The following is a 44,948-nucleotide window of genomic DNA, read 5'->3' as shown; positions in this document are numbered from 1 at the left end:
TAGAGCCATCGTAGCGGCAGAGGCTTCTTCCAGTGTCTCGTATTTTTTTACAGGCGCTTCTTTGCCCAAAAATTCAGACCATGAGATGACGCTGCCATAGTGACTATTTGGGTGTGATGGGAGCCTTGGGTCTTCCTTGTAATGCTGTTTGTATGAGCTAAAAGTAGGCTCGATGCCAAGTTTATTGAATAGAGCCATCGTAGCGGCAGAGGCTTCTTCCAGTGTCTCGTATTTTTTTACAGGCGCTTCTTTGCCCAAAAATTCAGGCCATGAGGTGAAGCTGTCATAGTGAATATTTGGGTTTGATGGGAGCCTTGGGTCTTCCTTGTAATGCTTTTTGTATGAGCTAGAAGTAGGCTCGATGCCAAGTTTATTGAATAGAGCCATCGCAGCGGCAGAGGCTTCTTCCAGTGTTTTATATTTTTTACTCATACTGACTCCTTGAGTGCCAGAAGCCTAGCTTTGTTTGGCGATAATTCTTCTTGTTTCATTTCTAGTAACTTGGTTTTTTCTGCTGTTGAGGCGCATGCTTTTCTTTCAGCCTCAATCATTGCTGCTTGAATCTCTTCATGTGTTTTGTGACCGTAGGGATCTTGGGACTTGATGCTCTTGTGATGCATCATGGTCATGATGGATAGCTGATCTAAACCAAGGTCTTCCAGCTCGGCCTTAAACAGATGGCGGAGGCCATGAGGCGTAGTACCTTCACTCTTCCTACTTACTAGCCCAACCTTTTCCACAGCCCGTTTAAGGCCGTCTTGCATTGCTTTGTAGGATAATGGTTTTCCATTCTTGAGATTGGAAAAAGCAAAGGGGTGAGATTGATTTCTAGGAGCTTGATATTTCAAATACAGCTGCCAGTAAATCATGAATATTTCAGCTGCTTGCGCATTATTGAAGTACGCAACCATGTAAAATTGACCATTGATTAAAACAGGGTTTTTCCAACCTGTGTATAGACATTTTGGAGAGCTTTTGTCGTCTCGTGGCAGCATTGCGTACTCAGCTTTTAAGTACTCAATTCTGGTCGCAGTTGGCTTGTTGTATTTTTTACGCCATTCGTCTGGAGCAAGGCCTTTGTCTGGATGATGGACTTTGACTAAAGGTATTTTCTTATCTAGTTGTCTGTTGGTCAAAACAGGATCAACGGAGATATCACACACATATATATTAAGAGGCTCGGAAATTCTGAGCCCACAGAAGCGCATGAGCATAAAAGCCAGCACTTTTGCCAAATCTAGGCGCTTATGCACAGGATCGCCCTTTTTAGAACCACGGATAGTGAAGCCTTCCTCAATTACTTCCCACGTTTTATCTTTAGGGAACGTGTATGTCGCTTCTGTTGTTTGTGGCTCCTTGTGCCTTCCGACCGACCGCACATACTCCGCTTGTTCGTTAGCTTTTGAGTCATCAAAGGTATGTTTCAGAAAGGAGTTGTTCTTTCTGTGGTGATAAGCAGCTAGGTTCAGCATTTTTTCATATGGCGTTGCCTTACGGAGTGGGTTCAACAATGCTGATTCCTCACCCGTTTCATGAAACAGCCAATCCGAGTATGCCGTAATGTGTTTTATTAACTTGTTTGCTTGAGCTGCACTACGTGGGTGCCAACGTAGTCCCGTTGGATCTGAGCCATCGGCTAATATCGTTCCATAGCGAACCGCATCTGAAAATGCTTCAAACATCAATCTAGGGGAGGCAAATTTTCCTTGTGTTGTTTGCCAGTAGTTGAGGAGCAGAACCATGGCTTGAGCATTTTCTCTGTGCCACGTCTTCCCTCTGTGCTTTCTGCTGAGCTGATAGTGCAGGAAGGTTTCCAGTAGCGCACCGTTCAAACTGATCACTCGCAATGTAATTGTTCGTAATCCATCTAGCGAGACTTTTCTATCTCTGCAAATAACGGTGAATCTGTCCATCATAATGCACCCTAAAAATATTAAATATTATATTTATTGGGGGTATCTTATGGATATTGGCGGGTAAAGTAAATACTCTAAAAGGTCTTCTGAGAAGAAAAAGTGAGAAAAATCAACGAAAAATATTATATTTTATTAGGGGTATCTCTTATTGCGATTAAGATGATTTTCCCGAGTGCTGGCAGCATCACTGGACTGGCAGCAGGCGAGGAGCCCTTTATTGTTCCGATGGCCATTCCTATGATCGCAGGCCCTTCAGTGATTGCAGCCTTGCTTTTACTGTCTTCGCAACATCCAGAGAAAATGTTGGAAATGTCAGCATCAGTCGTAATTGCGTGGGGCGCAACATTTTTTATACTGATGTTTTATGGCTTCTTTAATCGCTTGTTGGGTGAACGTGGCTTGAAGGCGGTAGAACGCTTAATGGGCTTGTTACTGGTGATGATCTCCACTCAAATGTTCTTGGATGGTGTAAAAAGTTACATTGGGTGACGAACGAAACGCAGAAAAAAAGCCGCTCACAAGAGCGGCTTTTTCGTATCTGAGCGATTACATCATGTGTTTACGACGAATATCGAGTAGGGCAAAAATACCAAAAATCAGGATTGAATATTTTTCCCAACTGCTCATTTTTATTTTGTCGCCAAATGCACCAATGAAGATGGCCATTTGTAAACCGTGCATGATGAACAAAAAAGCGGTCATGATGTAAAGCGCAATCGCGGCATTGCCGGGAAAGGGCATAAAAATATTTAGGATTAATACTAACCAAACAAAGGCGATAGCCGCTTTGGCCAGCATAATTAGTGCTTTCATTTAAGTATCCTTTTAAATCGAGGCGTTATGCGGAGGTACGTTCGTACAGACGATAGCTCACTTGGCCTGCTGTTTTTTCTCGATGTAATTGCCAGTTTTCTGGTAAGTTGGCAATATTGAGTTCTTTTTCTGTTTCAATATAAATCATCGCATCTTCCGCGAGCCAGCCATTTTGTTCTAGCAGAGCCACGGTCTCATCCAATAAGCCTTTGCGAAACGGTGGGTCAATAAACACCACATGATGAGCAGAACCCGGTTGCTTCAAAAAACTCAGTGCGTCGGTATTTACCACTTGGATGTTGTTCGCGTTAAGAGAGGCAACATTCTTTTGTAACTGTTGGAAAGCTTGTGGGTTTAGCTCAACCATGGTCACTTGCTCTGCTTGGCGCGAAGCTGACTCAAATCCCAAGCCGCCAGAGCCAGCAAACAAGTCGAGACATTTTGCCTGTGGTACATCTTGAGCTAACCAGTTAAACAGCGTTTCTTTGACGCGATCGGTCGTGGGGCGTAAGCCTTCAGCATCGTGTACAGGAAGTTTTCTGCCTCTCCATAAGCCACTAATAATGCGAACAAAGCCCGTTGTTGGCTTTTTTTGTGATGAGTTTTGCTGGCGACGTCTTACCATAGATTTTTTGACCGCTAATAAAGTGATACTATATCTAATCGCCCAAGCAATGAGCTTGGAGCTTGGATACAGCCCAGAATATTCAAGATGACAGAGTGTAACACTAATAAGATTAGAATTACCTAATCGGAAAGTTTTCAGAACTTTGTCATTAGCCTTTTTTAGACAGATAATAATCTTGTCAAAAAAGAGTCATTAATAGATAAAAGAACAATCTAGGATAGCCCCAGATGACGGAAAAAAAGAAGCGCGGATTACTTTCGTGGCTAGGTTTTGGTGACGAAGAACAAAGCCCAAAACCAAAAACTGAAGAAACAGTAAAAGAAGAAGCAGTGGAAGCGCCTTCTGAAGAGCAGCAAACCGAAGCGGTTGCTGAGCAAGCGGAAGCTACGCCAGAACTTGAAGAAGAAGCGAAACAATCAGAGGCTGCCCCAGCAGAAGCAGAAGCAGAAGCAGAAGCAGAAGCAGAAGCAGAAGCAGAGGAGCCAGAAGTCGTATCGGCCGCGCCTCGTGTTCAAGAACAAGAAAAGCCAACAGAAAGCTTTTTTGCTCGTCTTAAACGCAGCCTAAGCCGAACAAAAGCAAATATTGGTGCTGGCTTCTTCGGTCTATTCAGTGGTAAGAAAATCGATGAGGACTTATTTGAAGAGCTAGAAGAGCAACTGCTTATTGCTGATGTGGGCATGAATACCACAACAAAAATCATCAACAACCTGACAGAAAAAGCCACACGTGGCGATCTGAAAGACGGCGAAGCCCTTTATGGTTTGTTGAAAGAAGAAATGGCTGAGATTCTTTCTAAAGTCGAACAGCCACTAGAAATCGATAGCAACAAAACGCCTTACGTCATCTTGATGGTAGGTGTAAATGGCGTGGGTAAAACCACGACCATCGGTAAGCTAGCGAAGCAGTTCCAAACTCAAGGCAAAAAAGTGATGCTTGCAGCGGGCGATACTTTCCGTGCCGCAGCGGTTGAGCAGCTACAAGTGTGGGGTGAACGTAATAATGTTCCTGTGATTGCTCAACATACTGGCGCAGACAGTGCCTCTGTTATCTATGATGCGATTGAAGCGGCAAAAGCACGTGGTGTGGATGTGGTGATTGCTGATACAGCAGGTCGTCTACAGAACAAAGCGAACCTAATGGAAGAGCTGCGTAAGATTGTACGTGTGATGAAGAAAATTGATGACTCTGCACCACATGAGATCATGCTAACGCTTGACGCAGGTACAGGACAAAATGCCATTAGCCAAGCGAAACTTTTCAGTGATGTTGCCCCTCTAACCGGGATTACTTTGACTAAGCTGGATGGTACAGCCAAGGGCGGCGTAATTTTCGCTATTGCTGATCAGTTCGGTATTCCAATTCGTTACATTGGTGTGGGTGAAGGTATCGAAGACTTGCGTCCATTTGAAACTCAAGAGTTTATTGACGCACTGTTTAGTCGTGAAGAATAAAAAGAGTTAGAGGAAATCAACGGTGATCAAATTTCAGCAAGTAAGCAAAGCTTACCGAGGTGGTCGACAAGCACTGCAAAAAGTCGATTTTCACCTGAGGCGCGGTGAAATGGCGTTTTTAGGCGGACATTCCGGGGCTGGTAAAAGTACCTTGCTGAAATTGATCTGCGCGATAGAGCGACCAACCGATGGCAAAATCCATTTTAATGGCCACGACATCACGCGTATTCCAGGCAAAGACATCCCTTTTTTGCGCCGCAATATTGGGATTGTTTTTCAAGATCATCGCCTATTGATGGATCGCAGTGTGTACGACAATGTCGCTCTGCCAATGCGTATCGAATCGATTTCTGAAAACGAAATCAAACGCCGTGTTTCTGCGGCGTTAGATAAAACGGGCTTACTCGATAAAGCTCGTTGTCTACCTAGTCAACTTTCTGGTGGTGAACAACAGCGCGTCGGTATTGCCCGTGCTGTGGTTAATCGACCAACGTTGCTGGTGGCTGATGAGCCTACGGGTAACCTTGACCCAGAATTATCCAACCGTGTGTTGCGTCTATTTGAAGAATTTAACCGTGCGGGCGTGACTATCCTACTTGCCACGCACGATGTGGGGTTAGTAAACACTCGCCCACAGTATCGTCATTTTGAATTGAACCAAGGCTTCCTAAGTGAGGTAGAAGACTATGGCAGGTAACAAGCACTCCCAAAAGAAGGGGAAAGGCCGCAGTGCCAAGCGTGCGAATACCGATGGTTTTTTCTCTGTCCACGCAAAACAAGCTAAATCCTCTTTTAGCGCCTTATGGCAACGACCACTAGGCAACATTCTGACCTTAGCGGTCATCTCCATGGCACTTGCCATGCCAGCTTGTTTGTATCTATTGGGGAAAAACGTTGCGGGGGCAGCGGAAGATGTCGCTTCTCCTTCACAAGTTAGTGCTTACTTAGTTGAAGGCATGCCGGATGCACGAGTGATGGTTCTCAAAGATCAAATTGAAACTTGGCCTTTGGTAAAAGAGGTAGAATATATTTCACCGCAACAAGGTCTATCTGATTTAAGCCAATATGCAGGGTTCGACCAAGCTATCAGTCTTTTAAGTGGCTATGCGCTTCCTGGAGTGTTGGTGATTACGCCAGATTCGGAGCTAAAAAGTGATATTCAGTCATTAGCCAAAGACGTTCGAGAGCAACAAGATGTGACCGACGTGAGACTTGACGAAGACTGGCTGGCGCGTCTTGATGCCATCAAAACTCTCGCGAGTATTATTGTCATTACCCTGACAGTGCTGATGCTCGGTGCGGTATTTTTAATCGTTGGCAATACATTGCGATTTAATGTGTTGGCGAATAAAGAAGAGATTCAAACCATGAAACTGATCGGTGCGACGGACAGTTTCATTCTGCGCCCTTACTTGTACACAGGCATGTGGTTTGGCGTGTTAGGTGCCACTATTGCGTGGTTGGTAACGGCTTTAGTGACCATTGTCATGAATAGTGCGGTGGAAGACCTTGCTGCGTTGTACGATAGCCAGTTCCGCCTGATTGGTCTAAATTGGGATGAATCTTTGTTATTAATCATCATTGGGAGTCTTTTGGGATGTATTGCGGCGCGTTTTTCTGCGCAACGACATTTAAAAGAAATTGAACCAGTTTAAGTGATGGCGGTCTTATTACTTGGATTTCATTAGCACTAGCTAATTTTGAACCCTTGCTTAGACCAAATGTTTATGGATAATTGCTTCCCCTTCTTGAAACTTGTTCATTTTGAGTTCAAGATATCGAAGCTAAATTGCAATGTAATGCTCCAGATCAGAGATTGATGAGGAATTGAATGACAAAAGAAGCGTATCCGATGGCTCTAGTCACGCAAGATAGCCTTGATAGCTATATTCGCTCAGTAAACAGCTACCCAATGCTGACTGCAGACGAAGAGCGTGAGCTGGCAGAACGATTACACTATAAAGGTGAGATTGAGGCTGCAAAAGGTCTAATTCTTTCGCACCTACGATTCGTTGTTCACGTTGCTCGTGGTTACTCTGGCTACGGTTTGCCAATGGCGGATCTTGTGCAAGAGGGTAACATCGGTCTAATGAAAGCCGTTAAGCGTTTTAACCCAGAAGTAGGGGTTCGCTTGGTTTCTTTTGCTGTCCACTGGATCAAAGCAGAGATCCACGAATACGTGCTACGTAACTGGCGTATCGTGAAAATTGCGACCACTAAAGCGCAACGTAAATTGTTCTTCAACCTGCGTAAGTCGAAAAAGCGCTTGGGTTGGTTTAACAACGGTGAAGTGGAAACCGTTGCGCGCGAGTTAGGTGTTGAGCCTTCTGAAGTTCGCGAGATGGAATCACGCTTAGCGGCGGTGGATTCAACCTTTGATATGCCAACTGATGAAGACGACAGTTCAAACGCTTACACAGCGCCGATGCTATACCTAGAAGACAAATCGTCTGATGTGGCCGACAACATTGAAGCCGCCAACTGGGAAATGCACACCAACAATCGCTTGGGTCATGCATTAGCGAGTTTGGATGAGCGTAGTCAGCGCATCGTGCGTTCTCGTTGGTTAGATGATGAGAAAGCAACATTGCAAGACTTAGCTGATGAGTTCGGTGTTTCCGCCGAGCGTATTCGCCAGCTAGAAAAAAATGCAATGAAGAAACTAAAATTGGCCGTGGGTGAATTTTAATTTCCACTGCTAATTGAAAGTAAGATTTTCATAGAAGGCCGAGATCATGTGATCTCGGCTTTTTTATTGTCGATCGAAAATCGATAGCGTTTGCGATCCGGATTTTATGTGCTACCTGTGTATAACTCTGTGAAGTAATTATTTATCAACTGTTCGAAACCCGGACAAAATAAGGGATTCAAGCACTTTTCCATCTGGGGATAGTTATAGATATACACACAGTTAGATCAGGATCATCACTACATATTGTGGATCAAAAGATCCAAATACACTTTATCAACGCAATTCACAGCTTTATCCACAAATGGTTGGAATGTGTACACTTTTGAAAGCCCTGATTATCCATGTGTCTAAGTTTGCCGTTGGATAGGTTACAATAGCGGCAGTATACCCAAGCAGCTTCAAATATGGATTTTATGCTGTACCACGGGTGCTGATTAGTACGTTAGGTTCGAGGTTGCTTGGGTATATTAATAAGACAATGAGAAAGTAAATGGATCAGTTTAAGCATATCGATGTACAAGGTGCGCAAGCGCTGCTCGAGCAGGGTGATGCGAAGCTTGTAGATATCCGTGACCCTCAATCGTTTGCCGTTGCGCATGCGGAGTCCGCGTATCACTTAACTAACGATACGATCGTTGCGTTTATGGATGAAGTGGAGTTCGAACAACCTATTCTAGTGATGTGTTACCACGGTATTAGTAGCCAAGGTGCGGCGCAATATTTGGTTAACCAAGGCTTTGAACAGGTGTACAGTGTAGATGGTGGCTTTGAAGCCTGGCATCGAGCAGAACTACCGATAGTGAGAAGTTAATGAAGAGATTGGTAACGTTAAATAATCCACGTATGGCGCAAGCCTTTATTGATTATATGGCCTCTCGCCAAATTGACATCGAAATGATGCCTGAAGGGGATGGGCAATTTGCGCTGTGGCTGACTGATAGCCAGCATGAAATAGAAGCGGAAGCCGAACTTAAGCTGTTCCTTGCTAACCCGTCTGATTCAAAATACAGCGCCGCCTCGTGGGACGTTGCCGATACTCGTAAGAGCACATTTCATTATTCCAGCCCGAGTATCATAAGCATGGTCAAAGCGAAAGCTGGCCCCATGACTTTGCTGATCATGACAGTCTGTATCATCATCTACTTGTTACAAATGTTTGGCTTTGGCAATGGCGTGTTTAAGTTGTTGCACTTCCCGGCTTTTGAGGGGCAACAATGGCAAGTGTGGCGATGGCTAAGTCATGCGTTACTGCACTTTTCAGTAACTCACATCGTGTTTAACTTACTATGGTGGTGGCAGTTGGGGGGCGACATCGAACGTCGTCTCGGTTCCGGTAAGCTATTGCAACTCTTTGTGGTGTCGGCAGCGCTTTCAGGGGCAGGCCAGTTCTATGTTGAAGGGGCTAACTTCGGTGGCTTGTCTGGCGTGGTCTATGCACTGCTTGGTTATTTGTGGATATTGGGTTACCGCTTGCCACATTTAGGCCTTACACTACCCAAGCCAATTATCGTCTTTATGTTGGTATGGTTAGTTCTTGGTTTTGTACAGCCATTTATGGCGATTGCAAACACCGCTCACTTAGTTGGGCTACTGTCGGGGATGGCGATTGCGCTGTTTGATTCAGGCAAGATGAAATACCAACAGCAAGCCTAAAGCAGATGAAATGAAAAGACCGCTCAAGAGCGGTCTTTTTTATGTTCAAAACGGATTTGGGTTTATTGATAAAGGTATTTTGTAAACAACAAATCGGCAATGATGGTTTTACCTGTTTCAGGCAAAAGCGTTTCGTTGAGGGTCGTCACTAAGGTTTTGCGCAGATCTTCTCGGCCAGACAGGGACTTAATCGTATCTTCTGTTTGCTTACCCAATAATTCAATCACTGCATCGCGAATCAAAGGTTGGTGATGCTCAACAACTGATAAATCTTGTTGACTCATTACCATGATGTCGATGCGCACTTGCACATAACCTAACTTTTTGCCTTTGGTGTAAAAGTTAGTAGTGAGGTCAGGCTCTAGGGTAAAGTATGCCAACTTAGGTCCAGCTTCTTCCGTTTCAGCCCAACTTGGTGCGGCGAATAGTATGGTTAACGCAAAAATAATTTGGGCTATATAACGTTTGTACATATTTCTAACTTTTCTTTCTCTGGATCGCGATATTCGAATCGCTTCAGTCTTGATACAATGGGCCGTCTATAACAAATAACGGAACTTACGGTTACATACATTACTATGGACGGTAAGTTGTTGCTTTATTGTACGCATAAAGCCTCCAATTGAATACTAGTATGAATCAGCCAACATCACTCTATCTTGCTTCTTTATTGGAAGTAGAGTGGCAAAACCCCGAAGAATTCGAATTTCCAAATGAATTTGCCAAGCATTGGCTTGAAGAGCAAGGGTCTTTGTCACGTCGTTTAAAACAGCACTGCCAAGCGTTAACGGTAGAATTGCTACAAAATCAGATCGTCACTGCAGCGACATTAAAACAGGACGAAAGCCAGTTATTGTCCGAACAAGATTGCTTACTGAGAGAGGTAATTTTGTGCGGTGACAATAATAACTGGGTTATTGGGCGGACATTGATTCCTCGTTCAACCTTAGTTGATCAGCAGTATGATTTGGCTCAACAAGGGGATATCCCATTAGGACTAACTGTGTTTAGCGCAGATAACGTTGAGCGGGACTCTTTGCAAATGGGATGGGTAGCCGTACCAGAAGGACGTTTGTTAGCACGACGCTCAAGGTTGTGGATGAATCACAAACCGATGCTAGTCGCCGAGTTATTCTTATCTAATTCACCAGTTTACGCTAAGGAGACAGTGTAAATGTCCGCAGAAAAAGCCAAAGCATATTGGCAACTGATGCGCATGGATCGCCCGATTGGTTCACTGTTACTGATGTGGCCAACGATTTGGGCGCTAATTATCTCAGCCCAAGGGATGCCAAGTTGGGATGTATTCATCGTGTTTGTATTGGGTGTTTTCCTAATGCGTAGTGCGGGGTGCGTGATTAATGATTTTGCAGATCGCAAAGTCGACGGCCATGTAAAGCGTACTAAGCAACGTCCACTGCCATCAGGGAAAGTGACAGCAAAAGAAGCGATTGGATTATTTTTGGTTTTGGGTATCAGCTCGTTTTTGTTAGTGCTGACCATGAACCCGCTGACGATTCAGCTATCCTTCGCTGGTATTGTGTTGGCGTTCATCTATCCATTTATGAAGCGTTACACTCATATTCCACAGCTATTTTTAGGCTTGGCTTTTAGCTGGGCGATTCCAATGGCGTGGGCTGCACAAACTGGGGAATTACCATTGATTGTTTGGTTTTTGTTCCTCATTAACGCTTTGTGGACCATTGCGTACGACACTCAATATGCGATGGTAGACCGAGATGATGATCTAAAGATTGGCATTAAATCGACGGCAATTCTGTTTGGTCGTCATGACAAGCTTATTATTGGTGTGTTGCAACTGATTACACTCGCGATGTTGGTTTGGTTAGGGCAGTTCTACCAATTGGGACAAAGTTACTACTGGACCCTTTTGATTGCAGCGTCGTTGTTTGTTTATCAGCAGCACTTAATTCGTCACCGTGAGCGTGAGTTGTGCTTTAAGGCTTTCCTTAACAACAATTATGTTGGCATGGTGATAGCGATAGGGTTACTGGTCGCATTTTGGTAAGCGAAGAAATAGAAAAAGGCATCCGATTGGATGCCTTTTTTCTTATTGGACGAAGGTAAAACGGTTACGACCGAAGTTGGTGAATACTCTCTTCGATCGTCAGTTTCACTTCTGGATAAAGCAGAGTGAACAGTAGCCGTGCAAATTGCTGCGTTTTCTTCGTGTCACAGTTACCATCGTTATCGAGGTATTTTTGCTGTTTGAGCGTATTGAACATCGCGGTAAACACACCTTTATCGAAGAATTCTGGCGCATTAATACCGTGCAAACGCCCTAGGCGCTGAGCAATATCTTGGCTCTTCTGCTCTAGGTCCGATTTACCCAGCTCAGGGTAAGCAACAAGCAAGTTCATCGCGATAGAGTAGCGTTGCAGCGTTTCAGTTATCGTACGACCTAGCAGAACCAAAGGCTGGTTGTTCGATTGATTGATCTCTAGCTTATCACCATCAAGACTAATCATTTTCTGATCGGCAAATTCATGCAGTGTTTTAACGACCAATTCATCTAACTCGTCTTCCTGGTAACTTAAGAACAGCTCTTTCTTCAAGAATGGGTAGATTTGCGCGACATTCGCTTGAATCTTGGCTACCGAAAGGTTGCGCTGACGAATGAGCATTTGGGCAATTAATGACGGCAGAGCGAACAAGTGAATGATGTTGTTGCGATAGTAAGTCATCAGGATCGATTGGCTACGGTCCAGCGAAATGATGTCACCCATGCTATCGGTTTCAATCACGAACTTATCAAGCGAAATTGCATGATCGACCAACTCCTCAGCACTTTCGGTAGGGATAGTGGAGGTGCTTGAGTACGGATTATTTTTGAGTAGCTTTAAGTAACACTCGATCTGATTGATCAGCGAGTCACGAGAAAGTGCACGTTGACGAGAAGCAAGCAGTGCGGTTGCACACAAGGTCAACGCGTTTGCTGCCGCCGCATCATTGATGTGCGTCATCATCTTATTAGCAAGGTCGTTGACCACAGGATTCATCCATTGTGGTTTGTTACCACCCATGCTGTCGATGTCTTTCGTCCACTCAGGAGCATGCTCGTTCAAGTATTGGTTGAGCTGAATTGGCTCACCGAAGTTCACATAGCCCAAACCAAAGTTACGCAGTTTACGCAGAGTACGCAGTACAAGCCCTGCGTTTTCTTTCTCTTTGCGTTTGCCACGCAGCTCTTTCGCGTAAGTGCCCACTTCCATTACGTGCTCGTAACCGATGTAGACCGGCACTAGTGTTACTGGGCGGTTTAGACCACGTAGCATTGCTTGGATGGTCATAGCCAGCATACCCGTTTTCGCTTGCAGTAAGCGACCTGTACGTGAACGACCACCCTCACTGAAGTACTCGACTGAATAGCCTTTGGCAAACAGCTCAGCTAGATACTCACGGAAAATGGTTGAGTACAGTTTGTTGCCTTTAAAACTACGACGAATAAAGAACGCCCCACCACGACGGAAAAGAGGACCGGCCGGGAAGAAGTTCAAGTTAATGCCTGCCGCAATGTGCGGAGGTACCATGCCTTCATGGTATAAAACATAAGACAAAAGCAGGTAGTCCATGTGACTACGGTGACAAGGAACGTACACAATTTCGTGGCCGTCTTGCGCTAAACGACGCACAGTCGAGGCGTTATTGATGTGCAAACCTTGGTATAGTTTTGTCCATAACCAACTCAGGATGCGGTCGCCGTTTTTCACCAGACTATAGGAGAAGTCGGCAGCGATTTCATCCATGATGTCGTGGGCTTCTTTACGTGCCTTATCAATCGAGATGTTTTTGCTCTTGGCTTCGTCAGCAATCGCCAGTTCAATAGCTGGAGATTTTAGTAAACGAGCAAACAACACTTGTCGTTGTGGCAGGTTTGGGCCTGAAGCAGCCAGTTTCTGGCGTGAGAAGTGGATACGCGCCACGCGAGCCAGTTTGTGCGCAATTGCGCTGTCGGTACCGTGAGAGTCTGCCATATAACGCAGAGATACCACGGGACTAAAGCGAACTAAGCAGTCGCGTCCCGCCGCCATTACTGCTTTGGCTTTTTGCGGACCATTCATCGGTTGAAGGTAAGGCTTTTGGTTCTCTTCTTTACCTGGCTTACGACCCCAAAGCACGGTTGCAGGGATCATTTGAACATCCAACTCACTATCCAGCTTGTGCAGTTCCAGTAAGTCAGTGAACAGAGAAACAGAATCGGTTGGGACATCATTATCGTTGTTCATCACAGTTGGACGCGCAGCGATAAAGACGAAACGGTTCAGCGTTTTGCCATTGATTTCCAGCGGGCTGAGCGGGTCGGGTAGACCAAGGCTCATGGCTTGTTTTTGCAGTGTCAGCAAATCCACGTTCGAGCGGAACGGCAGGGCATATACAATCGGTTTAGTTAGGTCGATGTTCAGATCTTCAATCGGGTTCGACGGGATTGTGGTGCCCTTTACCAGTACCGATAAAGGTAGTTTTAGTAATGAACGTGAAAATGATTGTCCAGAAGACATAAAGTTCACAGCCTCAATAGGTATTCAAACAGGCCTAACCTTATTTCAGTTTCCGCTTTGCATGTCTTCTCTATAAAAAGAGATGAGTACGGCAATAGAAATAAGCCTAGGCGATAAAATTTAAGCGCTGCAAGGATACCAGAAACTGGTCAAACCTTTTAATTTTATTGGCTGTAAATTAGTCGAACCCCTAAGTTATTGCTTTGACTTGATTAACTGAAAAGTCGGTGTTTTAAACGAATAAAGAATGAACTTAATCGGTAAGCTGAAAGCTCTCCACAAATAAATTAAAAAACAACCAATTGGGTTTTCATTTGAGCATTTACTGGATATACTCACAGTTAACTGTATAAAAAGACAGGTGAGACATGAAGCCGTTAACGCCACGCCAACAACAAGTCTTCGATTTGATTAAAAGTAAAATCGATGACACCGGAATGCCACCAACTCGTGCAGAGATTGCGCGTGAGCTTGGCTTCCGCTCTGCGAATGCCGCAGAGGAACACCTAAAAGCGCTTGCTCGTAAGCAAGCAATTGAAATTATTCCAGGCGCTTCTCGTGGGATTCGTATCCTGCTTGAAGACGCAGCCAATGATGAGCAGGGTTTGCCATTGATTGGTCAAGTTGCAGCGGGTGAGCCAATTCTGGCTCAAGAGCACGTAGAGGCGCACTACCAAGTCGATCCTGCGATGTTCAAACCGCAAGCGGATTTCTTACTTCGTGTAAATGGCGAGAGTATGAAAGACATCGGGATTATGGATGGCGATCTGCTCGCGGTGCATAAAACCCAAGACGTGAGAGACGGTCAAGTTGTCGTTGCGCGTGTTGATGATGATGTGACTGTGAAGCGTTTGGAGCGCAAAGGTTCAACCATATTACTGCATGCTGAGAATGAAGAGTTTGCCCCAATCCAAGTGGACTTAACGTCTCAGCACCTTACGATTGAAGGCTTAGCCGTTGGTATTATTCGTAATACCGATTGGATGTAAGTGTATTTAAGCAGCCCAGTTGATCTGGGCTGTTTTGTCTTTTCTCTTTTTCTACTTCCTCCAAAAGCTTGCTCATCATCTTGACATTGTTTGTTTTGACCAATTTATAAGCTTGATAATGTAATTGATATTCATTATCATCTTTATTAATGTCTATGTTTTCTCTCTGGCGCAGGAAATGCCCATGTCTCAGTCTAAACATCAAGTTCCTAACCATTTATTAAAGCCACTGTTATTGCGTAGCCGTGAAAGCATGGTCGACAATGGCTTGGTGTACGATCCGATAGCTGCTAAAGCGTGTTTGAGCTGTAAGATGGCGCCGGATTGTTTGAGTGGTGATATTGCGCAGAAGCAATTGCTGCACGTGACGCTGACTCAGCTTTGTGACCAGCAGGTTAGTCACTTCTTACAGCAGTATCCCGATGCTTGGATAATCAATGTCGGAGCGGGGTTGGATACCCGCTTTTATCGTTTGGATAATGGACGCTGCCATTGGATAGAGCTGGATGTGACGGAAAATTTGGTATGGCGTCAGCGCTTGTTCCACAAAAATGAACGCTATGAACATCGCTGTGGCAGTGTGGATGAAATGTCGTGGCTAGAGACGTTAGCCATTCCAGAGCAAGCACCAGTACTCATTTTATGTGAAATGGCACTGCTCGATTGCACAGAGCGCCAAGTCGCGAAATTTATTCAAACCTTGGGTCGACATTTTGTTTCTGCTGAACTGTGTATGGTGCTGGCAGGAGATTTAACGGAGACCAAGTGGGGGCAAAAGCTTGGCTCTGATCGTTATGCTCATGGCTTTGAAGCGCCTGCAGCACAGATATTGCAATGGTTACCATGGGCACAATGGGTGAAAGCTTTCTCGCCATTCGATAGATTCTGTTCTCGTTGGAAAGCTTGGCAGCGTTGGCTTAATAAGATTCCAATGTTGAAGCATCGCCTCACGCCAGTCCTCGTTCACATCAAGTGGTAATTGGCTAGTCGTTAAGCGCTCAGGTACACTCGTCGATCTTACTGATGAGGTGCCTGTGACAAATTTAATCTTCTCTCCTTTATCTAACCCAAAAGTTCATCGCCAAGTTTTAGCTTTAGCGATACCTATGGTGCTGTCGAATATTACTGTTCCATTGCTCGGTTTGGTCGATGCTGCGGTGATTGGTCATCTAGACCACGCTTGGTATTTGGGTGGTGTTGCGTTGGGCAGCACCATGATCAGCGTGACGTTTTGGCTGCTTGGTTTTTTGCGTATGTCGACTACTGGGTTGGCGGCGCAGTCCTATGGCGGTGAAGACCGAAAGCAACTTGCCTTGGTGTTTATGCAAGGCTCACTTATGGCGCTGCTGTTTGCGTTAGTCTTCCTTATTGCCCATAACCCGATTGCTGATTTGATCTTTGGCTGGAGTGACGCCAGCGCAGAGGTAAAACGCTACGGTATGCAATATTTCTCTATCCGTGTGTGGAGTGCCCCCGCTGCACTAATGAACTTTGTGTTGTTGGGATGGTTGCTCGGAACGCAAAATTCCAAAGCACCAATGTGGATGGTGATCATCACTAACGTGACTAATATTGTCCTCGATTTGTTGTTTGTTATCGGTTTGGAGTGGAAAGTAGAAGGCGCTGCGCTGGCATCGGTGATTGCTGACTACTCAGGTATGGGTTTTGGTCTCATGTGTGTCTGGAAAACCTGGCGAGAGAGGCAATTACCATCACCTCAAAAGTTGCTAGCCAGCACTCAACACGGTTTAGGGCGCTTCGTGAAATTGAATCGCGATATTTTCTTGCGCTCTTTGTGTCTGCAAGCGGCTTTTAGCTTTATGACGTTCCAAGGTGCGAGCTTTGGTGATGAGGTTGTCGCTGCAAATGCGGTTCTGATGAGCTTCCTGATGATTATCTCGTATGGCATGGATGGCTTTGCTTACGCAATCGAGGCCATGGTCGGGAAGGCGATTGGTGCCAAAGATAGGCAACAATTGAGTGCATCGCTTGTCGGCACTTTCTTTTGGAGTTTGGTTATTTGCTTAGGACTGACCGCGCTCTTTGGTTTGGCGGGATCGCAGTTGATCGCCATGATCACTTCAATTGAGGTGGTACAACAGCAAGCAGCGGTGTATCTACCTTGGCTGGTGGTGATGCCACTTGCGTCGATGTGGTGCTTTCTATTGGATGGCATTTTTGTCGGTGCAACCAAAGGCAAAGACATGCGCAATAGTATGTTTGTCGCGACCAGCAGTTTCTTCGTTGTCTTTTACTTATTCGCCGAGTGGGAAAATCACGCGCTGTGGTTTGCAATGATGAGCTTTATGTTGATGCGGGGTATTGGTTTAGGGGTTATCTTTCTCTACCAATGGCACAAGGATACCTTCCTAACACAATGTTGATATAAAAACAGCAGGTCCAAGCCTGCTGTTTTTCTGTCTGCTATCAAGAAGCATAGATTAGAACAAGCGGTTCAAACCATTCAACGCAGCGACACGATACGCTTCGGCCATTGTTGGATAGTTGAAGGTGGTATTGACGAAATACTCGATGGTATTCGCTGAGCCTTTTTGCTCCATAATGGCTTGACCGATGTGGATAATTTCCGCAGCACGTTCGCCAAAGCAGTGAATCCCTAAAATTTCTTTGGTTTCACGATGGAACAATATCTTCAAGCTGCCGATGTCTTTCCCTGCGATCTGTGCACGAGCTAGATGCTTGAACGAAGAGCGTCCTACTTCATACGGTACTTTCGCAGCTGTTAGCTCTTGCTCGGTTTTACCCACAGAGCTAATCTCTGGGATGGTGTAGATACCCGTTGGAATATCATCAATCAGGTAGTTTTCTGCCTGACCTTTCGTAATGGCTTGTGCGACAAATCGCCCTTGGTCATAAGCAGCGCTTGCAAGGCTAGGGTAACCGATGACATCGCCTACAGCGTAAATGTGTTCGATATCGGTTTGGTAGTTACGGTTTACTTTTAGTTGTCCGCGAGAGTCCGCTTCCAGACCCACTGCACCCAAATTCAACTTATCGGTGTTACCTGTTCGACCATTCGCATACAACAAGCAGTCTGCCTTCATCTTCTTGCCAGATTGTAGGTGAATAATCACGCCATCTTCTGTGCCTTCGATTTTTTCATAGGTCTCATCATTACGAATTACTACACCGCTGTTCCAGAAGTGGTAAGACAGCGCATCTGACACTTCGTTATCCAAAAACTCCAACAAGCGGTCGCGGGTATTGATAAGGTCGGTTTTCACTCCAAGGCCGCGGAAGATAGAAGCGTATTCACAACCGATAACGCCCGCACCGTAAATGATGATATGGCGAGGGTCGTGTTTCAGGCTCAAAATGGAATCACTGTCGTAGATGCGCTCATGCAAGAAATCTACGTCGTTAGGCTGATACGGGCGAGAACCCGTCGCGATGACAAACTTATCCGCAGAATAGATTTCTTCTGTACCGTCGCTTTGCATCACTGCAATTGAGTAGTTATCGATAAATCGCGCGGTTCCGAACAAAAGTGTGCATGAGTTACGGTCATAAAAGCCCTGACGAAGTCGAGTTTGCTTATCAATGACCGATTTAGCATGACCTAAAATGTCAGAAAATGTTGCATGAACGCTGGTGTTGTTTCGACAAAATAGCGGGTTGCTATTAAATTCGATGATGCGGCTAACGGCATGACGCAGTGCTTTTGATGGAATGGTACCCCAGTGAGTACAACCGCCGCCGACACTGCTTTCTTTCTCGACAATGGCAACATTCAGTCCCGCTTTGGTTAATCCCATTGCAGCCCCTTCTCCGCCAGGGCCACTACCGATTACGATCACGTCATAGTGATTAACATGCGCCATGATGCCTTCCTTGTTATATTTGCTTAACATTGCTTTAGCGCGATTTTAACTCATTTACTCTATTGGTACACGTAATGCCTGTTAGAGAGTGGAAGTGATCACGCAGAATCGACCAAAAGGGTGATTTGGTATGTTGTATGTCTATAAATTGCATCGAGAACATTGCAATTAGATGCATGCCAATAGTAACGTTCTCGGCGCTCAGAGCGAGCGAAGCAACATATCTTTCTCCGTAGGAGCAAATTGCGTTATATTGAGGCTCTTGTACCCTACAGAAAAAGAGCAAGTTAAGAATGAAATCGATGGGAATCCGCGCACAGCAAAAAGAGAAGACACGTCGATCATTGATCGATGCGGCATTTAGTCAGTTAAGTGCGGATCGCAGCTTTTCCAGCCTTAGCTTGCGAGAAGTCGCCCGAGAGGCAGGGATTGCACCGACTTCTTTTTACCGTCACTTCAAAGATATGGATGAGCTAGGCTTAACCATGGTCGATGAAGGCGGTTTGCTACTACGTCAACTGATGCGTCAGGCGCGTCAACGTATTGTGAAAGAAGGTAGCGTAATTCGTACCTCGGTCGAAACCTTTATGGAATTCATTGAAAGTAGTCCGAACGTTTTTCGTTTGTTGTTGCGTGAGCGCTCCGGCACTTCTGCTGAATTTCGTACCGCTGTTGCTCGAGAAATCCAGCATTTTGCGGCAGAATTAACCGAGTATTTAATGAGCACCGGCGTGACCAGAGAAGAGGCGTATACTCAAGCAGAAGCGTCTGTGACTTTGGTTTTCAGTTCGGGGGCTGAAGCTTTAGATTTAGATCGACGTGAGCGCGATGAACTCGCCGAGCGATTGATCATGCAATTGCGAATGATAGCCAAAGGGGCCTATTGGTATCGCAAAGAACGTGAACGTAACCGATTAAAAGGCGGGATAGAATAATGTCGAATGGAAATAAATCTGAAAAGAAAACGCTGATTTTGGCACTGGTTGCAGGTATGTGTGGTGATGCTTTGTTGTCATGGTTGACCATGAGTGAAGTGTCTTTTTCAATCTTCCCATTGATTGCACTCGTACTGGCTGTACAAGCTCTTTACCAAGAGTACCTAAATAATCCGGTATCAGAAGATATCCCATTAGTTGGCTTGGCGTGCTTCTTCGTAGGTGCGTTTGGTCACTCTGCGTTTATTAAAGCGCAATACCCAGAAGCAGGCTCAAACTTCTTTGCGATCATGGTTTCAATGATCTTACTCGCATGGATTGGTAAGAAGCTAGGTTTTGTCAGTAAGAAGACTTCTGCGGAATAAGCAAACGAATCAAATAAAAAAAGCGAGCCATTGAGCTCGCTTTTTTTGTATTTGACGCCGTGGGTTACATTTTGCGTTCCAATAGCACGCCCGCTTCCATATGGTGGGTAAATCGAACTCTGAATCTTGTAACGTCTTCTAAAATCCAACTTTTCATTTTAATATTTTGTTTTTAATCGGATTTTAATTGTTCCTTGTCCAAGGATGTCTTTAGCCGTACAATGAAAACTCGTCTTTCCCCGTACCCCACGCCGTACCCAGAGCTGTACCCAGAAATACAGAGGTTTTTCAGTCATGATCAAGCCAGTCGATAAAATTAGTACGAATGCCACGCTGAAAGCATTGAAGCCACAAGGCAAGGAATATTTAATTCCAGATAAGAAAATCGAAGGATTGAATATTCGCGTTCGACCAACGGGCACGATGACTTGGATCTTTCGCTTTCAGGCTGGTAACAAACACGAAAAAATCACCATGGGACGGTATGTTAAGTTGAAACCGGAAACGGGGATGACACTTGAACAGGCTCGAACAGAAGCGGGGCGTTACCGTAGCTGGCTGGAAAACAATAAAAATCCGAAACAGGAACTGGCACGTGAACAGCGCGAGCAAGAGGAAGCAAAAACTTTTGATGATGCTTTTGCCAGTTTTGACGAGAAGCGTTTGTCCAAGCAGCTACGAGGAGAACAAGCGAGGGCAACCTATAGCCGGGATGTCAAACCATTTCTTGGTCACATCAAATTAGAAGAGTTGAGAATTCATGATCTTAATAAAGTATTTGATGCAAAGGTTGATGAGAATGGACAGCGAAAAGCGGGTGCGATTAATGCATGCCATAGAATTATCAATCAGGTGATCAACCATGCGCTAGCTTTGAATATGATTGGTGCACACCCTGCACCACATTTGAAATCCAAGGATGTCGGTGGTGGTTCTAAGGTCACAAAACGCAATTTGAGCTTTTCAGAATTGAAAACATTGCTAACAAGCTTGCCTTCTTGGCGTACAGAGCCCTCAAACGTCCGTCTAATGCAGTTTTTGCTCGGGTGTGGGCAACGTATTAGTGCTGTGCTTGAAATGCGTTGGAGTGAGGTAGATTTGCAAGAGAAGGTATGGTTGTTGCCAGCCAGTTCAAAAGAACGTCACACCAAGAGTCAGGAGAGCCGAAAAGTACCATTAAGTGATTACCTACTGAAACTTCTTAAAGAGCAGCGTGAGAATGTACCAAGCAAATGGAAACTTGTTTGGCCGCAGCTTATGGATGACAAACTTCAAGAACCCGCAGCAGTACGTGCTCTGATCAAACGCAATTTACCGGAAGATTTTGAGCGTTTTTCGCCACACGATCTACGCCGCACCTTTATCAGCCGTTGTAGCGAAATGGGGCTGGATATCGTGGCGATTGAAAAGACGGTTGGTCACCAGCTACCAGGTATGTTGCGGGTATATAACCATCACGACTATCTTGAAGAGCAGTTAGTGGTACTGCAAGCATGGGGAGAAAAGTTGCAAGCGTTAGATACAAGCAATGTCATTCCTTTAGAGTCGATGAAGTTGCCTAAGCATTTGTAAAATTCTTAGAGATTATTCTTACTAGTTAGGGGGTGTTACTCTTTATCTGAGCGAAATTTAATCGTGGCTCTTTGGCTATGTGGGCTTCATGAATGGGGAAGTCTTTTGGAAGACGATAGAGAGAATACATAACTCGCTAAGATTTTTCGTATGCTCCCTTCTCTTGTCCATCGGCAGCATCCACTATCATCTCTCCAACTAAACGAGCTTAGGGTTAACCTTCATCAAAACGTTGACTGTTATATAGATCAAATAACTACTCCAAAAAGTCCCTCACATTGACGGTGCTTTAGTACTATTGAGTGGTATGTTTAATACCTCTTTAGTATTACTAAAATCAATATTTTCAAATGTAATACAGTACACCAATAAAAATAACAAAAAATTATCATATACATAAAATATTTTGCTGCATGCTGGAGGCCATAATGTATCTTCAATTAGGAAGGCTGGGAGTTAATCTTGATGATCTTATTGAATCTCTTGATCATCTCGAGACATATGTGTTCATCAAAGATACGCAATCCAGATATATCTATGCAAATAACCTAAGCCTGCAGTTAATGAGAATTGATAAGAAAAAACTGGGTCAAATAAGAGATTCGGATTTTTTACCAGAGGATACCGTTGAGTTCATAAAGCATATTGATGCTAAGGTCATCAAGGGAGAAACGACTAGGGAAGAGGTTTTCATTAATGATGCAAATGGTAAGCAACGGATTTATCTTGAGATGAAATCACCAATTTATAGCCCCGAATCCTCTAATGAGGTTGTAGCTATCTTAGGTATTTCGACTGATATTACAAAGCAAAAGGAACTCGAAAAGAAGGCATGCCAGCAAGCTCAAATGGATGAATTAACTAAAGTTTTCAACAGGCGTGGACTCATCGAAAGCGTACAACGATACCTAAAAAAGAGGATAAGTGAAAACACTTTTTCTGCTTTTCTATTTATTGACTTGAACGATTTCAAAAAAATTAATGATGATCATGGCCATACAGTAGGCGATCACATATTACGTGAAGTAAGTGAACGTATGAAAAGTAGTGTGAGGGCTTCCGGCCTAGTATCAAGGTATGGCGGAGATGAGTTTGTCGTATTTTTAGGGAGCGTTGGGAGTAGCAATAGAGAAGCGGAATACTACACGGAAGAGGTGATGTCGAGAATTGAGAGTGCACTCGCTGGTCCAATAAATATCGGCAAAGGTAAGGTGCAGGTAGGTACGTCAATAGGTAAGTATATTATTGAAGGAGCAGACTTTTCCCTAGAGTCAGCGATAACTAAAGCCGATGAGAATATGTACTACGAGAAAACGCGAGTAAAGAAGATTTAGACTGAACTAAAGTGTCGCAACTCATGCTTGACCTTACAAACCCACAGGTTAGTACAACTAGGTCGTACTGCGAATGTGCTGGTGTCGTAACTCACAATGGGACAAAGCGATTTGCAAAGAGTATGGTATCTACTCGAAAGTTTTAGTAGTTTGACTGATGAACTAAGATGCCGTAGGTGATTTGAGTTGTGGTCAGTCGTATAGAGAGAAAATTAGAGAAGCTGCTTAAAAATGAACGTCACTTGACTAGGGCTGAAGCAGTTAAGCTACTAGCAAAATTGAAGCAGAAAAAAACAAAAAGCAAAAGTAAACATCAAGCACTGAAAACCGTTTCAGGGGGAGCTGTTTCTCCTCGATAGAACAAGTTGTCTAGCATCACACCAGTATTGAGTAACGCGCTCAATTAATGATGCTCGTCGTCGGCAGTTCAGCAATCCTCCACAGCATGCTGTTTGGGACAAACGCTCCTTCAGTTTTTGGGCCTGCTAGACACTGCAATGAAATCAACTTTATTGTCTTGCGAAGTTATATTTAATTTCTCTTTTAATTCTTCAACAGGTATTGGGTGGCTTAGATAGAAACCTTGGGCTTGTTCACAGCCTAACTCTTCAAGAATTCGTAACTGGTGAGCGGTTTCTACTCCTTCCGCAACGACTTGAATTCCGAACCCTTTTGCAATGTCGATAATGCCTGAAGTGATCGCTCTTGAACGATAATCAACCGCAATATCTTTGATGAAACTACGATCTATCTTGATTTCATCGACGTCGAGTCTATTGAAAATTCCAAATGAGGTATAACCGACCCCAAAGTCATCGATAGAGAACGCTACACCAGACCTTTTCATTTTTTTTACTAGGCTTGCACATTTTTCTATATTCTTAAGTGTGGCTGTCTCTGTGATTTCAAGGCATAGGTACTTTGAAAGTTCAGTGTCTTGATTTAGCTGATACTCAATTTGATGAATACCCTCAATGCTATTTAGCTCAGTCGCTGAAATATTTACAGATACGCTTTGGATGACACGGCCTAGGAGCTGAGCTTCTTTAAGTTGCTTTGATGCTTGCTTGATTACTAGCTTCGTTAAAGCGCTACTAAGATTATTTTCTTCTGCCAGCGTGACAAATACTGATGGAGGTATATCTCCGTATTGAGAGTGGGTCCAGCGAGATAGCACTTCAACTCCCGTCATTCTCTTGTCTTTTAGGCGATATTTTGGTTGAAAGACTATCTGTATTTGCTCTTCTTGAATCGCATGACGCAACTCTATAATCATGCGTTGTTTTTGGAAATCTTCTTCAGCGAGTTTTTTGTCGTGGTATCGGATAGTATTTTTTGTTTTTTTTGCCTGAGCTAGAGCATATTTTGCCGACGACATGAGTTGCTTGACACTCTCTCCATCATACGGGTAGAAGGCCACACCAATAGAGCATGTCACATCAATCTCATGATTTTTTGCATGTTGATTAAACTGCTTTTGAACGCGAGCTAAGTGCAGAGCTATTTGGTTTTCATCATGCATTCGTACCAAACAAGCAAACCCATCAGAGTGTATTCGTGATGAGAGAAGAGGAAAGACCGTATGAGAGTCAATAGATTGTGCGATATCCTTTAGAAACTGACTACTTTTCGTAAAACCGAGGTGATCGGCTATGGGTTTAAAGTTATCAATATCAAGAAGAAAAAGAACGTAGTGTTCATCTTCTTTGGCACTTTGGATTTTTTGTTCTAGGTAGCGAAAAAATACCAAAGGGCTGTGTAAACCGGTTACAGAGTCAATGTCATTCGCTTGTTCAAGTTCTCGATTGTTCTTTTTTACCAGTCCCCACAGCAATAAAGATGTGACCACTATAAATAACATTCCCTTCAGTGATTGAACCAAGGTATAGACTTGTGTATTGCTCGATAGGAGTTCTACTGCTTTATCTGAGAACCAAACCCATAGCGACGCAAACACAAAGTAAGTAAAAACGAACTTAGTGGAGGATTTTATATCTCTTTTCATACTGACCACAGTATTATTTGTGTACTGCCCATGAGTAAGTTTATACTTAAATAAGTAAATTATCATTAAATTGCATGTCAATCTAGAGGCACATCACTAAAGTGTTAAAAATGTTACATCGAGCATCAATCACAGACTGTTAGGGCTATTCTGGCGTTTTAATGTATGTTGGTTAGTCACGTCTTGGAGTTACTCTCTATGGGGTTTTGCTCAAGATAACTCTAAGTAAGGAGTGATGTTTCATACAGAGTATTCAAAGGTCTGATTAAGTCTTTGAGTTAGTATAGATCTGTGAGTGGCAATGTCTTTTATATCTAATGAAAAAATGGATGATTTAACTTATGGAGTATATGGAGGAAATGAAACAGATGAGGGATAAGTTAAATCTGAGAAAGTTAATTCTGTGCCTGAGTGTGTTCAGTGTACTAGTCACTCTTCTTAATACTTTTCACTCCATATATAGAGTTCAGCATGAGCTGCTAGTTAACAATACCATAGAGTCCAACCGTGTATATGCCGTTAAAATGGCGGAAATAACGGATACTTTTATTGATTATGCTTTATCCCAACTAGAGTACAGCGCACCTATAATCAGCCGTAGAATGCTTGAACCGCTTGTATTGCAGCAAGAGGCAAATCGATTGCGAACTCAAACCGACTCTTTCAACTCTGTCGTAATTGTTAATGCGGACGGCGTCATCATATCGGTTTCACCAGAAACTATTGAAGTGAAAGGTGTTCAATTAACTGAAGAAAGCGCGTTACAGTCTCTAAACGCGAAAACTCCACTTATCACGAATCCATTTGTATCCCCTGCTGGTAACTATTTGACAAGCATGTCGTATCCTATCTTTTCTGAAAACGGCGATTACTTAGGCTATGTTGCGGGAACCATCTACCTCGATCAAAAAAATATATTAAGGACAATTCTTGGGCAGCATAGTTACAAAGATGGGTCATATTTGTATGTTGTCGATAAGCATCAGACGTTGATTTATCACCCTGATCCGCAACGAATTGGAGAAGTTATTACTAATAACGAAGCAATAAGAGCGGTAAGTCGTGGTGAGGAAGGGGGAAAAGCTATCGTTAACTCCCAGAGCGTTGGCATGCTCTCTGGATACGCGCCCGTAAAACATGCTGGCTGGGGGATTATTGCTGAGAAGCCAGAAGAGCGCGTTTTGTCTATGCTTGACGATCAAATGTGGCATATGTTTATAGAGTCACTCCCAGTTAGTGTTCTTATATTTTTGATTATTTGGGTTTCTTCTATTTTTATATCGAAACCTTTATGGCAATTAGCCAGTGTAGTCAAAAGTTTTGAAAGCCATAACTCTACCAAGCAAGACTTAAATGAAGTGAAGCCTTGGTATTTTGAAGCGTCATACTTGAAACGTTCATTTCTCAGCACGTTCAATATTGTATCCAGCACTATTGATCAGCTGCACCTAGATACTTTAACTGATCCCATGACTGGGCTACTGAACCGCAGAGGTCAAGGTAAGGCGATTGATACCTTGCTCGCACAAAAAACTCCCTTTTCTGTGCTAGTTTTGGATGTTGATTACTTTAAAAAAGTGAATGATAGCTTTGGTCATGATGTCGGCGATGATTTATTAGTCAGTGTGGCAAGTATGATCAAGGCTCAGGCACGAGAAGTTGATATTGTTTGCCGCTCTGGTGGCGAAGAGTTTATCGTTTTCTTAGTCAAAACCGACATACATCAGGCTAAACTCGTTGCCGAGAGAATCCGTAAATCTATTGCATTAAACAAGTTTGATGCCGTAGGGCATGTTACGATTTCTATCGGAGTGTCTCATTGGTCAGCAGAAGATGAGCCGATTAGCGAGACTCTTAAACGTGCCGATGATGCTCTTTATCAAGCTAAACATAATGGTAGGAATCGCACCGAACTCGATCTCTTCAAGTGAGAGGCCTGAAATTAATGATATAGCCCCATTATGCGTAGTGCTTAAGTATTAGGAAGGAGCAATCACCTTCCTAATACCTGATTTCAAGTATTAGGAAGAACAGAAGTCGGGGGCGAATTAGTTTTGATAGGTGGCTAGAGGTGGTTATTTCACGAGACTTCTGCTTCGTTTCTTTACCATCTGCCCTCAGCATCGTCAGCCGAGTGATATGTTGAGTTATTCCCTTCAAATTTCAGCCGACCAAAACTTTCACATAATACATCAAGAGCGATGTTGCTTTCTAAGATGGTTTCTACAGGTACTGCGATAGTTTCATCGTCTGAGAAATCGTTAATATCCAGTTGATAGCGCTCAAAGCTGTGTTGTTCTTCGTCAGTTAAAGATGACTTAAGTTTGTGCTCAAATACTCGACCATATAACCAGCATTTGATATTTCCTAGTGAAAATTCAATAAGCGGTGCTTCACCATAAATCCCATCCATTCGATTGTTGGCTTTTAGCATAGAGTGGACCGTTAATATCATTGCCACACTGTATGATCTTCCTGCAACCTGTATTTCAGGACGCGCAAGCTCACACCAGTGATCCGAAGAAGATAGCTCGTACAGTTTATTGCTTCTAATCGTTGCTGCGTCAATGACCTCTTCGCGTAAGTAGGGATGAGAATGAGCCGTTCCAATGTATTGATAATCCTCGCCGAAAACTTTAGCGATATCTTTTTTTATTGAAAGAGAGAGTGGGTTCCATTCAACTGAAGAGCATTTTCTTTTAGCTGATGTTTCAACAGAAACATGATTTATCGTACATTTAAATGGGTGGGCTTTATTCGCATATCCCCAAAGGTGGGCCGCTGTCTCTATGGAGACTGATTTGCTGCCCTCGTGCTTTATCGCATAAGCCTCTAAACCAGCCATGATTAGCTCAAATATCGCACTTTTACTGACTGAAATTGTCGCGGTCATTTTCTCTTGGTTCCTATTATTGACGGTTATTTTCTTAGTTTGATGAGAGGTAAGACACAAGAGTTATTGGGCGAACTCTACATGTTCTTTCAGTTTGTTTTTATAGCGCTCATAAAGCGAATCCCATACATCTTCACTTACCATGTCTAGTGGTACGTATTCTTCAAAAATGACACCACTGTCGTCAGGGTAGACAAGCTCGGTATAAGCATAACGTGGGCCATCTACATAAAGCGCTTCCCAACATTCGATGCATTCATCTTTAAACCACTCTTTTGTGATTGGCCCAGGGTCGTTATCCAGAAGATGAATTAAGTTCTTAGAATCGAAGAAATGATGTTCTTCACTTTTGATATCAAACAGGTAGCTAGAAAATAGAGCGATGGCTCTTCTGCAGAAATACCATAATCGCAACATTGAAACCGCGCAGGTGATTGAAGAGCTGATACAGTGGGCGAAAGAGATGCAAGCTGACGCTGAGATGATGGAAAAACTGGGGCTTTCCACTGATGAAATTGCGTTTTACCGTGCATTGGTCACCAACGAGGCATCTGTGCGCACCTTAGGCGATGACAACTTGCGCCAACTCGCTATTGAACTCACGCACCAACTGCGTAAATCGGCTACTGTAGATTGGCAGAAACGAGAAAGCGTGCGTGCGCGGATGCGCAACCTTGTACGCCGTTTATTGCGTCGCTGGAAATATCCACCTGATGCAGCAGAAGAGGCAATTAAGCTGGTTCTGGATCAAGCTGAAGTGCTGGCTGACGGGTGGTATGCGGCATGATTAAATGAAGGGCAAGGTCTGAGAGCCTTGCCTTTCCATTAGTGCTGACATTGGTCCTGTCTTATCATCCCACTTTCTGCTGAATATTATTTAAAGTGTGTTTGTATTTAGAGAATGATCCCTGTAGTTTTCTTTTCCTCTTTAGGCTTAACGACTTTTGGCTTCGCATGCTCTGTTTGCTTTCGTTTTGACTTCGTATAAGCGGACTTACGTGCAATACTATGATTTTCGATTTCTGCAATATTTCCTTTTACTACTTTTGCATAGGCAAACTTAGGCAATACTTTGGTCACTTCAATGGTCGCAACTTTGATTTCATCGTGGCCTAAACTCTCTTTTGTCACTGGATCGATAAATTTTTCACCCAAATTGAAGACATCAAAGTATTGTCCTTGCTTAACTGTATTGCCGCCCGAGTTCAAAACTAAAGAGCCATTATCGCCAACTAAAACCACTAACGGATAAATGTTATCTTTTAGTTGGTTAAATATTTTTTTCGAAGCAATATCAACCAGAAGATTCAAATTGTTTCTACTTGAAGTGGTTGGAATAGTTGCTGACCATTTCACTTGATTATTGACAACATCGAGAATTTGAAATTTTACCAAAACTTTAGAGCTATAGTAGGTTTTCACATCTTTAATGCTTTCCCCTGTGAGCTCTACGGTACGTGAGTTATCGACGACACTTTTGTTAGTGTTAGCAGTAACAACCTGACCAGTTACAAAATACTGTAACGTTGGGTCGAGTCTGTCATATAGTACTTTGAACTTTCGGTCTTGCACCAAAAGTTCTTCGACTTTTTTGCCGATAATAGTGCCTTTTGGGCCAGAAAAACTACCAACAGCGATTGTTCTTCTTTTGGCATTTTGATCTTTTATTTTCTCTCTAGGGTCAACCTCAACCTTAACCTCTAACTTTACCTCACAGCCATAACTTGAACACTTTTCATGTAGCACTTTGTACTTAACGTTCCCTCGCGAGTATGTTGCAGTGCCATCTGCCATAGAGTCGTTTAACTGTTTTGTCTTTCCGTCGTTAATTGATGTAAGGAGTGAAGTGCGGGCACTTTCAATAGATACACCTGAGACCTGTTCTACCGCACGCCTTAAACTGACATCAATAGCCTGATCTAATGTTTCTCCTTGCCCATTTGTTATAACTTTCTCATAACTTGCAGCACTAGATAAACATGAGAATAAGCTTGCTGCGCAAAGTAGTATAAGCCTTTTATTCATGTTAAAAATCCGCCACATCAAACATATCTTCCGATTCAGCCGAGTTAATGTTATCAGAGAGAGTTTCTGCTCCCAGGGCTTCTTGCTCCAGCTTTTCAGCACTCATTCCACTTGCCATATTTTTTGCACTCACAATCTTCTTAGGATGCCAAACGAGTACCGTCCCCACCATTTCATGCCCCATCACAGGGTGCTTACGACGCCATTCAAACTCAGTACTTACACCAGTCATATTTTGTACACTTGATGTCATTGAAGCACTTTGTTGAACGGATTTGATTAATTCATTAGTTAAGCCTGGGGACTTTTTGCGAACAGCACCCGTTATCAAATCGAACTGCTCAGCTTTACTGACACGGTTTTCCTCTGAAGTTGACTCTTGGAAATCGCCATTCAGATTATAGGTTTGTGCCAAGCTCGCCCAAGCGTTGTTCGTTGCAAAGCTCTTAGCTGCTTTACGTTCAATTTTTCTTTCCGTTGGTGAGGATGTATAAGTAACGCCTGCTTGACCGTATGAAATCAACATGGGATAGCCGTCGGAGTCATAGCTAACTTGAGTTCCTACCTTCAGATATAGACTGTCTTTTTGGTTATAGAACATATCGTAGATAGATGTCATTTTAGGGTTAGCTTTATCTTTCTGTGGTGTAATTTGACCGCCGGAATCGATCATTGCACGAACTTGATCTCGTTTATTTGCAGACAAAGCAAGAACAACCCCAACTGTCCCTTGACCAGAATCTCTGATTTCTTCATAAGTTTTGATAATCATCATTCCAGCCAAATCACCGTATGAAGACCTTATAGTCTGCTTGATCACTGACTCTTTAAATAGATCGCGCTTGATCGATGGTGGGGCTGCTTCAAACTCTTTTGGATCAATCCCCATTTCTTGTAATTCTGCATCAAGTTTACCTTCTAGCACCGCAACCACTTTATCTAAGAAGCTCGCCATCTGAGAGTCACTCTTAAAATCCTCTTCAGTCGGGGTCGGCAAGCCGCTATTTTTTGTCATGGAGTAAAGCATGTTATTTTCGACACTGGTATTTAGTGTTTGTAAGTATTCTTTTTGCGCCTCTAATACGGCCTTATCTAATGCTGCTACTCGAAACTCTGCCCATCGAGGGTCATTGCGATCTGCCATGATTTCAGCAGAACCAGAATAAATAAATACACTATGTTGCTTACCCTGTTTATATAAGGTGCGTTTTACGTTTGACACATAAGCATCAAGCTTTTCATCAATGGCATCAGTGGTATCAACATCGTTTTGAACTTGGACCACATCTTTATCGGTTTGTTTGCCCGCAGCCTCTTCTGTTATTTCTGCTACCGTTGTTGTATCTACTAAATTACCTTCTTGAGATGCATGTGTTGGTAATGACAAGCCAGCGATTACCATTGCTGTAAGTAATTGGTTTAATTTCATTTTTAATCACCTAACCCTCTAACTAAAAGTAATGGGCAGCTTTCACTGCCCATCATTTGACGCTACCTACCAGCTCACACTTGAGCCATCCGCTACCTTGCCGACTACTCGCTCTCCTTCCCAATACGCTAAACCATTTTCTATATTGGTTAGTGACATTTGGAAATAGTACTCAATTCGTGTATCTCCGTTATCTAGAGTTGAGTCTCGCTGAAGGATTTTGCCTGATAGGCTAAAGTCTGGGGCTAGTACTTGGTTATCTCCTTTGACACTTGCCTGTTTGACCATTTTGGAATTTTTTAAATCACGCATTTTTTTTGTGGCATCGTCCTCACCGAATGCAGTTGTTACTAAGAATTTTCCTGATTGAAGTAACTTTACTCTTAAAGATTTGGTTAGCTGATCAGTGTCTAAGCGCTGCATAGTGTCATTCTCAATGCCACTTACATAAATAATGTATCGACCACCAACATCTGCTTGAGGGTGAGTCATCAATTTATTAGAAATAATGTCATCAGCCATTTCATTTGCTGCTTTCGAGAAATCAGCGTAAGAGAGGGCTGCTACCACATTTGTCGTTGTATCAGCAGCATCAATATAAGATGTGGTTGTTTTACAACCAACCAAGCTCATCGCAGCTACAACAGCTGCAATTGTCAATTTTTTCATGTTTATCCTTAAATATTTACGACTTTTACGGATGGTTCTATTAATGGAGAGACCGCTTTCACGTAGATGATGTGTTTGTTAGATTCTGTACTAAGCTCAACTGGAATAGTGAAAGATCCTGCCTTTATTTCAACTGTATTGTGTTTGGCTTTGATTCGAGTTGCTTGATATTCACTCGGTAGGGCTGAGAAAGTTCGAATATCAGCACCAGTAGTCACCATTTGTAAAATGGCTAATGCATCACCAAGTAAAGCGTTTTCATCTTTAACTTGTTTTTGAGCGATGGTTTTTAATGTTACTCGGGTGATTTCACGAGCTAAAATATATGGAAACTCCTGATCGAATTCGGCACTAATTATCTTATCCATATCTGCAATAGTGCTGGTCTTTGAACCATTAATTGTAATGCTGTCAAATGTTGTACCGCGTTTTTTCAAGGTAGGAATTGCGATACCAGCATAAGATACATTGTTAGACAGTAAGAAAATTGGCAGATCAATTCGACGCTCTTCTTTCACTGGCGATTTGCCATTTTCAAAAATCACCCAAACTTGATCTTTTAGCTTAGATTGGCTTGGATTTTTAACCATACTACGTGCCAATTGATAGTCCGCTTTGGCAGCAGGTGAACCAGTAAGAGAGTGTACACGCTTGAAAGAGTTAGCAGCTTTTTCAAAGTCTGACTTAGATTTACCTGTGATGAGTAAATGAAGACCGTAAGAGTATGTAGTAAAAGGGTTGACGTAGCCTTCATAAGGTTTCCATTGGCCTTGCTCAATACCTGCTTTTTTTAGTGTATTTTGTGTCAAATCCGATTCTATGGTCTGCTTTACCAAAGCGCTTGACTCACCAGCTTCAGACTCCAGTTCTTCGCTTCGCTCCTTAATGATATCTGCAAAATGTTGAGCAGCTCTACGCTGTCGCTCTTCTGCTCTATTTAGTTCAACGCGAGCATTTTGATAGTCATGAAGTGATATAAAATTCCATGCTTTAATGGTATTTGTCATGATGCCGTCGTAATGCGCTTGTTCGTAAGCCAACATGGCGTCATTTCCAACCATTGAACCAATAAGCTCAACTCCCTCAGAAGCAGTACTTTCCGTATCTTCTTCTTTCATCATTGTTTCTGTTTCATCAAGCAGCTTGGTGGATAATTCGTATTCACCTGCATAGTTCAAGCTTGCACCAGCTTGCAATGTCCATAGTAGGTCGCTTGTTTCACCTGAATCGTTATCGTAGCCAGCATGTTCTAAGGCTACTTGAGATGCTCCCGAAAAGTCACCAGAATCAAGTTTTGAATTGAAGCTATCGAAGTCGTTTCTCTGCATCATACTTGTACAGCCTGACAACATAACCACACTGATCGCACTACTAATTAGTTTTATATTCATTGACTTTATTGTTATCTAAATGATTGATTTTTTGAACTAGAATCACCTTATACTCACAAATAGCACTGCAATCAAGCTCTTAATGTGTGGTTAATTAACACTTTTAGTATTATCTGATTATTGAATGCTATTTATTTGATTTATGTCATTAGGCTCACATGCATCTCTTGCCTTTGAAAGTTGAGTGTATCTACTAAACGTAAGCGAATATCGATTGTTATCAGCAGGGAAGCTCTTTTTATCTCAATTGGACCATTTCATTATGTGTAGCAGTAATGAAAGGAATTTCAGATAGATATTATCTTCGTGTATATCCCAACGGTTTCATTTTTAGGAGCTTTTTATGCACGAAAACAACTACTATTTTGATGGTCCTGTCACAGCAGATAAGGTGCTCGACGCGGCCGCTGAAATCCTTGCCACACGGGCTCTCCGAGGCGAACAATATTGCAATCCCGAAGCAACAAAAACCTATTTATCTTGCAAATTAAAACACCATGAAAGAGAGGTGTTTGCGGTGATGTTTCTAGATAATCAGCATCGCCTTATTGCTTTTGAAGAGCTCTTCTTTGGCACAATTGATTCGGCAAGTGTTTATCCCCGAGAAGTCCTCAAAGCGGCTTTAAAAGTCAATGCCGCCGCACTCATCTTTGCTCACAATCACCCTTCTGGTGATGCCACACCTTCCCAAGCCGATAAACAAATTACGCAAAGGCTCAAAGAGGCTTTAGCGCTGGTGGACATTCGAGTTCTTGATCATATCGTGGTTGGCGATAGCGCCATCTCTTTTGCAGAAAGGGGGCTACTATGATCCAGAAAACATCGGGTGAACTGGAATTGCAGGATAGCTTTCATCGAGCATTGCTTTTGATAATCCAACGTTATTCGATTCCTCCACAAGCTCAGCGTATGGTCCTGAACTGTCGACAAAGACGCTATTACCAGACGGGGCAGGGGCTTCACCCCATTGAAATACAATTTCGTCGGACTTCGGCCAGTGAAGATTGGCAGGTCGTCTGTTTAGCGAGTTTTTCTTATTCGGAAAATAAACCGAGTGAGATGGAGCCTGAACTCTACTTTCATCTCTTCAATCTTTGGTGTTATCAACCAGATAGCGGTGCTGCAAGTCTCGCACACCCGCAAGTGAAAGCGCTGTTAGATACTTGGCTGAACGCGCTCTCTCGACACCTTACTCAGTCCCTCTTTGATGACATTCAGTTATCGATGATTCAAACCTTCGATGAACACCACTCATGATCACATTTTAACCTCGGCCACTTTTAGGAGATCTAGCCATGTCTATACTGAATTTTACGCCGTCAGTGCTGCCTGTTTCTAATAAGCTTCTGGCGTTATTAAACCAACATTGTCATGCCTCAATGGAATCAACACAGTCCACCAGCCATGCCCTCTCTATCCATTTTCGAGACAAAAGCTATAGCGCGGAAGAAGGGGGATATCATCCGGTTGAGATTGGCCTCAACATTGTGAATGGTAAAACGGTTGATATTCTCTACATTACCGATTTTGCGTATATGGGGAGCTATTATCCGGAGTTAGAGCGATGCATTGATTTTGACTTTGGCAATCAAGTCGCTTTTACCGTCGCCACGGGATGGCAAAGCATTCGCTCTCCAGGTTTCGATGAGCTGTATCAAATGTGGGAGCAAAACTTTCTTCAGTACGTCGAATGGGAGTGTTACGACGACATTCAGATTTCTCATTAACTTTTATCAATCTAGCCAAGCTTTAACCTGCTGCTTTATATCTCCACCAAAGAATCAATCAAACTTCTGGTTGTGGTAATCCCAACTGTTCATCTCGCTCTGTCACTCTTTCTAATATCCAGTCTTGGACCTCGCTTTCTACCCAAGCCACGCTGCGAAAACCCAGTGATACCGATTTAGGGAACTTACCCTCTGCCATGAGCTTGTACATATACGCACGGCTCAAACCTGTATTACCCAGCACTTCTTTTAGTCGAATTAGTCTCATTTTTCTGTCCTCATGATTTGTTCGTCATAAGGAGGTAGCTAGTTGTAATTTTTCCGGACGCTAACTAAGGAGCGCTTATGTCCGAACAGCACGATCTTTTTACTACGCTTGAAAGTGAGATACGCCAGGCATCCCTCAATGAGCGTACTCGCACCAAGTTACTCGATAACCTCAAACAAATGAGAGCCACCGAGCTCAACATCCTCATTACAGGAGCCACCGGAGCAGGAAAAAGCTCAACGATTAACGCTCTCTTTGACATGAGTGTTGCAGAGGTGGGCATCAGTTGTGAGCCGCACACGCAGGGTGTTACGCAATATCGTCTGAACAATCTTATTCTTTGGGATAGTCCTGGTCTGGGGGATGGTATCGAAGAAGATAAGCGCCATGCCCGCTTATTGAAAAATACGCTGAGAGCGAGAGATGAGCAGAACCGTTTCGTGATTGACTTGGTACTTGTGATTCTTGATGGTAGCTCACGCGATTTAGGTACACCTATCACCTTGATTAACGATGTGCTTATTCCTGCATTAGGCGAAGACGCACAGCACCGTTTAATCATCGCCATTAATCAAGCCGATAATGCGTTAAAAGGAAATCAAGCCTGGGACTACGAAAGCAATACACCGACACCCGTGTCTAAAACTTATCTTGAAACCATGGTGCGCTCGGTTCATCGACGCGTATTGCGTGCAACAGGGGTTTATCTAAAACCCGTCTACTACGTTGCGGGGCACTGTGATGGATTGGCCAAGCAACGGCCCTATAACCTTTCCAAGTTGCTGTATTTGATTGTTGAACGTTTACCAAAAAATAAACGGGTCTTACTGGCGAATCGCACGCTTTCCCCTCGACATGAGAATTGGAAAGACAACGATGCCAGTGATTACAACAAAAAAACCAGTCTTAGTTTGTGGGAGGCAATCTTCGACACGACGACTCAAGGTGCGCAATACGGTGAAGAGATAGGAAGTGTGTTTGGCACGACAGGTAAGCACCTGGGCAAAATTATAGGCGGTGCACTAGGGGCATGCTTAGGCAGTTTACGCTATCTCTTTGGCTGGTAGATAAGAGCCACTACGGTTACATCTCTCAAAGCCAACCTCTCTTCGACATAAGTTGTCGCAACCACCTTTTAATATCAACTCATTGAATAATAGATAAAGGATATCTCATGAAACCTATTGTAATTACCGCAGCACTAACACTGCTTATGACCTTTACTGCGTCTGCTGAGGGCTACAAAGTCGAATACAAAGACATCAACACCCGATGGGGACCAAAGACGAAAATATATGTAACGTCCCTCTTTGACTACTCGACTGTCTTCGGGATCGAAGTTAACCGAGGTAACTGTGAAGTCGCTAGACCAGAAACACCAAAGATTACCGTCAACAAGAATAAGTACAGCCAATCTGAAGAGTTACTCAAAAACATGAGCAACCCTGATTACAAAAAGCCCTCCAGTAACAACAAGTCTAGTGGTGTGAAATGGCTTCCTTATCCCGAAGTGGATTTGAAGTACGGAGAGTCTACTGGTTATGTCACTATAAATGCGGATTAAACAACTGAAAGGCCACAGGGGCCTTTCTTTTTTTGTAAACTCAATAGCGACTGTAACCGAAGCTTCTTCCGTTCCCAGATAGTTTGCTTTCTTTTTTAGCAAAGTAACTAACACGGTAAAAGGCTTGATTGTATTGATTCTCATAGAGCTCTTTATCGCACCTCTTATTGATTTCACACGTGCTGCTCTTAGCGAAATAAATTGCACGATTTGCCTGTTCAACCGAAAGACCTGTCGCACTTGCCCAAGCCTTAGCAATCATTCCAGAAACGTATTCTCCCGTAACATCATCGTAAGGTCCCATTCCTTGAAAAACATCACCATTTAGCAATACGGCAACGTGATAGTGAGGGTTCTCTGAAGTGACGGCCTCTTTGCACCAAATAAATCGTGGCTTAGAGTGGCGGTTGTGCGTTTTACGTTTTAGGTAAGCACACATCATCGCTTTGAAGGACTCTTGAAATTTTGTGATTTGCTTACTTGATACTTTCTCGCTTGAAAAACTTTTGGGGTATCTTAAATCGATACGAAGTAGCAACGTTCGAGAGTATTGCTCTAGAGCCCTATCAAAAGTGTTTTTAATAGCTAAAAGGCAGGAAGGTATTAGAGGTCCTTTCTTGGAGTATACCGGTAAGTCCATATCATCGATGGTGAGTATTTCTGCATGTTCAAGATAATTGTTCATTTCTATCATTCCTATTGGTTAGTGTTCTCAATAGGTAGATAGGTTGTTGTAATTAATTAGATAAGATTCATATAAATACTATTATTACCGACAGTCTTCCACTCCATTCCTCCAGCCACGTATCTTTGTTCAACAAGGCTTCCAGTGGCTTCAAAACTTGCAAAAGTTACTCTGATAAAAACTACCCATCAGTTTGGCGAAACGCCTCTTTCCTTTTCAAAAAAAACAGACATCAAACGATGTCATTTTGCCAATCACGTCATGCCTGAGCTTACGCTGTCACATAAGAACAGGTCTAATCTCCGTGATTTCTCAATGAAAAGGCTATGATAACCTTGCTAAAGCTAGATTTGGCGGTGGATCTTCTTTCATATTTATACTTGAAAAACACCTTAAAAACATTTAAAAAATACCTAATAAATACTTTAAAATTACTGAGTAATAAATGGCTAGTGTTGTCGAGAATATAAATGTAGATAGTGACCCTAGGTTTCTTTTTGATGTGAGCTTTGAGCTAAACATTGTAAGTAATCAGGATGACATCGACTTAAGAATAGACATTGCGAAAGATGCGGTTAGGAAGGGTAAAGTCGAAGATCTCAAGCAAAAAAGAAACCGCTTTGCAGAAAGTAATGTCGCTTTGAGTGAATATGAATGGATTGATTTTAGAGATTACGAGACATGTTATTTTGTCTGGTACTTCATGCTGCTCGGTTTTCGTTGCAAGACCAATAACACTAAGCTGTTAAACAGGAATCTGAACATGGATTTCAAGACGGTTTTCGCTAACAGTCACTTAGGTCGTATCACTACTATTACAGTGCCGAGCTTTCGTGAGAATAACTCTAAGTCAAAGATGCATACTATTCTTTATTTACATTACTTGTTTTCAGAAAATAAAGTTGATGCAAAATCACAGAAAGAATTGTTGTATGCTCTCAAGAGGAGATATCTTGAGTTTAGGCAATCAGCATTCTTCAAACTAACTTTGGAAGACAATAGAGACAGGGCTCAATGGACAGAAAGTAGGCTAGAGAATGACGGCATTTTTCTACCCATTGAGATTCCTGTTAGTGCAAAAGCGCATAGCTCATCGTTAGCGATATCGTTCTTTTTTTGGGACCAAAGCTCTCAGTTTTCAATAAATACCTCAGGTGAGGAGTACATTGTTGGCAAAAGTGTGTACGTTCATAAACTGAATCTTTCATGGAATCAATATAAGCATAGAGAGAAGAACAAGCTTAAAAAGGTTAAGGCCTACAGTTTTGAGATGGAGGAGTCTCTGCAAAAGAAAATTGATCACCTGTCTAAAGCACTTGATATGAAGAAAAACAAACTTATTGAGTATCTCATCGAGCAGGAGTACACCAAGCAAACTAAAAAATAGCCTAGATGTTTTAGTTCTCAGAACGGATTGGTTATAAAAATGAGCGCGTACTGATTTCTGATTTTAGTTATGTCCGAAACAAAAACGCCACGAGCAAAGCTGGTGGCGTTGACATCAAATCCAATCATAGCAATCGAGCATTTTAGATGCTCCCGTACCCCAAGCCGTACCCAGAGTGATTTTTGCTACAATTAAAAGCCGTTTAATCCCTTACTTAATGCGCTCTAGCAGTACACCTGCTTCCATGTGGTGGGTATAAGGGAATTGGTCAAACAGAGCAAAACGCGTCACGTTGTGTGTTTCGCATAGAATGTCCAAGTTCTCTTTTAGAGTTTCAGGGTTACAAGAGATGTACATGATGCGCTCGTAACCTTGCACCATTTTACAAGTATCGACATCCATCCCAGCACGTGGTGGATCGACAAAAATCGTGTTGCAGTTGTAGCTCTTCAGATCCACACCTGCATCTTGTAGACGACGGAATTCACGCTTACCTTCGATCGCTTGAGTAAATTCCTCTGCTGATAGACGTAAGATTTGTACGTTATCAATCTTATTGGCAGCGATGTTGTACTGTGCAGATACCACAGATGGCTTCGCTAGCTCAGTTGCCAGTACGCGGTCGAAATTCTGTGCCAACGCCAGCGAGAAGTTACCGTTACCACAGTAAAGTTCTAGTAGGTCACCAGTGCTTTCTTGGGTACAGTCGACAGCCCATTCCAGCATCTTCTCTGCGACTTTGCCGTTCGGCTGAGTGAAGCTGTTCTCTACTTGTTGGTAGATGTAGCTTTGACCATTTACATCGAGCTTCTCGATCACGTAGTCGCGGTCTAGGACAATCTTCATCTTACGAGCACGACCAATGATGTTTAGATTGAAGCCTTCATCATTTAAACGCTGTTTAAGGGCTTTCGCGTTTTCAATCCACTCTTCATCAAGTTGGCGATGGTAAAGGAGTGAAACCAGAATCTCACCACTTAGTGTCGATAGGAAATCCACCTGGAACAGTTTACGACGTAGTGAGTCGTTGTCTTTCATCGCTTCAACCAATAGCGGCATCAGGTCGTTGATCAGACGGCTTGCAGCAGGAAATTGGTCAACACGGTATTTCTCACGAGTTTCTTGGTTGAACATGATGTAGTAAAGATCTTCGCCTTCATGCCAAACACGGAACTCAGCACGCATGCGGTAGTGCTGCTCTGGTGATTCAAACACTTCCAGTTCTGGCATGTTGTATGGCGCGAACATATCCGTGAGACGTTCGACTTTTTCTGCCAGTTGTTCTTGGTAGCGTTGTGGGTTTACATCAAGAGTAGCCATGATCTTACCTTTTATGGTGCATTCAATTTAAGAGCGCAGATTTTATTCAATCTCAATAGGATGTCCAGTTTTGTACTGGAATTGATTTAAAGATAGTGCGTACAGGCAGAGTAGAAAGCAAAATCAATCAAAACGTTACAACTTCTAAGGGCAATATTGGCTGGACAAATAATCAATAGCTGAATAATATTTGCCTCAAGTTGGTGCTATCTAGCAATCTAGATGGCTGAAATGGGAATCTGGTGTAAATCCAGAACTGACGCGCAGCGGTAAAAGAGAACGAACGCTCATCAGACACTGCATTAGTTTATGTGGGAAGTCGAGCAAGTAGGCGGTACACCCGTGCTCTTGAGTCCGAATACCTGCCAACAACTGAGCCACAGCACTGGACTGTCATGACGACAGGGCTCGGAAGGAATTACGCGATTTAGGACAATACAATGAGAAAATCCGCACTGGCGATCACTTTGGCATCGCTGCTTTCACCTGTCTCTTATCTACAGGCCCAGGAAACCTCCACTGACGAAACCATCGTTGTTACGGCAAACCGTTTTGAGCAAGCCGAAAGCCGTACGTTGGCAGATGTCGAAGTAGTTACTCGACAAGACATCGATCGCATTCAAGCGAAAACCCTACCAGATGTATTGCGTCGCCTTACCGGAATTCAAGTTTCACAAAATGGTGGTCGTGGTCAGTTAGCGTCTTTATTTGTTCGTGGAACCAGTTCCGACCAAGTTTTAGTACTGGTTGATGGCGTACGTTTTGCACGAGCAGCGAAGGGCGCTGTGGACTTTAACCAAATCCCACTTACTTACGTTCAACGTATTGAGTACGTGCGTGGTGCGCGTGCGTCACTTTACGGCTCAGAAGCGATTGGTGGCGTGATCAATATCATCACCATTGCGCGTGCTGACGAAGAAGGAACGAAGTTAAGTGCGGGTTTAGGTAGTTTAGATTATCAAGAATTGAGTGTGGCATCTGGTATTAAAGTCACAGAGAGCGGCCAGCTAAATATCGCGCTTGGTAGTGAAAGTGATGATGGTTATAACGTTCGTCCTGTACCGGGAGTTAATGACGGTGATCGCCATGGCTTTGATACAAAGAATGGTCTGCTAGGTTACGTGCATAACTTCAATGACCAGTGGTCTGCATTTGGTAACCTACGTGCTTACGAAAATGTTTATCAATATGACAGCAGCTACGGTAGTCGCGGTTACTACGAAGCAGAAAAAGACGATCTTTCTGTCACTCTGGGCGGTAAGTATCAGTCTGATAATGTGATGTCAGAACTACAAGTAACAGCACAGAAACAGAAGTCTTGGAACTATGAGCAAGCAAAAGGCAAACACTCAGGTACTGAAGATGAACTTGAGCAGCAAAATGTCCAGTGGACCAACAGTTACTTGCTAAACAACAATACGACGTTGGCTGGTGGTATTGATTGGCGCAACGAGTCTTATAAAGACAAGAGTGCGAATAAAACGTTTGATCGTACCAATGGCGCTCTGTTTGGTATGGCAACCACTAGTATTGATAAAGCAATGCTCGAGGGCAGTGCTCGCCTTGATGATAATGAAGAATACGGTAGTGAGTTCACTTACAGTTTAGCGGCTGGTTACCAGTTTGTACCAGAGTTTGGGGTTAAAGCCTCTTTTGGTACTGCGTTTAAGGCTCCAAACCTATATCAGCAGTATGACCCGACATACGGTGAGAAAGATCTGAAGCCGGAAGAGTCAGATGCTTGGGAGCTAGCATTCAGCGGTGATGTCCAAGGCGTTTTTTGGTCCGTCACGGGTTATGACTATAAAATCACGAATCTTATCGATTACCATCCAACCACGTACAAATATTTGAATGTCGATGGTGAAACACATATCCAAGGTGTGGAGCTTGTTGCTGAGTTTGATACAGGGATTGTGCAGCACCAGTTGAGTGCAGATTACAAAGATGCTGAAGACGATAAAGGGCATCAGTTGCAGCGTCGCGCTAAAGAAATGTATAAGTGGAATGCTTTAGTGAGCTTCGATAAAGTGGACTGGTCGGTTAGCTATCAGTACGTCGGTAAGCGTCCAGATGTGGATTACAGCACTTGGCCTTCACAAGATATCACGCTTTCTTCTTACTCGTTGGTTGATACGGCAGTGACTTACTATCCGAATGAGTCGACCTCTATTAGCGCTCGTATCGATAATCTACTTGATGAAGAGTATGAGATGGCAAAAGGTTACCCCGCTGCAGAGCGAGCGTACTATATCAACGTTGGCTACGAATTCTAATCGTGAATGAGCACAAACCGCCTTCGGGCGGTTTTTAATATTTTGTGGTGGAAAATCGAATGAAGAAACCCAAGCGAGTGGTGATCAGTTGGTCCAGTGGTAAAGATTCGACATTAACGCTTGAGCGCCTTAACGAGAATCCAAATTATCAAGTTGTCGGTTTGTACACGACTTACGTAGGGAAAGAAGTCCCTTTCCAAGCAACTCCGCTTGAAGTCGTACAAATGCAAGCAGACTTACTTGCGCTTCCGCTCATTACTATCGAGCTACCTGAAATCTTTCCAAGTAACGACATTTATCAATCGACCATCGTTAATGCATTACAAAGTAGTGGTCTGAACATAGAAGCTGTCGCATTTGGTGATATGTTTTGTAATGGCATTGCCGATTACCGACGCAGCTATATTGAACCTGTTGGCTGGGAATGCGTCTTTCCTCTATTAGGGGAGAGCAGCGAAAAACTAGCGATGGAAATCATAGAGCGTGGTATTCAAACTATGTTAATCACCATCGACGGAAGAGTTCTCCCTCCAGAATGGTGTGGTCGCTGGTATGACAAAGCCCTAATAGAGTCATTACCAAGTCAAATTGATCCCTGTGGGGAAAATGGTGAATTTCACACATTGGTCACGTCTTCGCCATCTTTTCAAGGACATATCGAGTTGACGAAGCGAGATGTAGAATCTGGAGATAGATTCAGCCATCAAAGATACCATGCTAAAGCATTGCCAAAACAAATCTACGCAGTATGATCGCAACGTTTCTGTTCTTTAGGTAAGGCTCGTGCGAGTAGCAAGTAAGAAAAAAGTCCTAGTTTTTGACTCCGGTGTTGGTGGCCTTTCTGTATTCCAAGAGATACATCGCCTATTGCCCCAGCTAGACTACTTATACTTATTCGATAATCAGGCTTACCCTTATGGTGAACTCGATCAGGCTGTACTCGTTTCACGAGTTAACCAACTGGTCTCTTCTTTAGTCGAAGAACACCAAGTCGACATTGTCGTCATTGCTTGCAACACGGCGAGCACCATAGTGCTTCCTTCCTTACGCGAAAATTTATCGATTCCCGTTGTTGGTGTTGTCCCTGCGATTAAACCCGCATCGCTTTTAGCATCAAAAGGGGTAGGGCTGATCGCCACTCCGGCGACAGTAACACGCCAATATACTCACGAGTTAATACGAGACTTTGCGCAAGGCAAACCAGTTGAGCTGTTGGGATCAACTCGCTTGGTGGATATGGCCGAAGAGAAGTTGCGAGGCAACAGCGTTTCTCTAGACGAACTGACAAAAATCCTGCTTCCGCTTCGCGATAAAGTAGACGTTGCGGTGCTCGGTTGTACTCACTTCCCTTTAATCAAAGAGGAAATTCATCAAGCTTTGGGTGGGGACGTTACTTTAATTGATTCGGGTGCAGCCATTGCACGTCGAGTAAAAGCATTACTATTAAGTGATGAAATTGAGGATACGGAAGAGGGAAGTAAGTCGATTTATGCCAGTGCAACTCCTTGGCAGGAAGATGCACTGAACATTTGTTTAAAGAAGCTAGGTTTTAATCCTGTTCTGGTTTACCACCATCCGGGTGTTTAGGATCGTTCGCAATTCTAACTTTTAGCGTTCTTTCCATATATTCCTTTTCATTAAGTTTAGCGATAGCTGGCTTGGCATCTGCCGCAGCCATCACGACAAAACCAAACCCTCTTCTTTTTCCAGTGCGCTTATCTTTCATTAAGCGTACTGCATAGACCTGTCCATATTCAGCAAACAAATCGCGAACGTGACTCTCATTGGCCTTATAAGGAAGGTTGCCGACATACAGAGTTTTAGTCGATGGATCCGAGTCCGTTGATTGAATAGAAGGTGTCTGGCTAGAAAATGAAAATAAAAAAGCAGTAGCGATAACACCAATGAGAAAACTCAAGGCTGGTGGGATGGTGACTTGAGAGAAGACGATTCCCCCAACGACGGCCAGCCCAACACATAAAATCAGATTTTTTTTAGACGTCATTTTAATTACTACACATAGTGATAAAGAGATCGATTGTCCATTAACAGAATAGACACATGAATCTTACGTATATGGTTGGTGTTTTTCCAACCAATTGCTGTGATATGTCTCAAATGTGACGAAGAAATATGCAAATATCACGCTTTTGGCTAACTAATGACCTGTTGAAAGTTTTTTTGCAAAAAACGCTTGTACTAATTTCTCAACTCCCTATACTGCGCATCCACCGACACGGAGTGAGACGAAAGTCACACAGCGAGTCGGAATTGAGAGAAAAGAAATTTGAAAAAAATGCTTGACTCTCTCACGGTGTGAAGTAAGATACGCACCCCTAACGACGAGCAACTAAGTTGCTGAAAATGTTAGAAAAGCTCTTTAAAAATAAGAACCTATCAATCTGTGTGGGCACTCGTTGATGATAATCCAATTAGATACCTCGGTATCAAATAAGGTTTCAATGAAACGAAGTGACCATTGAATCTTCGGATTCAGCACAGTCAATTCAAACATTACTTTATGTAATGTTCAGTATTCATTGAGCCGAACAAAATCTTAAATTGAAGAGTTTGATCATGGCTCAGATTGAACGCT

Annotated in this window: 42 protein-coding genes, 3 pseudogenes and 1 riboswitch; of the genes and pseudogenes, 27 read left to right on the top strand and 18 right to left on the bottom strand. The window is 43.3% G+C overall.

Annotation, left to right across the window (positions count from 1 at the left end):
* A partial coding sequence (locus R7F64_RS20885; RefSeq protein WP_318072055.1) for an integrase repeat-containing protein occupies positions 1–432 on the bottom strand: 432 nt, incomplete at its 3' end.
* Positions 429–1,916: a gamma-mobile-trio recombinase GmtY gene (gene gmtY / locus R7F64_RS20880; protein WP_140274687.1), complete on the bottom strand. Its 1,488-nt coding sequence runs from the start codon at positions 1,914–1,916 to the stop codon at positions 429–431. The genes R7F64_RS20885 and gmtY, both read right to left, overlap by 4 nt.
* 144 nt (positions 1,917–2,060) lie before the next feature.
* On the opposite strand from gmtY, the pseudogene R7F64_RS20875 reads away from it, so the two are divergent.
* Positions 2,061–2,405: pseudogene (locus R7F64_RS20875) on the top strand (MarC family protein); the annotation flags it as partial.
* A 57-nt stretch (positions 2,406–2,462) separates the two neighbouring features.
* On the opposite strand, the gene R7F64_RS20870 reads toward R7F64_RS20875, so the two are convergent.
* Together R7F64_RS20870 and rsmD are read right to left on the bottom strand one after the other, a co-directional pair.
* Entirely contained in the window at positions 2,463–2,729 is a 267-nt protein-coding gene (locus R7F64_RS20870; protein ID WP_005378704.1) for a DUF1145 domain-containing protein, read from the bottom strand.
* Positions 2,730–2,754: 25 nt separating this feature from the next.
* The gene (gene rsmD, locus R7F64_RS20865) at positions 2,755–3,354 is read right to left on the bottom strand and encodes a 16S rRNA (guanine(966)-N(2))-methyltransferase RsmD (protein WP_151514318.1); all 600 of its coding nucleotides are present in this window, start codon (positions 3,352–3,354) and stop codon (positions 2,755–2,757) included.
* 230 nt (positions 3,355–3,584) lie between these two features.
* Here rsmD and ftsY point away from each other — a divergent pair, with 230 nt between their 5' ends.
* The 6 genes from ftsY (at position 3,585) to glpG (ending at position 9,156) form a co-directional block, all read left to right on the top strand.
* Positions 3,585–4,811 (top strand): signal recognition particle-docking protein FtsY, encoded by a 1,227-nt coding sequence (ftsY, locus tag R7F64_RS20860; RefSeq protein ID WP_017821295.1) that lies wholly within the window; start codon positions 3,585–3,587, stop codon positions 4,809–4,811.
* 22 nt (positions 4,812–4,833) lie between these two features.
* Positions 4,834–5,508, top strand: a complete 675-nt coding sequence (gene ftsE / locus R7F64_RS20855; RefSeq protein WP_005378697.1) for a cell division ATP-binding protein FtsE — start codon at positions 4,834–4,836, stop codon at positions 5,506–5,508.
* Entirely contained in the window at positions 5,498–6,466 is a 969-nt protein-coding gene (ftsX, locus tag R7F64_RS20850) for a permease-like cell division protein FtsX (protein ID WP_025768167.1), read from the top strand. The genes ftsE and ftsX overlap by 11 nt, the downstream gene beginning before the upstream one ends.
* 176 nt (positions 6,467–6,642) lie before the next feature.
* Positions 6,643–7,500 carry an RNA polymerase sigma factor RpoH gene (gene rpoH / locus R7F64_RS20845; RefSeq protein WP_005378693.1) on the top strand — a complete coding sequence of 286 codons (858 nt, stop codon included), beginning with the start codon at positions 6,643–6,645 and terminating at the stop codon, positions 7,498–7,500.
* A gap of 493 nt (positions 7,501–7,993) precedes the next feature.
* The gene (gene glpE / locus R7F64_RS20840; RefSeq protein WP_005378691.1) at positions 7,994–8,314 is read left to right on the top strand and encodes a thiosulfate sulfurtransferase GlpE; all 321 of its coding nucleotides are present in this window, start codon (positions 7,994–7,996) and stop codon (positions 8,312–8,314) included.
* The gene (glpG, locus tag R7F64_RS20835; protein ID WP_031781355.1) at positions 8,314–9,156 is read left to right on the top strand and encodes a rhomboid family intramembrane serine protease GlpG; all 843 of its coding nucleotides are present in this window, start codon (positions 8,314–8,316) and stop codon (positions 9,154–9,156) included. The genes glpE and glpG overlap by 1 nt, the downstream gene beginning before the upstream one ends.
* A gap of 62 nt (positions 9,157–9,218) precedes the next feature.
* On the opposite strand, the gene R7F64_RS20830 is transcribed toward glpG, so the two are convergent.
* Positions 9,219–9,629, bottom strand: coding sequence for a flagellar basal body-associated protein FliL (locus tag R7F64_RS20830; RefSeq protein WP_005378687.1), 411 nt, complete (start codon positions 9,627–9,629; stop codon positions 9,219–9,221).
* Between the two features lie 161 nt (positions 9,630–9,790).
* Between R7F64_RS20830 and R7F64_RS20825 the strand changes: the two genes are divergently transcribed.
* Entirely contained in the window at positions 9,791–10,330 is a 540-nt protein-coding gene (locus tag R7F64_RS20825) for a chorismate lyase (protein WP_005378686.1), read from the top strand.
* A complete protein-coding gene (gene ubiA, locus R7F64_RS20820) occupies positions 10,331–11,185 on the top strand; it encodes a 4-hydroxybenzoate octaprenyltransferase (protein WP_005378684.1) in 855 nt (284 codons plus the stop codon).
* A 64-nt stretch (positions 11,186–11,249) separates the two neighbouring features.
* On the opposite strand, the gene plsB is transcribed toward ubiA, so the two are convergent.
* On the bottom strand, positions 11,250–13,676 hold the full coding sequence (gene plsB, locus R7F64_RS20815; RefSeq protein WP_053307422.1) for a glycerol-3-phosphate 1-O-acyltransferase PlsB: 2,427 nt from the start codon (positions 13,674–13,676) through the stop codon (positions 11,250–11,252).
* A 368-nt stretch (positions 13,677–14,044) separates the two neighbouring features.
* Between plsB and lexA the strand changes: the two genes are divergently transcribed.
* The 3 genes from lexA (at position 14,045) to dinF (ending at position 17,049) form a co-directional block, all read left to right on the top strand.
* Positions 14,045–14,665, top strand: coding sequence for a transcriptional repressor LexA (lexA, locus tag R7F64_RS20810; RefSeq protein ID WP_005378682.1), 621 nt, complete (start codon positions 14,045–14,047; stop codon positions 14,663–14,665).
* Between the two features lie 184 nt (positions 14,666–14,849).
* Positions 14,850–15,644: a class I SAM-dependent methyltransferase gene (locus R7F64_RS20805; RefSeq protein WP_005378679.1), complete on the top strand. Its 795-nt coding sequence runs from the start codon at positions 14,850–14,852 to the stop codon at positions 15,642–15,644.
* Between the two features lie 55 nt (positions 15,645–15,699).
* Positions 15,700–17,049, top strand: coding sequence for an MATE family efflux transporter DinF (gene dinF, locus R7F64_RS20800; protein ID WP_318072054.1), 1,350 nt, complete (start codon positions 15,700–15,702; stop codon positions 17,047–17,049).
* Positions 17,050–17,106: 57 nt separating this feature from the next.
* On the opposite strand, the gene sthA is transcribed toward dinF, so the two are convergent.
* Positions 17,107–18,537, bottom strand: coding sequence for a Si-specific NAD(P)(+) transhydrogenase (gene sthA, locus R7F64_RS20795; RefSeq protein ID WP_005389689.1), 1,431 nt, complete (start codon positions 18,535–18,537; stop codon positions 17,107–17,109).
* Between the two features lie 263 nt (positions 18,538–18,800).
* Here sthA and fabR point away from each other — a divergent pair, with 263 nt between their 5' ends.
* The 4 genes from fabR to R7F64_RS20775 all read left to right on the top strand — a co-directional run bounded on the left by fabR (position 18,801) and on the right by R7F64_RS20775 (position 22,713).
* Positions 18,801–19,442: an HTH-type transcriptional repressor FabR gene (gene fabR, locus R7F64_RS20790; RefSeq protein ID WP_005378632.1), complete on the top strand. Its 642-nt coding sequence runs from the start codon at positions 18,801–18,803 to the stop codon at positions 19,440–19,442.
* A complete protein-coding gene (locus tag R7F64_RS20785; protein ID WP_005378634.1) occupies positions 19,442–19,807 on the top strand; it encodes a YijD family membrane protein in 366 nt (121 codons plus the stop codon). The genes fabR and R7F64_RS20785 overlap by 1 nt, the downstream gene beginning before the upstream one ends.
* Before the next feature lie 294 nt (positions 19,808–20,101).
* Positions 20,102–21,379, top strand: a complete 1,278-nt coding sequence (locus R7F64_RS20780; protein ID WP_025576334.1) for a tyrosine-type recombinase/integrase — start codon at positions 20,102–20,104, stop codon at positions 21,377–21,379.
* 428 nt (positions 21,380–21,807) lie between these two features.
* On the top strand, positions 21,808–22,713 hold the full coding sequence (locus R7F64_RS20775; RefSeq protein WP_025576420.1) for a GGDEF domain-containing protein: 906 nt from the start codon (positions 21,808–21,810) through the stop codon (positions 22,711–22,713).
* Positions 22,714–23,182: 469 nt separating this feature from the next.
* Here the strand turns inward: R7F64_RS20775 and R7F64_RS20770 are convergent, their stop codons facing one another.
* A complete protein-coding gene (locus R7F64_RS20770; RefSeq protein WP_262635479.1) occupies positions 23,183–24,718 on the bottom strand; it encodes a putative bifunctional diguanylate cyclase/phosphodiesterase in 1,536 nt (511 codons plus the stop codon).
* Positions 24,719–25,086: 368 nt separating this feature from the next.
* Between R7F64_RS20770 and R7F64_RS20765 the strand changes: the two genes are divergently transcribed.
* Positions 25,087–26,649, top strand: coding sequence for a sensor domain-containing diguanylate cyclase (locus R7F64_RS20765; RefSeq protein WP_025576417.1), 1,563 nt, complete (start codon positions 25,087–25,089; stop codon positions 26,647–26,649).
* A gap of 173 nt (positions 26,650–26,822) precedes the next feature.
* Here the strand turns inward: R7F64_RS20765 and R7F64_RS20760 are convergent, their stop codons facing one another.
* The gene (locus tag R7F64_RS20760; protein ID WP_025576416.1) at positions 26,823–27,611 is read right to left on the bottom strand and encodes a hypothetical protein; all 789 of its coding nucleotides are present in this window, start codon (positions 27,609–27,611) and stop codon (positions 26,823–26,825) included.
* A 63-nt stretch (positions 27,612–27,674) separates the two neighbouring features.
* Positions 27,675–28,022, bottom strand: a pseudogene (locus R7F64_RS20755) (hypothetical protein); the annotation flags it as partial.
* On the opposite strand from R7F64_RS20755, the pseudogene R7F64_RS20750 reads away from it, so the two are divergent.
* Positions 27,988–28,398: pseudogene (locus R7F64_RS20750) on the top strand (type I restriction enzyme endonuclease domain-containing protein); the annotation flags it as partial. The pseudogenes R7F64_RS20755 and R7F64_RS20750 overlap by 35 nt on opposite strands.
* A 107-nt stretch (positions 28,399–28,505) precedes the next feature.
* On the opposite strand, the gene R7F64_RS20745 reads toward R7F64_RS20750, so the two are convergent.
* From R7F64_RS20745 to R7F64_RS20730, 4 genes are all read right to left on the bottom strand, one after another.
* Complete coding sequence (locus R7F64_RS20745; RefSeq protein ID WP_025575956.1) at positions 28,506–29,636, bottom strand: hypothetical protein; 1,131 nt, start codon at positions 29,634–29,636, stop codon at positions 28,506–28,508.
* A 1-nt stretch (position 29,637) separates the two neighbouring features.
* Positions 29,638–31,065 (bottom strand): DUF6844 domain-containing protein, encoded by a 1,428-nt coding sequence (locus R7F64_RS20740; protein ID WP_025575955.1) that lies wholly within the window; start codon positions 31,063–31,065, stop codon positions 29,638–29,640.
* Between the two features lie 66 nt (positions 31,066–31,131).
* Positions 31,132–31,734: a penicillin-binding protein activator LpoB gene (lpoB, locus tag R7F64_RS20735; protein ID WP_005393740.1), complete on the bottom strand. Its 603-nt coding sequence runs from the start codon at positions 31,732–31,734 to the stop codon at positions 31,132–31,134.
* A gap of 8 nt (positions 31,735–31,742) precedes the next feature.
* Positions 31,743–33,125, bottom strand: a complete 1,383-nt coding sequence (locus R7F64_RS20730) for a COG3014 family protein (protein ID WP_025575954.1) — start codon at positions 33,123–33,125, stop codon at positions 31,743–31,745.
* 343 nt (positions 33,126–33,468) lie between these two features.
* On the opposite strand from R7F64_RS20730, the gene radC reads away from it, so the two are divergent.
* Genes radC through R7F64_RS20715 form a run of 3 tightly spaced genes read left to right on the top strand, consistent with a single transcriptional unit; the run spans position 33,469 to position 34,852 of the window.
* Positions 33,469–33,936 carry a RadC family protein gene (gene radC / locus R7F64_RS20725; protein WP_025575953.1) on the top strand — a complete coding sequence of 156 codons (468 nt, stop codon included), beginning with the start codon at positions 33,469–33,471 and terminating at the stop codon, positions 33,934–33,936.
* Entirely contained in the window at positions 33,933–34,382 is a 450-nt protein-coding gene (locus R7F64_RS20720; protein ID WP_025575951.1) for a DUF2787 family protein, read from the top strand. Before radC ends, R7F64_RS20720 begins: the two co-directional genes overlap by 4 nt.
* 38 nt (positions 34,383–34,420) lie before the next feature.
* On the top strand, positions 34,421–34,852 hold the full coding sequence (locus R7F64_RS20715; RefSeq protein ID WP_020904487.1) for a DUF2787 family protein: 432 nt from the start codon (positions 34,421–34,423) through the stop codon (positions 34,850–34,852).
* Between the two features lie 58 nt (positions 34,853–34,910).
* Here the strand turns inward: R7F64_RS20715 and R7F64_RS20710 are convergent, their stop codons facing one another.
* A complete protein-coding gene (locus R7F64_RS20710; protein ID WP_025575948.1) occupies positions 34,911–35,120 on the bottom strand; it encodes a helix-turn-helix transcriptional regulator in 210 nt (69 codons plus the stop codon).
* 77 nt (positions 35,121–35,197) lie between these two features.
* Between R7F64_RS20710 and R7F64_RS20705 the strand changes: the two genes are divergently transcribed.
* Together R7F64_RS20705 and R7F64_RS20700 are read left to right on the top strand one after the other, a co-directional pair.
* Positions 35,198–36,187: a GTPase family protein gene (locus tag R7F64_RS20705; protein WP_025575946.1), complete on the top strand. Its 990-nt coding sequence runs from the start codon at positions 35,198–35,200 to the stop codon at positions 36,185–36,187.
* A gap of 107 nt (positions 36,188–36,294) precedes the next feature.
* On the top strand, positions 36,295–36,684 hold the full coding sequence (locus R7F64_RS20700) for a hypothetical protein (protein WP_025575943.1): 390 nt from the start codon (positions 36,295–36,297) through the stop codon (positions 36,682–36,684).
* 40 nt (positions 36,685–36,724) lie between these two features.
* On the opposite strand, the gene R7F64_RS20695 is transcribed toward R7F64_RS20700, so the two are convergent.
* Complete coding sequence (locus tag R7F64_RS20695) at positions 36,725–37,369, bottom strand: inovirus Gp2 family protein (protein ID WP_025575941.1); 645 nt, start codon at positions 37,367–37,369, stop codon at positions 36,725–36,727.
* Positions 37,370–37,814: 445 nt separating this feature from the next.
* On the opposite strand from R7F64_RS20695, the gene R7F64_RS20690 reads away from it, so the two are divergent.
* Complete coding sequence (locus tag R7F64_RS20690) at positions 37,815–38,756, top strand: hypothetical protein (protein WP_025576332.1); 942 nt, start codon at positions 37,815–37,817, stop codon at positions 38,754–38,756.
* Positions 38,757–38,966: 210 nt separating this feature from the next.
* Here R7F64_RS20690 and trmA read toward each other — a convergent pair whose 3' ends face one another.
* Entirely contained in the window at positions 38,967–40,076 is a 1,110-nt protein-coding gene (gene trmA, locus R7F64_RS20685; RefSeq protein ID WP_205391035.1) for a tRNA (uridine(54)-C5)-methyltransferase TrmA, read from the bottom strand.
* Between the two features lie 184 nt (positions 40,077–40,260).
* Positions 40,261–40,461, top strand: a riboswitch (cobalamin riboswitch).
* Between the two features lie 55 nt (positions 40,462–40,516).
* On the opposite strand from trmA, the gene btuB reads away from it, so the two are divergent.
* Genes btuB through murI form a run of 3 tightly spaced genes read left to right on the top strand, consistent with a single transcriptional unit; the run spans position 40,517 to position 43,939 of the window.
* Entirely contained in the window at positions 40,517–42,352 is a 1,836-nt protein-coding gene (gene btuB, locus R7F64_RS20680) for a TonB-dependent vitamin B12 receptor (RefSeq protein ID WP_005378674.1), read from the top strand.
* Positions 42,353–42,411: 59 nt separating this feature from the next.
* Positions 42,412–43,104, top strand: a complete 693-nt coding sequence (locus R7F64_RS20675; protein WP_005378675.1) for an ATPase — start codon at positions 42,412–42,414, stop codon at positions 43,102–43,104.
* 31 nt (positions 43,105–43,135) lie between these two features.
* Positions 43,136–43,939 (top strand): glutamate racemase, encoded by an 804-nt coding sequence (murI, locus tag R7F64_RS20670; protein ID WP_064354402.1) that lies wholly within the window; start codon positions 43,136–43,138, stop codon positions 43,937–43,939.
* Here murI and R7F64_RS20665 read toward each other — a convergent pair.
* On the bottom strand, positions 43,902–44,357 hold the full coding sequence (locus R7F64_RS20665) for an RNA-binding protein (RefSeq protein ID WP_064354401.1): 456 nt from the start codon (positions 44,355–44,357) through the stop codon (positions 43,902–43,904). The genes murI and R7F64_RS20665 overlap by 38 nt on opposite strands.
* Positions 44,358–44,948: the final 591 nt, after the last annotated feature.

It is taken from the genome of Vibrio sp. Vb1980, from assembly GCF_033338615.1.
GTDB classification, from domain to species: domain Bacteria; phylum Pseudomonadota; class Gammaproteobacteria; order Enterobacterales; family Vibrionaceae; genus Vibrio; species Vibrio alginolyticus.
This window is presented reverse-complemented; position numbering and strand designations above follow the sequence as displayed.

What these genes read in the sequence shown, in the direction of transcription:
- R7F64_RS20780 (WP_025576334.1), top strand. Translation starts at nt 20,102, where the DNA reads ATGATCAAGCCAGTCGATAAAATTAGTACGAATGCCACGCTGAAAGCA.
- R7F64_RS20760 (WP_025576416.1), bottom strand. Translation starts at nt 27,611, where the DNA reads ATGACCGCGACAATTTCAGTCAGTAAAAGTGCGATATTTGAGCTAATC.
- R7F64_RS20770 (WP_262635479.1), bottom strand. Translation starts at nt 24,718, where the DNA reads ATGAAAAGAGATATAAAATCCTCCACTAAGTTCGTTTTTACTTACTTT.
- R7F64_RS20695 (WP_025575941.1), bottom strand. Translation starts at nt 37,369, where the DNA reads ATGAACAATTATCTTGAACATGCAGAAATACTCACCATCGATGATATG.
- glpE (WP_005378691.1), top strand. Translation starts at nt 7,994, where the DNA reads ATGGATCAGTTTAAGCATATCGATGTACAAGGTGCGCAAGCGCTGCTC.
- radC (WP_025575953.1), top strand. Translation starts at nt 33,469, where the DNA reads ATGCACGAAAACAACTACTATTTTGATGGTCCTGTCACAGCAGATAAG.
- R7F64_RS20740 (WP_025575955.1), bottom strand. Translation starts at nt 31,065, where the DNA reads ATGAAATTAAACCAATTACTTACAGCAATGGTAATCGCTGGCTTGTCA.
- lexA (WP_005378682.1), top strand. Translation starts at nt 14,045, where the DNA reads ATGAAGCCGTTAACGCCACGCCAACAACAAGTCTTCGATTTGATTAAA.
- btuB (WP_005378674.1), top strand. Translation starts at nt 40,517, where the DNA reads ATGAGAAAATCCGCACTGGCGATCACTTTGGCATCGCTGCTTTCACCT.
- rsmD (WP_151514318.1), bottom strand. Translation starts at nt 3,354, where the DNA reads ATGGTAAGACGTCGCCAGCAAAACTCATCACAAAAAAAGCCAACAACG.
- plsB (WP_053307422.1), bottom strand. Translation starts at nt 13,676, where the DNA reads ATGTCTTCTGGACAATCATTTTCACGTTCATTACTAAAACTACCTTTA.
- R7F64_RS20710 (WP_025575948.1), bottom strand. Translation starts at nt 35,120, where the DNA reads ATGAGACTAATTCGACTAAAAGAAGTGCTGGGTAATACAGGTTTGAGC.
- glpG (WP_031781355.1), top strand. Translation starts at nt 8,314, where the DNA reads ATGAAGAGATTGGTAACGTTAAATAATCCACGTATGGCGCAAGCCTTT.
- trmA (WP_205391035.1), bottom strand. Translation starts at nt 40,076, where the DNA reads ATGGCTACTCTTGATGTAAACCCACAACGCTACCAAGAACAACTGGCA.
- R7F64_RS20665 (WP_064354401.1), bottom strand. Translation starts at nt 44,357, where the DNA reads ATGACGTCTAAAAAAAATCTGATTTTATGTGTTGGGCTGGCCGTCGTT.
- R7F64_RS20765 (WP_025576417.1), top strand. Translation starts at nt 25,087, where the DNA reads ATGAGGGATAAGTTAAATCTGAGAAAGTTAATTCTGTGCCTGAGTGTG.
- fabR (WP_005378632.1), top strand. Translation starts at nt 18,801, where the DNA reads ATGAAATCGATGGGAATCCGCGCACAGCAAAAAGAGAAGACACGTCGA.
- ftsX (WP_025768167.1), top strand. Translation starts at nt 5,498, where the DNA reads ATGGCAGGTAACAAGCACTCCCAAAAGAAGGGGAAAGGCCGCAGTGCC.
- gmtY (WP_140274687.1), bottom strand. Translation starts at nt 1,916, where the DNA reads ATGATGGACAGATTCACCGTTATTTGCAGAGATAGAAAAGTCTCGCTA.
- R7F64_RS20745 (WP_025575956.1), bottom strand. Translation starts at nt 29,636, where the DNA reads ATGAATAAAAGGCTTATACTACTTTGCGCAGCAAGCTTATTCTCATGT.
- R7F64_RS20730 (WP_025575954.1), bottom strand. Translation starts at nt 33,125, where the DNA reads ATGAATATAAAACTAATTAGTAGTGCGATCAGTGTGGTTATGTTGTCA.
- R7F64_RS20775 (WP_025576420.1), top strand. Translation starts at nt 21,808, where the DNA reads ATGTATCTTCAATTAGGAAGGCTGGGAGTTAATCTTGATGATCTTATT.
- R7F64_RS20825 (WP_005378686.1), top strand. Translation starts at nt 9,791, where the DNA reads ATGAATCAGCCAACATCACTCTATCTTGCTTCTTTATTGGAAGTAGAG.
- ftsY (WP_017821295.1), top strand. Translation starts at nt 3,585, where the DNA reads ATGACGGAAAAAAAGAAGCGCGGATTACTTTCGTGGCTAGGTTTTGGT.
- R7F64_RS20705 (WP_025575946.1), top strand. Translation starts at nt 35,198, where the DNA reads ATGTCCGAACAGCACGATCTTTTTACTACGCTTGAAAGTGAGATACGC.
- R7F64_RS20700 (WP_025575943.1), top strand. Translation starts at nt 36,295, where the DNA reads ATGAAACCTATTGTAATTACCGCAGCACTAACACTGCTTATGACCTTT.
- R7F64_RS20870 (WP_005378704.1), bottom strand. Translation starts at nt 2,729, where the DNA reads ATGAAAGCACTAATTATGCTGGCCAAAGCGGCTATCGCCTTTGTTTGG.
- R7F64_RS20805 (WP_005378679.1), top strand. Translation starts at nt 14,850, where the DNA reads ATGTCTCAGTCTAAACATCAAGTTCCTAACCATTTATTAAAGCCACTG.
- rpoH (WP_005378693.1), top strand. Translation starts at nt 6,643, where the DNA reads ATGACAAAAGAAGCGTATCCGATGGCTCTAGTCACGCAAGATAGCCTT.
- R7F64_RS20785 (WP_005378634.1), top strand. Translation starts at nt 19,442, where the DNA reads ATGTCGAATGGAAATAAATCTGAAAAGAAAACGCTGATTTTGGCACTG.
- R7F64_RS20690 (WP_025576332.1), top strand. Translation starts at nt 37,815, where the DNA reads ATGGCTAGTGTTGTCGAGAATATAAATGTAGATAGTGACCCTAGGTTT.
- R7F64_RS20715 (WP_020904487.1), top strand. Translation starts at nt 34,421, where the DNA reads ATGTCTATACTGAATTTTACGCCGTCAGTGCTGCCTGTTTCTAATAAG.
- ubiA (WP_005378684.1), top strand. Translation starts at nt 10,331, where the DNA reads ATGTCCGCAGAAAAAGCCAAAGCATATTGGCAACTGATGCGCATGGAT.
- R7F64_RS20675 (WP_005378675.1), top strand. Translation starts at nt 42,412, where the DNA reads ATGAAGAAACCCAAGCGAGTGGTGATCAGTTGGTCCAGTGGTAAAGAT.
- lpoB (WP_005393740.1), bottom strand. Translation starts at nt 31,734, where the DNA reads ATGAAAAAATTGACAATTGCAGCTGTTGTAGCTGCGATGAGCTTGGTT.
- sthA (WP_005389689.1), bottom strand. Translation starts at nt 18,537, where the DNA reads ATGTTAAGCAAATATAACAAGGAAGGCATCATGGCGCATGTTAATCAC.
- R7F64_RS20830 (WP_005378687.1), bottom strand. Translation starts at nt 9,629, where the DNA reads ATGTACAAACGTTATATAGCCCAAATTATTTTTGCGTTAACCATACTA.
- R7F64_RS20720 (WP_025575951.1), top strand. Translation starts at nt 33,933, where the DNA reads ATGATCCAGAAAACATCGGGTGAACTGGAATTGCAGGATAGCTTTCAT.